Source organism: Alloyangia pacifica, from assembly GCF_003111685.1.
Taxonomy (GTDB): Bacteria; Pseudomonadota; Alphaproteobacteria; order Rhodobacterales; family Rhodobacteraceae; genus Salipiger; species Salipiger pacificus_A.
Window position 1 is genome coordinate 616,706 of sequence record NZ_CP022189.1, and the last position, 54,842, is coordinate 671,547.

At 67.0% G+C, this 54,842-nt stretch carries 52 protein-coding genes and 1 tRNA gene (2 of these 53 running past the window's edge); 29 read left to right on the plus strand and 24 right to left on the minus strand.

The window, feature by feature from the left end:
- Both CEW88_RS02975 and CEW88_RS02980 read left to right on the plus strand, forming a co-directional pair.
- Positions 1-509 carry the final stretch of a glycosyltransferase gene (locus CEW88_RS02975; protein WP_108964612.1) on the plus strand. It extends 652 nt beyond the left edge of the window, so the window shows 509 of its 1,161 coding nt (coding positions 653-1,161); its start codon lies beyond the left edge, outside the window; the stop codon is at positions 507-509.
- A 12-nt stretch (positions 510-521) separates the two neighbouring features.
- Positions 522-1,697: a polysaccharide biosynthesis/export family protein gene (locus tag CEW88_RS02980; RefSeq protein ID WP_108964613.1), complete on the plus strand. Its 1,176-nt coding sequence runs from the start codon at positions 522-524 to the stop codon at positions 1,695-1,697.
- 16 nt (positions 1,698-1,713) lie between these two features.
- On the opposite strand, the gene CEW88_RS02985 is transcribed toward CEW88_RS02980, so the two are convergent.
- The 11 genes from CEW88_RS02985 to CEW88_RS03035 all read right to left on the minus strand — a co-directional run bounded on the left by CEW88_RS02985 (position 1,714) and on the right by CEW88_RS03035 (position 14,221).
- Positions 1,714-2,652 (minus strand): MYG1 family protein, encoded by a 939-nt coding sequence (locus CEW88_RS02985; RefSeq protein ID WP_108964614.1) that lies wholly within the window; start codon positions 2,650-2,652, stop codon positions 1,714-1,716.
- Between the two features lie 95 nt (positions 2,653-2,747).
- On the minus strand, positions 2,748-4,235 hold the full coding sequence (locus tag CEW88_RS02990) for an acyl-CoA dehydrogenase family protein (protein WP_108964615.1): 1,488 nt from the start codon (positions 4,233-4,235) through the stop codon (positions 2,748-2,750).
- A 113-nt stretch (positions 4,236-4,348) separates the two neighbouring features.
- A complete protein-coding gene (locus tag CEW88_RS02995) occupies positions 4,349-5,224 on the minus strand; it encodes an amidohydrolase family protein (protein ID WP_108964616.1) in 876 nt (291 codons plus the stop codon).
- Positions 5,225-5,234: 10 nt separating this feature from the next.
- Complete coding sequence (locus CEW88_RS03000; protein ID WP_254694425.1) at positions 5,235-7,103, minus strand: feruloyl-CoA synthase; 1,869 nt, start codon at positions 7,101-7,103, stop codon at positions 5,235-5,237.
- A gap of 26 nt (positions 7,104-7,129) precedes the next feature.
- Positions 7,130-7,903, minus strand: a complete 774-nt coding sequence (locus tag CEW88_RS03005; protein WP_108964618.1) for a crotonase/enoyl-CoA hydratase family protein — start codon at positions 7,901-7,903, stop codon at positions 7,130-7,132.
- Between the two features lie 32 nt (positions 7,904-7,935).
- A complete protein-coding gene (locus tag CEW88_RS03010) occupies positions 7,936-8,700 on the minus strand; it encodes an SDR family NAD(P)-dependent oxidoreductase (protein WP_108964619.1) in 765 nt (254 codons plus the stop codon).
- Positions 8,701-8,711: 11 nt separating this feature from the next.
- Positions 8,712-9,992 carry a TRAP transporter large permease gene (locus CEW88_RS03015; protein WP_108964620.1) on the minus strand — a complete coding sequence of 427 codons (1,281 nt, stop codon included), beginning with the start codon at positions 9,990-9,992 and terminating at the stop codon, positions 8,712-8,714.
- Positions 9,992-10,540: a TRAP transporter small permease gene (locus tag CEW88_RS03020; protein WP_108964621.1), complete on the minus strand. Its 549-nt coding sequence runs from the start codon at positions 10,538-10,540 to the stop codon at positions 9,992-9,994. The genes CEW88_RS03015 and CEW88_RS03020 overlap by 1 nt, the downstream gene beginning before the upstream one ends.
- A 76-nt stretch (positions 10,541-10,616) precedes the next feature.
- Entirely contained in the window at positions 10,617-11,720 is a 1,104-nt protein-coding gene (locus tag CEW88_RS03025; protein WP_108964622.1) for a C4-dicarboxylate TRAP transporter substrate-binding protein, read from the minus strand.
- Positions 11,721-11,777: 57 nt separating this feature from the next.
- Entirely contained in the window at positions 11,778-12,251 is a 474-nt protein-coding gene (locus CEW88_RS03030; RefSeq protein WP_108964623.1) for a MarR family winged helix-turn-helix transcriptional regulator, read from the minus strand.
- Positions 12,252-12,361: 110 nt separating this feature from the next.
- Positions 12,362-14,221 carry an FAD-dependent monooxygenase gene (locus CEW88_RS03035; RefSeq protein WP_108964624.1) on the minus strand — a complete coding sequence of 620 codons (1,860 nt, stop codon included), beginning with the start codon at positions 14,219-14,221 and terminating at the stop codon, positions 12,362-12,364.
- 101 nt (positions 14,222-14,322) lie between these two features.
- Here CEW88_RS03035 and CEW88_RS03040 point away from each other — a divergent pair, with 101 nt between their 5' ends.
- Together CEW88_RS03040 and CEW88_RS03045 are read left to right on the plus strand one after the other, a co-directional pair.
- The gene (locus tag CEW88_RS03040; protein WP_254694426.1) at positions 14,323-14,754 is read left to right on the plus strand and encodes a MarR family winged helix-turn-helix transcriptional regulator; all 432 of its coding nucleotides are present in this window, start codon (positions 14,323-14,325) and stop codon (positions 14,752-14,754) included.
- 104 nt (positions 14,755-14,858) lie between these two features.
- Positions 14,859-15,731: an MBL fold metallo-hydrolase gene (locus CEW88_RS03045; protein WP_108964626.1), complete on the plus strand. Its 873-nt coding sequence runs from the start codon at positions 14,859-14,861 to the stop codon at positions 15,729-15,731.
- Between the two features lie 31 nt (positions 15,732-15,762).
- On the opposite strand, the gene CEW88_RS03050 is transcribed toward CEW88_RS03045, so the two are convergent.
- Positions 15,763-16,254 carry a flavin reductase family protein gene (locus tag CEW88_RS03050; RefSeq protein WP_108964627.1) on the minus strand — a complete coding sequence of 164 codons (492 nt, stop codon included), beginning with the start codon at positions 16,252-16,254 and terminating at the stop codon, positions 15,763-15,765.
- A gap of 387 nt (positions 16,255-16,641) precedes the next feature.
- Between CEW88_RS03050 and CEW88_RS03055 the strand changes: the two genes are divergently transcribed.
- Positions 16,642-17,247, plus strand: coding sequence for a malonic semialdehyde reductase (locus CEW88_RS03055; RefSeq protein ID WP_108964628.1), 606 nt, complete (start codon positions 16,642-16,644; stop codon positions 17,245-17,247).
- 192 nt (positions 17,248-17,439) lie between these two features.
- Positions 17,440-19,836 (plus strand): phenylalanine--tRNA ligase subunit beta, encoded by a 2,397-nt coding sequence (pheT, locus tag CEW88_RS03060; protein WP_108964629.1) that lies wholly within the window; start codon positions 17,440-17,442, stop codon positions 19,834-19,836.
- A gap of 90 nt (positions 19,837-19,926) precedes the next feature.
- Here pheT and CEW88_RS03065 read toward each other — a convergent pair whose 3' ends face one another.
- Both CEW88_RS03065 and CEW88_RS03070 read right to left on the minus strand, forming a co-directional pair.
- Entirely contained in the window at positions 19,927-20,268 is a 342-nt protein-coding gene (locus tag CEW88_RS03065; protein ID WP_108964630.1) for a carboxymuconolactone decarboxylase family protein, read from the minus strand.
- 158 nt (positions 20,269-20,426) lie between these two features.
- Positions 20,427-22,115, minus strand: a complete 1,689-nt coding sequence (locus CEW88_RS03070; RefSeq protein ID WP_108964631.1) for an acyl-CoA dehydrogenase family protein — start codon at positions 22,113-22,115, stop codon at positions 20,427-20,429.
- Positions 22,116-22,261: 146 nt separating this feature from the next.
- On the opposite strand from CEW88_RS03070, the gene CEW88_RS03075 reads away from it, so the two are divergent.
- Positions 22,262-23,032, plus strand: coding sequence for a sulfite exporter TauE/SafE family protein (locus CEW88_RS03075; RefSeq protein ID WP_108964632.1), 771 nt, complete (start codon positions 22,262-22,264; stop codon positions 23,030-23,032).
- 82 nt (positions 23,033-23,114) lie between these two features.
- Here CEW88_RS03075 and CEW88_RS03080 read toward each other — a convergent pair whose 3' ends face one another.
- On the minus strand, positions 23,115-23,552 hold the full coding sequence (locus CEW88_RS03080; protein ID WP_108964633.1) for a PPC domain-containing DNA-binding protein: 438 nt from the start codon (positions 23,550-23,552) through the stop codon (positions 23,115-23,117).
- Between the two features lie 137 nt (positions 23,553-23,689).
- On the opposite strand from CEW88_RS03080, the gene CEW88_RS03085 reads away from it, so the two are divergent.
- The 8 genes from CEW88_RS03085 (at position 23,690) to CEW88_RS03120 (ending at position 29,274) form a co-directional block, all read left to right on the plus strand.
- Complete coding sequence (locus CEW88_RS03085) at positions 23,690-23,881, plus strand: hypothetical protein (RefSeq protein ID WP_108964634.1); 192 nt, start codon at positions 23,690-23,692, stop codon at positions 23,879-23,881.
- Between the two features lie 112 nt (positions 23,882-23,993).
- Positions 23,994-24,069, plus strand: a tRNA-Trp gene (locus CEW88_RS03090).
- Between the two features lie 223 nt (positions 24,070-24,292).
- Positions 24,293-25,093 carry a hypothetical protein gene (locus tag CEW88_RS03095; protein WP_108964635.1) on the plus strand — a complete coding sequence of 267 codons (801 nt, stop codon included), beginning with the start codon at positions 24,293-24,295 and terminating at the stop codon, positions 25,091-25,093.
- A 209-nt stretch (positions 25,094-25,302) separates the two neighbouring features.
- A complete protein-coding gene (locus CEW88_RS03100) occupies positions 25,303-26,139 on the plus strand; it encodes a UDP-2,3-diacylglucosamine diphosphatase (protein WP_108964636.1) in 837 nt (278 codons plus the stop codon).
- Entirely contained in the window at positions 26,139-27,296 is a 1,158-nt protein-coding gene (locus tag CEW88_RS03105) for a ceramide glucosyltransferase (RefSeq protein ID WP_108964637.1), read from the plus strand. The genes CEW88_RS03100 and CEW88_RS03105 overlap by 1 nt, the downstream gene beginning before the upstream one ends.
- A gap of 4 nt (positions 27,297-27,300) precedes the next feature.
- Positions 27,301-27,909, plus strand: coding sequence for a DedA family protein (locus CEW88_RS03110; RefSeq protein ID WP_108964638.1), 609 nt, complete (start codon positions 27,301-27,303; stop codon positions 27,907-27,909).
- Positions 27,906-28,607: a glycosyltransferase gene (locus CEW88_RS03115; protein WP_108964639.1), complete on the plus strand. Its 702-nt coding sequence runs from the start codon at positions 27,906-27,908 to the stop codon at positions 28,605-28,607. The genes CEW88_RS03110 and CEW88_RS03115 overlap by 4 nt, the downstream gene beginning before the upstream one ends.
- A gap of 61 nt (positions 28,608-28,668) precedes the next feature.
- A complete protein-coding gene (locus CEW88_RS03120) occupies positions 28,669-29,274 on the plus strand; it encodes a CDP-alcohol phosphatidyltransferase family protein (protein WP_108964640.1) in 606 nt (201 codons plus the stop codon).
- 235 nt (positions 29,275-29,509) lie between these two features.
- Here CEW88_RS03120 and CEW88_RS03125 read toward each other — a convergent pair whose 3' ends face one another.
- Complete coding sequence (locus CEW88_RS03125; protein ID WP_066104551.1) at positions 29,510-29,716, minus strand: cold-shock protein; 207 nt, start codon at positions 29,714-29,716, stop codon at positions 29,510-29,512.
- A gap of 344 nt (positions 29,717-30,060) precedes the next feature.
- Here CEW88_RS03125 and CEW88_RS03130 point away from each other — a divergent pair, with 344 nt between their 5' ends.
- A complete protein-coding gene (locus CEW88_RS03130) occupies positions 30,061-30,537 on the plus strand; it encodes a DUF2938 family protein (protein ID WP_108964641.1) in 477 nt (158 codons plus the stop codon).
- A gap of 266 nt (positions 30,538-30,803) precedes the next feature.
- Here the strand turns inward: CEW88_RS03130 and ettA are convergent, their stop codons facing one another.
- Positions 30,804-32,459 (minus strand): energy-dependent translational throttle protein EttA, encoded by a 1,656-nt coding sequence (gene ettA, locus CEW88_RS03135; RefSeq protein ID WP_108964642.1) that lies wholly within the window; start codon positions 32,457-32,459, stop codon positions 30,804-30,806.
- A 173-nt stretch (positions 32,460-32,632) separates the two neighbouring features.
- Here ettA and CEW88_RS03140 point away from each other — a divergent pair, with 173 nt between their 5' ends.
- On the plus strand, positions 32,633-33,268 hold the full coding sequence (locus CEW88_RS03140; RefSeq protein ID WP_108964643.1) for a nicotinate-nucleotide adenylyltransferase: 636 nt from the start codon (positions 32,633-32,635) through the stop codon (positions 33,266-33,268).
- A 58-nt stretch (positions 33,269-33,326) separates the two neighbouring features.
- On the plus strand, positions 33,327-34,925 hold the full coding sequence (dacB, locus tag CEW88_RS03145; RefSeq protein ID WP_108964644.1) for a D-alanyl-D-alanine carboxypeptidase/D-alanyl-D-alanine endopeptidase: 1,599 nt from the start codon (positions 33,327-33,329) through the stop codon (positions 34,923-34,925).
- 31 nt (positions 34,926-34,956) lie between these two features.
- Here dacB and CEW88_RS03150 read toward each other — a convergent pair whose 3' ends face one another.
- Positions 34,957-35,382, minus strand: a complete 426-nt coding sequence (locus CEW88_RS03150) for a tellurite resistance TerB family protein (protein WP_108964645.1) — start codon at positions 35,380-35,382, stop codon at positions 34,957-34,959.
- A gap of 121 nt (positions 35,383-35,503) precedes the next feature.
- On the opposite strand from CEW88_RS03150, the gene CEW88_RS03155 reads away from it, so the two are divergent.
- A complete protein-coding gene (locus tag CEW88_RS03155; protein ID WP_108964646.1) occupies positions 35,504-37,081 on the plus strand; it encodes a lysine--tRNA ligase in 1,578 nt (525 codons plus the stop codon).
- A gap of 187 nt (positions 37,082-37,268) precedes the next feature.
- Complete coding sequence (locus CEW88_RS03160) at positions 37,269-39,557, plus strand: right-handed parallel beta-helix repeat-containing protein (RefSeq protein ID WP_108964647.1); 2,289 nt, start codon at positions 37,269-37,271, stop codon at positions 39,555-39,557.
- Positions 39,558-39,614: 57 nt separating this feature from the next.
- Here CEW88_RS03160 and CEW88_RS03165 read toward each other — a convergent pair whose 3' ends face one another.
- On the minus strand, positions 39,615-40,283 hold the full coding sequence (locus tag CEW88_RS03165) for a hypothetical protein (RefSeq protein WP_108964648.1): 669 nt from the start codon (positions 40,281-40,283) through the stop codon (positions 39,615-39,617).
- Positions 40,284-40,467: 184 nt separating this feature from the next.
- Between CEW88_RS03165 and parA the strand changes: the two genes are divergently transcribed.
- The gene (gene parA, locus CEW88_RS03170; RefSeq protein WP_108964649.1) at positions 40,468-41,109 is read left to right on the plus strand and encodes a ParA family partition ATPase; all 642 of its coding nucleotides are present in this window, start codon (positions 40,468-40,470) and stop codon (positions 41,107-41,109) included.
- A 20-nt stretch (positions 41,110-41,129) separates the two neighbouring features.
- Positions 41,130-41,981, plus strand: a complete 852-nt coding sequence (locus CEW88_RS03175; RefSeq protein WP_368074600.1) for a DUF6206 family protein — start codon at positions 41,130-41,132, stop codon at positions 41,979-41,981.
- Positions 41,982-42,156: 175 nt separating this feature from the next.
- Here the strand turns inward: CEW88_RS03175 and fsa are convergent, their stop codons facing one another.
- Positions 42,157-42,810, minus strand: a complete 654-nt coding sequence (gene fsa / locus CEW88_RS03180) for a fructose-6-phosphate aldolase (protein WP_108964650.1) — start codon at positions 42,808-42,810, stop codon at positions 42,157-42,159.
- A 107-nt stretch (positions 42,811-42,917) separates the two neighbouring features.
- On the opposite strand from fsa, the gene CEW88_RS03185 reads away from it, so the two are divergent.
- Positions 42,918-45,107, plus strand: a complete 2,190-nt coding sequence (locus CEW88_RS03185) for a primosomal protein N' (protein WP_108964651.1) — start codon at positions 42,918-42,920, stop codon at positions 45,105-45,107.
- A 20-nt stretch (positions 45,108-45,127) separates the two neighbouring features.
- Here CEW88_RS03185 and CEW88_RS03190 read toward each other — a convergent pair whose 3' ends face one another.
- A complete protein-coding gene (locus CEW88_RS03190) occupies positions 45,128-45,586 on the minus strand; it encodes an Lrp/AsnC family transcriptional regulator (RefSeq protein ID WP_193989052.1) in 459 nt (152 codons plus the stop codon).
- A gap of 87 nt (positions 45,587-45,673) precedes the next feature.
- On the opposite strand from CEW88_RS03190, the gene CEW88_RS03195 reads away from it, so the two are divergent.
- The 3 genes from CEW88_RS03195 (at position 45,674) to CEW88_RS03205 (ending at position 49,880) form a co-directional block, all read left to right on the plus strand.
- Positions 45,674-46,801 carry a type III PLP-dependent enzyme gene (locus CEW88_RS03195; RefSeq protein WP_108964652.1) on the plus strand — a complete coding sequence of 376 codons (1,128 nt, stop codon included), beginning with the start codon at positions 45,674-45,676 and terminating at the stop codon, positions 46,799-46,801.
- An 81-nt stretch (positions 46,802-46,882) separates the two neighbouring features.
- Positions 46,883-49,174, plus strand: a complete 2,292-nt coding sequence (locus CEW88_RS03200; RefSeq protein WP_108964653.1) for a xanthine dehydrogenase family protein molybdopterin-binding subunit — start codon at positions 46,883-46,885, stop codon at positions 49,172-49,174.
- A 253-nt stretch (positions 49,175-49,427) separates the two neighbouring features.
- Complete coding sequence (locus CEW88_RS03205) at positions 49,428-49,880, plus strand: CoA-binding protein (protein ID WP_108967508.1); 453 nt, start codon at positions 49,428-49,430, stop codon at positions 49,878-49,880.
- Between the two features lie 171 nt (positions 49,881-50,051).
- On the opposite strand, the gene CEW88_RS03210 is transcribed toward CEW88_RS03205, so the two are convergent.
- From CEW88_RS03210 to CEW88_RS03220, 3 genes are all read right to left on the minus strand, one after another.
- Positions 50,052-50,366: a phosphoribosyl-ATP diphosphatase gene (locus CEW88_RS03210; RefSeq protein WP_108967509.1), complete on the minus strand. Its 315-nt coding sequence runs from the start codon at positions 50,364-50,366 to the stop codon at positions 50,052-50,054.
- 20 nt (positions 50,367-50,386) lie between these two features.
- Positions 50,387-51,145, minus strand: coding sequence for an imidazole glycerol phosphate synthase subunit HisF (gene hisF / locus CEW88_RS03215; RefSeq protein ID WP_108964654.1), 759 nt, complete (start codon positions 51,143-51,145; stop codon positions 50,387-50,389).
- 144 nt (positions 51,146-51,289) lie between these two features.
- Positions 51,290-52,849, minus strand: a complete 1,560-nt coding sequence (locus CEW88_RS03220; protein ID WP_108964655.1) for a bifunctional metallophosphatase/5'-nucleotidase — start codon at positions 52,847-52,849, stop codon at positions 51,290-51,292.
- 348 nt (positions 52,850-53,197) lie between these two features.
- Here CEW88_RS03220 and CEW88_RS03230 point away from each other — a divergent pair, with 348 nt between their 5' ends.
- The 3 genes in view from CEW88_RS03230 to arsC are tightly spaced (each overlapping or abutting the next) and all read left to right on the plus strand, a layout consistent with a single transcriptional unit that may run on beyond the window.
- The gene (locus CEW88_RS03230; protein WP_108964657.1) at positions 53,198-53,539 is read left to right on the plus strand and encodes a DUF952 domain-containing protein; all 342 of its coding nucleotides are present in this window, start codon (positions 53,198-53,200) and stop codon (positions 53,537-53,539) included.
- Entirely contained in the window at positions 53,539-54,597 is a 1,059-nt protein-coding gene (locus CEW88_RS03235) for a quinone-dependent dihydroorotate dehydrogenase (protein ID WP_108967511.1), read from the plus strand. The genes CEW88_RS03230 and CEW88_RS03235 overlap by 1 nt, the downstream gene beginning before the upstream one ends.
- Positions 54,594-54,842: the 5' portion of an arsenate reductase (glutaredoxin) gene (gene arsC / locus CEW88_RS03240; RefSeq protein ID WP_108964658.1), read on the plus strand. It continues 90 nt past the right edge of the window; 249 of the gene's 339 nt are visible here — the first part of the coding sequence; its start codon is at positions 54,594-54,596; the stop codon falls past the right edge of the window. The genes CEW88_RS03235 and arsC overlap by 4 nt, the downstream gene beginning before the upstream one ends.

Sequence of the window (54,842 nt, forward strand, 5' to 3'; positions counted from 1 at the left end):
GCGTCCCGCAGGCGGTGTTCCTCGTCGTGGGCGAGGGGCCGCTGGGGCCGCAGATCGAGGCGCAGGCCCGCGGGCTTGGGCTGGGGCCGGAAAGGCTCATTCTGACCGGGGCCATCAGCCAGATGCGCGAGCTCTTGGCGGCGCTCGACGTGATGGTGGTCTCTTCGGCCTGGGAAGGGCTGCCGATGGTGCTGCTCGAGGGCATGGCGATGCAATGCGCCGTCGCCTCGACCGATGTCGGCGGCATTCCCGATGTGCTCGAAGATGGCCGCTCCGGACGCCTCGTGCCCGCGCATGATCCCGAGGCGCTGGCGCAGGCGGTGGCCGGGCTGCTGGCCGATCCGGCCGCCGCCGCCCGGCTTGGCGGCGCGGCACGCGACACCGTGGTTGCCCGGTTCAGCGCCGAGGTCATGCGCGAGCGCATCTTCGCCCTTTACGACAGCAAGACCCGTCCGCGCCCCGGCGCGCATCGCCAGCCCGGCGCGCCGCGGCTGGACAGTCCCAACTGAGGAGTAGCGAGAATGGTTGTTTATCTTCGCCAGTTTGCCGCCTGCACGGCGCTTGCCCTGGCCCTCGCCCTGACCGGCGGGCCGGCCAAGGCCGACACGCCTGACTACCACGTCGACGTGGGCGACCGGCTGACCATCTCGGTCTATGGCAAGCCCGAGATGTCGGGCAATTTCCAGGTCCGCGCCGACGGCCAGATCGCGATGCACCTGCTGGGGCCGATCGATGTGGCCGGGCTGACCATGCGCCAGGTCGAGGAGCGCATAGAGACCGAGGCGCGCGAGCGCTTCTCCAGCCGAGAATCGGTGGTGGTCGATATGCTCGAATACCGCGATGTCTTCGTGCTCGGCGCCGTCGACACGCCCGGCGCCTACGAGTTCCGCCCCGGGTTGACGGTGATGAAGGCCATCGCCATGGCGGGCGGCATCGAGCGCGTCCAGGAAGACCTGCGCAGCGAGCGTGACATTGAGAACGCCCGCAACAACCTCGCCGAGGCGCAGAGCCGCCTGACCTTTGCCCAGTCCGAGCGCGACGCCCTGGCGCGGGAACTGGCCCGGCTCGACGGGGTGACCACCGAGGCCCAGGTGCCCGAGGCCCGTCTCGATCAGGAACAGGAACAGCTCGTCGGCCTGCGCCGCTCGCTGATGCAGGACCTGATGGAAGGCGCCACCATGCGCAGCACGCTTGCCGACGAGGAAGCCGGGATGCTCGACCAGCGCCGGGAACTGATCAACGAGCGGCTCGACGCCACGCAGGAGCAGCTCGAGAGCATGCAGGAACTTGAGGCCCGCGGTCTCGCTCGCAAGGAGCAGACGCTGGGGCTGAAGATTGACCTCTCCGAATACAACGCCGACCTGCTCGAGGTCGCCGCCTTCGTCTCGCGCGCCAAGCAGACCCGTGCCAATGCCGAGAGCGACATCCAGGAGGCCCAGACCGAGTACCGGCTGAACTTGCTGCAGGACAAGATCGAGGCCGAGCAGCGCGTGGCGCAGGAGCGTACCGAGGTGCAGATGGCGCTGAATTTCCTGCGCCGTGCCAGTCCCGCTGCCGCCGCCGAGTTGGGCGAGGCAGTCGAGACCGTCTACGAAGTCTTCCGCAACGGTTCGGATACGCCCGAGCGGGTGGCGCCGACGGCGCTGCTCGGCCCCGAGGACGTGCTGAACATCAGCTTCGAGGCGGTGATGCAGTGAAACGCGCGAGCGCGGCTCAGGCGGTCCCGGACACCGCCTCGGCCTCGCGCACGGCCAGATCGGCCATCGCGAGGATTGCCTCGCGGCTGCCCGCCACGGCGATGAAGCGCCCGTTGTGGCAGAACTTTGCCCCCGCGACGCCGCTTGCCTCTTCCAGCGCCGCGTCGGTCAGCCCGGCCCAGGCGGCGGGCAGATCGGCGCGCTGCTCGAAGCCGTCGGCGTTCTTGCGGATGCCGGTGAGCGCCCAATCTTCGCCGCGCGGGTGCACCACGAAGAGCAGGTGATCGGCCCCCGCGGCCACCACTGCCGAGCGGAAGGGCATGCCCTGCGGCAGCTCCAGCACGCGGCCCGCACCGGCGGTCTTGATCGCCGCCATCACCTGCGCTTCGGCGCGGCGCTTGGCGGCCTTGCGGCGGATCTGCGCCTCGACGAAGGCGCGCGCGATGTGCAGCGCATCGGCAAATGCCATGTCTTCGGCCTCGGGCGCCTTGTCGTCATAGACCGGCTTGAGGCTTTCCAGCAGCATAGGCAGCGTGAGATCCGACAGCATCGGGCCAGCCTCGGACGGGCTGAGCGCGCCGTTGTCCATCAGGTCGACCGGCAGCACGAAGCCCGAATCGAAGCTGGCGTGGATGCCTTCGAGATCGGCCTCTGGCACCTCCAGCGCACGCAGGTAGTCGCGGCCATAGTGTTTCCAGATCAGCCCGAAGGAGCTGAACGGCTGGCCGTCATCGCGCAGCGGTGCGTCTTTCTGGTGGTGGTCGTAGATGCCCTGCGCGTGGTCGTATGCGCGGCCCACGTCGTAGATGATCTTGTCCGCTCCGGGCGTGATCCATGCCGCATCGCGGGTGCGGAGGATCTCGGCCTCGGGGTGGAGCCGGGTGAGGATCACCGACGACAGCAGTTCGTCTGCGTGGAAGCCGCCGGAATGGGTGACAAGGTGGGTGATCTGCATCGTCGGCCTCTGGATTGCTCGGCGCCCCCATATCGCGGGAGCGCCCTGCTGCCAAGGCGGGAGCGGTCCGGCGCCGGCGCCCGTCCGGGTGCGGGTCAGCCCGCCGCTAGCCTCAGCCGCACTGCCCGGGCCAGCAGAGCTGCAGTCTCCTGCGCAAAGCCGTGCGCCTCGGCGCGGACGTCCGGGCTTTCGGCAAGGCCCGATGCGCGAGCCTGCCAAGCCTCGCAGTCCACCACCAGACCGGGCTCTGCGCCGCCGAGCCGCGTCACCAGCGCCGCGAACTGACCGATGGCCGCGCCGCCCTCCAGCTTCAGCCCGCGCGTCGCCAGCGTCAGCGCGTGGATGCCATTTGCCCCCTCGTAGATCGAGGTGATCCGCGCATCGCGCCAGACCTGCGCCATGCCGTATTCTTCCAGATAACCGTAGCCGCCGAGAATCTGGATGCCGAGATCCGCCGCGCGGATGCCCGCCTCGGTGGCGTAGATCTTGCACAGCGGCGTCAGGAACTCGATCAAGGCAGGGGCCTCGCCCTTTTCAAGCTCGGCCAGCGCGAGATGGCACATGCCGCGGGCAGTGCGGGCCAGATCCTGCTGCTCGTCCAGCATGCGTCGCACGTCGGGGTGGTCGGTGAGCAGCGCCGGGCTGCCCTCGATGGTGCGGCCCTGCCGGCGCTCGGCGGCATAGGCCGAGGCGATGGCATGGGCGCGGCTGGCATGCGCAATACCCTGCAACGCCACGTCGAGCCTTGCGTGGTTCATCATGGTGAACATCGCCGCCAGCCCGCGCCCCTCGCTGCCGACGAGCTCGGCCTTGGCGCCGTCGAATTCCATCTGGCAGGTCGGCGAGGCATGCAGGCCAAGCTTTTCCTCGATGCGGGTGACGGTGATGGCGTTGCGCAGGCCATCGGTTTCCGAGGCGCAAAGAAACAGCGACAGGCCTTTCACCCCGTCGTCGGGCGTGCCGGTGCGGGCGAGGACCAGATGCAGGATGCCCTGCGACATGTCCTGATCGCCGCCCGAGATGAAGATCTTCTGGCCCTCGATCTTCCACGCGTCCCCATCCCGCGTCGCCTTGCAGCGGATGCGCGACAGATCCGATCCCGCCCCGGCCTCGGTCAGGCACATGGTCGAGAGCCATTCGCCGGAGGTGAGGCGGGGGATATAGGCTGCCTGTTGCTCGGCCGTGCCATGGGCGAGCAGGGTCGAGATCGCGCCAGGTACCAGCCCCGTCACCATCTGCAGCGCGTGATTGGCGCCCGAGAAGATCTCGGAAACCGCCGCCGCCGTCAGATGATCGAGCGCCTGACCGCCGAACGCCTCGGGGGCGGTGAGCCCCTGCCAGCCACTCTCGACCAGTTCGGAGTAGGCCGCGGCGAAGCCTTCGGGCATCCGCACACGGCCATTCTCCAGCCGGCACCCTTGCCGGTCTCCGGGTTCGTTGAGCGGGGCGAGCACGCCCTCGGCGAAGGCGGCGAAATGCTGGGTGATCTCCTGCGAGAGCTCGGCATCCCAGCCGGGGGCATTGCCGGCAAAGATATGCAGGCTGTGGAAGATCTCGTCGGTGGGGGCCTGGAAGGGGATCATCTGTGCCTCGCTCGCAAGGGGAAACAGGGCGGCGCAGAAGCACCGCCGTGGAGCCGGGACCGGCTCCGCGCATAAAGAAGGAGGGCCCGCGCGCCGGAACGCGCGGAAGAAGGTCAGGCCTCGATGCCCAGCAGGCGCATCGCGTTCTGTTTGAGGATCAGCGGGCGCACCTCCTCCTTGAACTCGACCTGATCGAAGGCGTTGAGCCATTTCTCGGGCGCGATCATCGGCCAATCCGAGCCGAAGAGCATCTTCTTCTTCAGGATCGAGTTGGCGTATTGCACGAGGATCTTCGGGAAGTACTTCGGCGACCAGCCCGAGAGGTCGATGTAGACGTTGGGCTTGTGCTGGGCGACGGAAAGCGCCTCTTCCTGCCAGGGGAAAGAGGGATGCGCGAGGATGATCGGCATGTCGGGGAAATCCACCGCCAGATCATCCATATACATCGGGTTCGAATACTTCAGCCGCATGCCGTTGCCACCGCGCATGCCCGAGCCGACGCCGGTCTGGCCGGTGTGGAAGAGCGCGGGCACCCCGGCCTCGGCGATCGCCTCGTAAAGCGGGTAGGCCATGCGGTCGTTGGGGTAGAAGCCCTGCATCGTGGGGTGGAACTTGAAACCCTTGATGCCGTGGTTCTCCACCAGATCGCGGGCCTCGCGCGCACCGAGCTTGCCCTTCGCCGGGTCGATCGAGGCAAAGGGGATGAGGATGTCGTCGTTCTTGGCGCAGGCGTCGGCGACCTCGTAGTTGTCGTAGCGCTGGTAGCCGGTCTCGCGCTCGCTATCGACGGGGAAGATCACTGCCGCGATGTTCATTTCGCGGTAATGCGCGGCGGTCTCGTCGATGGTCGGGGGATGCGCCCAGGGCGCGCCGAAATACTTGGCCATCGTCGATTGCAGCTCGTCGTAGCCGTCGTCGGTATGACAGCCGCAGGCTTCCTCGGCGTGGGTATGGAAATCGATCGCGCGGATCTTGGCGAAGTCGATCATGGTTGCCTCCTCAGACGCGGATAAGTGCCGGGTCTTCGTTGTCGTAGAGCCGCTCCAGCAGGTCGGCGCGGCGGGTCAGGATCTTCTTGATGTTGAGCGAGCCCTTGTCGGTGATCTCGTGATGCTCCAGCGAGGGCGGCTCGGCAAGCACCAGCGCGCGGGTGATGCGCTTGGCCGAGCCCGTCACATGCGCGTTCATCTCGCGCAGCCGCAGCTCGATCTTGGTCATCAGCTCGGGGTCCGTGACGGCGCCCTGGGTGATCTCGCCCGGCTTGGCCGCACCGGCGGCGGGGAAAACGAAGAGCCCCACCTCGCCCCGGTCATGCCCGCAGATCACCACATCCTGCGCCAGGCCGGCCAGTTCCTTCAGCGCGCTCATACGCAGGTTACCCGCCTGCACCCAGGTGCCGGTGTCGAGCTTGAAGTCCTCCGACACGCGTCCGTCGAAGACGAGGCCGCGGTTGGCGTCCTCGGGATCGACGAAACGCACCGCGTCGCCTGTGATGAAATAGCCTTCCTCGTCGAAGGCCGCGGCGGTCTTCTCGGGGTCATTGAAGTAGCCCTGCATCACGTTGGGGCCCTTCACCCGGATCTCGCAGCGCATGTCCTCGTCGGGGATCAGCTTGACCTCGACGCCGGGCAGCGGCACGCCGATCACCCCCGATCGGCCGATGGGCTCATGCACCATGAGGCAGGCGGGGGCGGTCTCGGTCAGGCCCCAGCTTGAGATCATCATCGGCAGCCCGCCGCGGGCGTGGATGCAGAACTGCTCGAGCGCCTCCCAGACGTCCTGCGGCAGCGAGGCGCCAGCATAGAACAGCAGCTGCTGGTCCTTGAAGAGATGCTCCTGCAGCGCCGGATCGTCCTTGATCGCCTCCACGAGCATGTTCCAGCCAACCGGGACGTTGAAGGCCAGCGTACCGGGGCGGTCGGTGCGGTTCTTGAGCGTGGTGGAAAAGCCCTTGCCGGTGGGCTTGCCGCTGTCGATGGTCAGCGTGCCGCCATGGGCGAGCATCATGTTCACGTTGTGCGAGCCGCCGAAGACGTGGTTCCACGGCAGCCAGTCGGTGATGCGCGGCGCGTGGTCCGTCAGGAAGGGCAGGGCGACCTGCATCTGCACCTGGTTGACGCACATCATGCGGTGCGTGGTCAGCACCCCTTTGGGATCGGAGCTGGAGCCGGAGGTGAAGAGGATCTTCGCCAGAGTGTCCGGCCCGACAGTGGCGTGCACCGCGTCAAGCTCGGGGCTTTCCTCGGTGGCGAGAAGCTCGGCCATCGGGGTCACCGGGCGCCCGGCCTCGCCGCGCGCGGCCACGATCTCGACCTCCGCGAGATGCGGCAGGGCGAGCGCAGAGGCGTAGCGCGTCGCGTCATCGACGAAGGCGAGCTTCGGGGTCACCTTGTCGAGCACGTAGGTGAGGCGGCCATGCGCCTCGGGGATCAGCGAGTATTGCTCCGCCAGCGGCACCACCGGCACGCCGATGTATTGCGCGGCAAGCGAGACCAGGAGGTGATCGAGACCGTTGCCGGACAGCATGGCGATGGTGTCGCCCTGTCCCAGCCCGCGCGCCAGCAGCGCCGAGGCGATGGCGCGCACCTGCTGCAAAAGCTCGAGATAAGTCACGTTGCGCCAGCCGGGGCCTTCGGTGGGGCGCTCCGAGACGGCGACACGGTAGGGTGCCTTAACGGCCCATTCGTGCAGCCAGGCGCCGGTATTCTCCACAGCCTCGGGCAGCTCGTAGCCCGAGCGCAGCAGGATCGTGCCGTCCTCGCGGTCCTCGCGGATCACCTTGTGCGGCACGTAACGGGTCAGCGTGTGGCGTCTGGCCCAGTCGGCGCGGGCTTCGTGGCCGGTCGGGGCGCTTTCTACGATGGTCATGTCCATTCCTCCTCCCTCCGTCCGGCTCAGCGGAACACGGGCGCGCGCTTCTCGAGGAAGGCGTTCAGCCCCTCTTCGGCATCCGGGGTGGTCTGCACCAGCGCGGCGCAGAGGCTCTCGGTGAAGAGCCCGTCGTTGCGCGACATGTCGTTGATCCGGCTCAGCGCCTGCACCATGAAGTAGTTCGACATCGGCGCGTTCCCGGCGATCTGCTCCGCCAGCTTGCGCGCCAGCGGCAGCGCCTCGCCCTCTCCGACGCTGTAGTGGGTCAGTCCGAGCCGCAACCCTTCCTCGGCATTGTATTTGCGCCCAGTGAGCATCATCTCGACCATCCGGTCCGCCCCGAGGATGCGCCCGACGCGCACCGAGGCCCCACCGCCGACGAAGATGCCGCGCCGCCCCTCGGGCAGCTGGAAGATCACCGAGGGCTCGGCGATGCGTACATGGGTCGAGGCCGCCAGCTCCAGCCCGCCGCCGATCACCGCGCCTTGCATGGCGGAGACCGTGACCTTGCCGCCGAACTGGATCATCTCCATCACCCGGTGCCAGTTGCGCGAGTGGTAGACGCCGTCCTCGGCGCTGCGCGAGACGTGCTCCGACAGGTCGAGCCCCGAGCAGAAGTGCCCGCCCGCGCCGGTCAGGATCACCACGCGCACCTCTTTCGGGAGCGTCGCGTAGGCATTCTCCAGCGCCGCGATCAGCCCGTCGCTCATTGCGTTGCGCTTGTCGGTGCGGATCATGGTGAGGGTGGCGATCTGGCCGTCCACCTCGGTGGTCAGGTACTTGGCGTGGTCGGACATGGCGGTCTCCTTGGGGACGTCTTGGAGTAGGGTCATTTGGGGGTGAGCCGGACGGCACTGTCGAGGCGGATGACCTCGCCGTTCAGCAGCGGGTTCTCGATGATCTGCTGCACCAGCAGGGCAAACTCGTCGGGCTTTCCCATGCGCGAGGGGAAGGGCAGGCCGGCCTCGAGCGCGGCGCGGGCGTCCGGCGGGAGCCCGGCGCTCATCGCGGTCTCGAAGAGGCCCGGGGCGATGGTCATCACGCGGATGCCGAAACGGGCGAGCTCGCGTGCGGCGGGCAGGGTGAGCGAGGCGATCCCGCCCTTGGAGGCGGCGTAGGCAGCCTGTCCGATCTGCCCGTCCTGGTAGGCGACAGAGGCGGTGTTGAGGATGATCCCCCGCGCGCCGTCCGCATCGACCGGATCGAGTGCCGACATGGCACGGGCGGCATGGCTGAGCACGATGTAGCTGCCGAGCGTGTTGATCTTCAGCGTGCGCTCGAAGGCCTCAATGGGCAGCGAACCGTCGCGGGGCAGGATGCGGGTGGCGGTGCCGATGCCGGCGCAATTGACCGTGATGCGGGGCGTGCCGATCTTTTCGATGACCTCGGCAAAGGCGGTTTCCACCGCTGCTGCGTCCGAGACGTCGACCGCCAAGGCCATGCCGCCGATGTCGCCAGCGACGCGTTGAGCGGCCTCGGGTGAAAGGTCCAGCACGACCACCGTCGCACCTGCCGTCGCCAGCCGCCGCGCGGTGGCCTCTCCAAGGCCGCTTCCGGCGCCGGTGACGAGGGCGATGGTTCCTTTTATGTGCATGAAAGACCTCCTCAGAAGAAGCCGCGCAGGGCGAGCATGCCGCCGACCAACACGAGGTCGGCGAGGATGAAGGGCACGATCCCCGCAAAGACCTGCTCCAGCCGCACGTAGTCGCGGGCGACGGAATGGATGACGAAGACGTTGAGCCCCACGGGCGGCGTGATCATCCCGATCTCCAGCAGCTTGGCGACAAGCAGGCCGAACCACAGCTTGTCGACGCCGTGCTGTGCAAGGATCGGCAGGAACAGCGGCAGGGTCAGCAGCAGCGCCCCGATCGGCTCGAGGAACATGCCGAGGATCAGGTAGATCACCACGATCACCAGCAGCAGCGCGAAGGTGCCAAGGCCGAGCCCCTCGACGAACAGGCCCATCTGCATCGACAGGCCGGACATGGCGACGAGCCGGGTGAAGAGGTTGGCGCCGATGGCGATGATGAAGAGCGCCCCCGACGAAAGCAGCGTGTCGATCAGGCTTTCCTTGAAGTCGGCCCAGCTCAGCGAGCGGCGGGCGATACCGAGCAGCAGCGCGACGAAGCTGCCGAAAGCGCCCGCTTCCGTGGCGGTGAAGAATCCGGTGAAGAGCCCGCCGAAGACCGCGCCAATGAGCAGCAGCACGGGCCAGATCTCGGCGGTCTTCTGCCAGCGGTCGCCCATGGTGTAGGGCTCGGCGCGAGGCAGGCTTTCGGGATTGCGCCACCAGACGATCAGCACGGCGCAGATGTAGAAGGCCAGCGAGGCAAGGCCGACAAAGAGCCCGCCGAGGAAGAGGTCGTTGATCGAGATTTCGGCCTGGATGCCGAAGAGGATCAGGATGATCGAGGGCGGGATCAGCGCACCGATCGTGCCGCCCGCCGCGACGGCGCCGGTGGCGATGCGCAAGTCGTACTTCTGCCGCGCCATCTCGGGCACCGCGATGCGGCCGATGGCGGCGGAACAGGCAACCGACGAGCCCGACACCGCAGCAAAGCCCGAGGCGCCCGCCAGCGAGGCGATGGCAAGCCCGCCGGGCAACCAGCCCCACCAGACCCGCGCCGCCTCGAACAGGCCCCGCGTGAGGCCGGAGTGATAGGCGATATAGCCCATCAGCAGGAACATCGGGATCGAGCTGAGCGTCCAGCTCGCCGACGTGGTGTAGGGGATGGTCGAGAGCATCGACAGCGCCGGGCGGAGGCCCGCGACGGCCCAGATGCCAAGGAAGGAAACGAGGATCAGGCTGGCGGCGATGGGCACGCGCAGGCCGATCAGGATGAGAAGGGCGACGAGCGCCAGAATGCCGATGGTGACGGGATCCATCAGATGTCCTCTCCGGAATTGGACGTGTCTTCGAGGGCGCCGACGGGATCATGGTCATGCGCGCCGAAGCGTCCGGTCAGCACCTCGTAGATGCGGATGGCCATGATCAGCAGGGCGAGGCCGAAGGAAATGGGCAGGATCCAGTAGCTCGGCCAGGTGACGAAGCGCAGCGTGCCGGCCTCGATATAGGCGCCGCGCGACATCTGGCGCATTGCCTCGAGACACGAGCCGTAAGTCAGCACGGCCAGCACCGCCGCGAAGATGCCGAACCCGAGCAGTTGCACCAGCTTCAGCGGCGTTCCGGTCAGCGTCTGGGTGAAGACCGTCGCCTCGATGTGGCGGCGCTTCAGCTCGGTCAGCGCGAGCGGCAGGACGCTGACGGCGACCATGTAATACTTGCCGACGAGATCGGCGGTGGCGGGGAAACCGGCGCCGAGAAAGGCGCGCATGAAGACGTCCACCACGACCTGCAGCATCATCGCCAGCAGCACGAGGCCGCCCAATATCATACTGATCCGCGCCACGGCGGTCTCAATCGGAGCAAGCATCCGATCCTCCGGGGGGTGAGAGGGGAAAACTCTGGAAGGCGCGCGCCGGCAGAACGCCGGCGCACGCTTGGCAGGCTTAGCTGCCGTAGGAGGTCAGATCGATCTTCGACCAGATTTCCTCGGTGCGCAGCGCGCCCAGATCTTCGGGGGACATGCCAGGGGTGACCAGTCCTTCCCACTTTTCGATAAGCGCCATGTAGCGGTCGATCTTCGTCTGGGCGTCGCTCACGCCACGCTCCTCGAGGATCGAGGCCGCATTTGCGAGGCGCTCCTCGTTGAAGCTGTCGCGGGCGTCGATCAGGCTCTGGTCGGGCTCGATGAACTCGACCATGTCGCCGGCGCGGACCTCCTCGATCTGCCGATCAAAGGCGGCCATGCCGGTCGCGATGCCATATTGCGCCGCGGTGGCCAGCGCCATGCGGTCGTCGGCATCCATGCGGTCCCAGAGCATCGTGCTCGCGGTGGTGATCGCGGCGCCGTTGAACACGCCCTGCTCGATTTCGGTCACGTAGTCGACGACGTCGCCGAGGCGGTTGGCGATGATCTCGTGCGGCGAAGAGAAGGTCGCATCGATCACGCCCTGGCTGAGGCTCTCGAAGAGCTCGGACGAGGGCATCTGCACCGGTGCACCGCCGACACTTTCGATGAAGGCCGCGTAGAAGGGCGACCCCGAACGGACCTTGAGGCCCTTCATGTCGTCCAAGGTCTTCACCGGCTTTGTCGACAGCAGGTCATAGAGCGGCGTGGTGTCCGAGCCGAGGTAGATCTGCCCGTTGCGGGTGAACTCGGCCTGGCAGGGCTCGCAGGTGGCGATGTACTCGGTCACCGCAGAGCTGACGACCGCGGCGCTGGAGCCCAGCATCGAAAGTTCCGACACGAGCACGCTTTCGGGGTACTCGGCGACGAAATAGGGCATGAGCAGCGCACCGAACTCGGTCACGCCGTCGCGCAGGCCGGTGGACATCTCATTGGGCGCGACCAGCCCCGAGGGCGTGTCCTGACCTGTCCAGCGCCCGTCCGTCAGCTCTTCGAGCTTTTTGAACATCGTCGGATAGACGTCCTTGGCGACGGCGTGGTTGGGGCCGAAGCCGCTGGTGGCGCGGATGGTGTCCGCCGAAGCGCTGACGGCAAGCGCGGAAATCGAGCAGGCGAGCAGGCTCGCTGCAAAATGCATCTTCATGGTTATCCTCCCTGTGACAGTTCGCGGCCGGACTCCTCTGCCGCCCGCGCCCTTCGTTCAGCGCGTGGTGTCCTCGAGCCGCTGCAAGACGGCCATCAGGTGCGCGCGGTCCTTTTCGTCGAGCCGGCCGATGATCTGGTCCTCGGCCGTTCTCACCTTCTGAGCGGCACGGTCGCGCAGGCGGCGTCCACGCAGCGTTGCCGCCAGCGCGTAGCGCCGACGGTCGGTGGGAACCTTCTTGCGGGTGATGAGGCCGCGCTGTTCCAGCTCGTCGATGATCACGACAAGGTTCGAGCGCTCCATTTGCAAGGCGTCCGCAAGCTCCGACTGCACGATCCCGGCGTTGTCGGCGATGATCGACAGGCACGAAAAGCTGACCACGCGCAGGTCGTCCTCGGCCAGCGCACGCTGCGCCTCGGGCTGAATCTGCATGTAGGCGCGTTTCAGCCGGTATCCGATCAGCTCGCCAAGCACCGTATCCTCCACAGTCGGCCCGCCACGGTCTTCGGAAAGGTCGTCAGTCTGCGGCATGGGCTCCTCCTGCGCAAAACGGTATGTAGGATAATAGTTATAGTCAATAACTATTTCCGCGGGCGCTTTGCCGCCCATGGCGGGGCGGCGGGCCGAAGGCGTCCACCGAGCTAAGCTGGGAGCAGAAAGCCATTGAAGAAAATAGAAATTTCATCCTCCGCGTCGAGTGGGAGAACCTGCGCAACATATTGGTCCGGGCGCAGGACAAGCAGCGCCCCGCGCGACCTGTCGATGCCGCGAAGGTCGAAAATATCGGGGCCGTTGAACGCCGGGCAGAAGGCTTTTCCAAAGTCGGTCAGCCCATGTCTGCCCTTCTTCGGCAGCAGCGCGGGGGGCAGTGCCTCGAGTCGCATCTCGCGGTGCGGGGTCTGGAAGACCGCACGCAGGTCGATGACGCTGTCTGGATCCGCGCCCTTCGGCGTAAATCGCGCGATCACCGGCACCAGCACGTCGCAGAACTGAGCGATGGCGCCGCCCGGCTGGCCGCTGTCTCCCTCGGGGGCGAAGGCCAGCACCCGCCAGCGTCCGTCGGCCTTGAAGGCATGGCCGAGCTGCATCGGCTTCGCATCCGCCAGCCGTACCACCGGCGCTGAATGGAAACGCTTGCCGACCACTTGCCCTGCCGCCAGTGCCTGGTGCTCGGTGCCGCCGGTGATCAGCGAGGCATCGTAGCGCGTTTCGACCCCGGCGGTGTAGCGCCCGTGCTGCGTGAAATAGCGTTGGAACTGCTCGGCCTCGGCATCGTCCTTCGGCTTGGCGCTGAACAGCCGCGCCATGTCGCGGTCGAAGTCGATCAGCTCCTTGGCCTTGGCGCGGCGCTCTTCGGAGTAGGTGTCGAGCAGGGCAGGGGCGGCGCGTCCGCGCAGCACGGCAGCGAGCTTCCAGCCGAGGTTGAACGTATCGGCCATGCTGACGTTCATGCCTTGCCCGGCCTTGGGGCTGTGGGTGTGGCAGGCGTCCCCGGCGATGAAGACGCGCGGGCTGCGGGTGCCGCGCGCGTCCTCGGGCACGTCGTCGAAGGCATCGCAGACCCGCTGGCCGATCTCGTACGCGGACCACCAGGCGACTTCCTTTACCTCGAGCGTATAGGGGGCCAGAATCGCCTGCGCCTTGGCGATCAGCAGCTCGGCGCTCACATCGCGGTCGGCGGCGCGTTCGTCGCCGCGCAGCTCGCCCAATTCGATGTACAGGCGCACCATGTAGCCGCCTTCGCGCGGGATGATCAGCACGCTGCCCTGACCCTCGGACTGGATCGCCGCCTTGAGCCGGATGTCAGGGAAATCCGTCACCGGCAGTACATCCATCACGCCCCAGAGCTGGCGCGCCGACTCGCCCTTGAGCGCATGGCCCATCGCGCCGCGTACGGTGCTGCGCGCGCCGTCACAGCCGACGACGTAACGGGCGCGGATGGTCTCGGTGCCCTTGCCGTCGCGCCGGTTGAACGTGGCCTGCATCGGGTGGTCGGCATCGTCGCTCTTGGACAGCGCCACCAGCTCGCGGTTGTAGTCCGGTGTCAGGCGGCGTGGAGAATTGCGCATGATCTCCAGATAGAAATCATGCACGCGCGCCTGGTTGAGGATGACATGCGGCATCTCGGACAGATCATCCGCGACATCCTGGATGCGGTCGGCGCGGTGCAGGACGCCGTCAGTGTCTGGTCGCCAGAAGGCGACCTCATTGACCCAGTAGCCCTCTTTCATGACCTTTTCAGCAAAGCCAAAGGCCTCGAACATCTCCAGCGAACGGCAGGCGATGCCATCGGCCTGTCCAACCTCGAGCGGGCCGGGTTTGCGCTCGGCGATGCGAACTGTGATCTCCGGAAAGGCCGAGAGCTGGGCGGCGAGCGTCAGCCCCGCCGGGCCGCAGCCGACAATCAGCACATCGACGTCCTGCGCCTTGTGATCTGCGCCGGGCAGGGCAGGGGCGACGGCGGGATCCCCGCTGCGAAATCCGTTCAGGTGAAACTGCATGGTCCGATCCTCCCCATTTAGTAAGTGTACATATTATAATCCTGTGGTCGGGCGCGGAGTCAATATGGTAAGTTCACGTATCATCTGTTGGAGCCTAACCCATGACGTCACGGGACGATCTTAACAGGATGCCCGGCCACCTGATCCGCAGGCTGAACCAGCGCTCGACCGCAGTTTTCTCGGAGCGGTTGAAATTGGCACCTGTGGAGCTGACCTCGGTGCAATACGCCGCGCTCGACGTGCTGGCGCGCGAGCCGGGGATCGACCAGGCCCGGCTTGCAGCGCTCATCGCCTATGACCGGGCGACGATCGGCGAGGTGGTGAAGCGGCTCGAGAAAAAGGAGCTGGTGGCGCGGCAGGTGAACGAGGAGGATCGGCGCGCCCGCAGCCTGCGCCTGACCGCAGCGGGCGAGACCGCCCTCGCGCAGGTCGCCCCGATGGTCGCGGCGCTGCAGGCAGAGATACTTGGCAATCTCGATGAGGACGAAAGAACGCAGTTCATGGAGCTCCTGCGCAAGGCGGTGGAAGCCTGAAGGGTTTTTTCCGCCCCGGGGGTGACTCCGTGAGCGGGCTAAATACATTCACTGTGTAGAATGTGATCGGACGGTCCGACCTGCTTGACCGCAAGGAGACAAAGATGACCCCAAGCCCCGTCGTTAAGTCGTTCTGGGACGAGCCCACCGGCAGCTGGCAATACGTTTTCCATGACCCGCGGACCCTGAAGGGCGCCATCGTCGACCCGGTGCTGGACTTCGATCCGCTGGCCGCTGCGACGCGCACCCATAGCGCCGATGCGATCATTGCCTATGTGCGCGAGGCCGGGATCGAGATCACCCACGTCCTCGACACGCACCCCCACGCCGACCATTTCTCGGCCGCGCCCTACATCAAGTCAAAGATCGGCGGCACCACTGCCATTGGTGAGCACGTGACCAAGGTGCAGAAGCTCTGGCAGGACATCTACAACCTGCCCGACTTGCCGACCGACGGTGCGCAATGGGACGTGCTCTATGCTGACGGCGACGCGTTCATGGTCGGCGACATCCCGGTGCAGGTGATCTTCAGCCCTGGCCACACGCTGGCCTCGATCACCTATGTGGCGGGCGACGCGGCCTTCGTGCATGACACCTTCATGATGCCCGACAGCGGCACCTCGCGGGCGGACTTCCCGGGAGGCAGCTCGGCGGACCTCTACGAGAGCCTGATGAGGATCCTCTCCCTGCCGGACGAAACGCGGCTCTACGTCGGCCACGACTACGCCCCCGACGGCCGCGAGGCGCAATGCTGCGCCACGGTGGCAGAGCACAAGGCGCGCAACATCCATCTCAAAGGTGCCCCGACAGAGGCCGAGTACCGCGCGGTGCGCGACAAGCGCGACGCGACATTGCCGCTTCCCAAGCTGATGCTTGCGGCGCTGCAGGTGAACATCCGCGGCGGGCGCCTGCCCGAGGCCGAGGAGAACGGCCGCAGCTACCTCAAGATCCCGCTGAACCACTTCGAGCCGCGGTAAGGACGCCGCGCCGCCCGCCGCGCTGACTGTCTCAGGCGTGCTCAGCCCCGGTAAGACCCGCGAACTTGCCGTCGTGGTAGAGCAGCGGATCCGAGGGGCTGCCCCAATCGGTGACCGCGACCACCTCGCCGATGAAGATCGTGTGGGTGCCGAAGCTGCTCTTCTGCGCCGGGCGGCAGTCGAAGCTCACCTGTGCGCCGCGCAGGGCAGGGGCGCCGGTTTCCAGCGCAGACCACTCGCCCATCTCGAAGCGGGTCTCGCGGTCCCTGGGGGTGGCGAAGCGCATTGCGACGTCCTGCTGGCCGCGCGACAGCACGTTGACGCAGAAGGACCGGGCCTCGCTCAGGTGCTCGTGGATCGAGGCCGAGGCGTTGACGCAGATCAGCAGGCTCGGCGGCTCGGCGCTGAGCGAGGTGACGGCGGTGGCGATCAGCCCGTGCCGCGCATTGCCTGCCTCGCAGGTGACCAGCGAAACGCCGGCGGCAAGGCGGCGCATGCCGGATTTGAAATCGTTGGGATCCATTCAGTCATCCTTTCCTTCGGTCACGGCGGGCCGGGAGGAAGCCAGCGCCGGGGCAATCCGGTGGGCACGCCGCGCTGCGGGCCGAGCGGCGGCGGGTCCGGGACTGCTGGTCCATGAATGCAGGGCACCGGCGCCGCCGTCCAGAGTACATCGACCTTCGAAAGGTTGGGCCGGCCCCGGCGTAACGAAAGCGCCCTGTCATTTGCGAGAGGCCGCGGGTGCCGCCGTGTGCCCGGATCTTGGGCACCCGGCGCGTGACATCGCGCCCCGGGGAGCCTCCGCTCCGGGGCGAAGGCCCGTCGCTCTTGCACCCGCTCTCCGGGCGGGGGAAGTCATCGAGCGGCGCCACGCCCCAGACGCCCGAATGACGACTGAAAGGCACGATAGATGAAAGACCTCCTCCCCAACGGCGCGCTCGACGCCGAGGCGCTCGACACGCTCTTCCTCGAGGCTCGCAGCCAGAACGCCTGGCAGGACAAGGACATCCCCGAGGAGATCCTCGAACAGCTCTATGATCTGGTAAAGATGGGCCCGACCTCGGCCAACTGTTCCCCCGCGCGCTTCGTCTTCATCCGCAGCCGGGAGGCCAAGGAACTGCTCGCCCCCGCCCTGTCGAGCGGCAACCGCGACAAGACCCTGTCGGCCCCGGTCACCGTCATCGTCTGTCAGGACATGGCGTTCTACGACAAGCTCGGGGAGCTCTTCCCGCATGTCGATGCGAAGCCCTGGTTCACCGGCTCCGAGGCAATGATCTCCGAGACTGCCTTCCGCAATTCCTCGCTTCAGGGCGGCTACCTGATCATGGCGGCCCGTGCGCTCGGTCTCGACTGCGGTCCGATGTCGGGCTTCGATGCCAAGCTGGTCGAGCAGACGTTCCTCGCCGGCACCAGTTGGAAAGTGAACTTCATGGTGAACCTCGGCTACGGTGATCCCTCGCAGGTCTTCGGCCGCCTGCCGCGCCTGAAGATGGAAGACGCCTGCAAGCTGCTCTGACGCGTGCCTGCTCCGGCGCGCGCCGCCGGAGCCTTTCTCCTAATACCCCGGGGGTGACTTGGTCGCAGGCCACGAGAGGCATCGCTTGCTCTCTCCGTCCCGGCCCGGGGACCTCTCCGGGCCAACCCCCTTTCCCCTCCCGCCTCATTCCGCTAAGGACCGGAGCCAAGCGAAACCAAGCCGGGCCGAGAGATGAAATTCACGCTTTCCTGGTTGAAAGACCACCTCGACACCTCCGCCACGGTGGAGGAAATCACCGAGGCACTGACCGATCTGGGGCTGGAAGTCGAAGGGGTCGAGAACCCCGCCGACCGCCTGTCGGCCTTTACCATCGGCAAGGTGCTCAAGGCCGAGAAACACCCCGACGCCGACAAGCTGCGCGTCTGCACGGTCATGACGGACGAGGGTGAGAGCCAGATCATCTGCGGCGCCCCCAACGCGCGCGAGGGGATCACCGTCGTCGTCGCCAAGCCCGGCACCTATGTGCCCGGCATCGACACCACCATTCAGGTCGGCAAGATCCGCGGCATCGAGAGCTTCGGCATGATGTGCTCCGAGCGCGAGATGGAGCTCTCGGAAGAGCATGACGGCATCATCGAACTGCCCTCGGGCGAGGTCGGCGAGCGCTTCATCGACTGGCTGGCGTCCAACGATCCGGCCAAGGTCGACCCGGTGATCGAGATCGCCATCACCCCGAACCGTCCCGACGCGCTCGGCGTGCATGGCATCGCCCGCGACCTCGCGGCGCGCGGCCTCGGCACGCTGAAGCCGCTGCCCGAGGTCACCGTGCCCGGCAGCTTCGCCTCGCCGATCAGCGTGACCATCGACGAAGACACGCTGGACGACTGCCCGGTGTTCTACGGCCGTGTCATCCGTGGCGTGAAGAACGGCCCCTCGCCGCAGTGGCTGCAGGACCGGCTGAAGGCCATCGGCCTGCGCCCGATCAGCTTCCTCGTCGATGTGACCAACTATTTTACCTTCGACCGCAACCGCCCGCTGCACGTCTTCGACGCTGGTAAGGTGACAGGCGATCTGCGCGTGCACCGCGCGAAGGGCGGCGAGACGCTCGAGGCGCTGGACGAGCGTACCTACACGCTCGAGCCCGGCATGGTGGTGATCTCGGCGGGAGACACCGTTGAAAGCCTCGGCGGCGTCATGGGCGGCGAGCCCACGGGCGTGTCGGACGAGACCGTCGACGTTTTCCTCGAGGCGGCGTATTTCCAGACCGTCCGCACCGCCTATACGGGCCGCGCGCTGAAGATCAACTCCGACGCCCGATACCGCTTCGAGCGCGGCATCGACCCGGCCTCTGCCGCTCCGGGCATCGAGGCGGCCACGCAGATGATCCTCGAGATCGCCGGTGGCGAGGCTTCGGAAGTTGTCGTCGCGGGCGCCACGCCGGACGTCAGCCGCGCCTACAAGCTCGACACCGATCGGGTGATCAGCCTCGTGGGCATGGAGATCCCGGCGGACGAACAGCGCGCCACGCTGACCGCGCTCGGCTTCACCTTCGACGGTGACATGGCCAATGTCCCGAGCTGGCGTCCCGACGTGATGGGCGAGGCCGATCTGGTGGAAGAGGTGGCCCGCGTCGCCTCGCTCACCAAGCTGCAGGGCCAGCCGATGCGCCGTGCCCAGCCGGGCGTGCCGAAGCCGATCCTTTCGCCGCTTCAGAAGCGCGAGCAGATCGCGCGCCGCACCACGGCGGAGCTCGGCTACAACGAGTGCGTCACCTACAGCTTCGTCGATCAGGCCTCCGCCGAGATTTTCGGCGGCGGCACCGATGCGACCATGCTGGCCAACCCGATCAGCTCTGAGATGAGCCACATGCGCCCCTCGCTGCTGCCGGGGCTGCTGCAGGCTGCGGCGCGCAACCAGGCGCGCGGATTTGCCGACATGGCGCTCTTCGAGTGCGGTCCCGCCTTTGCAGGCGGCGAGCCGGGCGAGCAGGCCACGCAGGTCTCCGGCATTCTCGTAGGTCGCACTGGTCCCAAGGACGTGCACGGTGCCTCGCGCCCGGTGGATGTGTTCGATGCCAAGGCCGACGCCGAGGCGATCCTCGCCGCCCTGGGCGCGCCCGCCAAGATGCAGATCCTACGCGGCGCCGAAGAGTGGTGGCACCCGGGCCGTCACGGCAAGCTGTGCCTCGGCCCGAAGAAGGTGCTGGGCGTCTTCGGAGAGCTGCACCCCAAGGTGCTGCAGGCGATGGACGTGAAGGGGCCGGTCGTGGCCTTCACCCTCTACCCGCAAGAGATCCCGCTGCCGCGCAACGCAGGCGGTGCGCGTCCGGCGCTGAAGCTGAACGACCTGCAGGCTGTCGAGCGCGACTTTGCCTTCGTGGTGGATGCGGATGTGGCGGCTCTCGACCTGGTGAACGCCGCTGCCGGTGCCGACAAGGCGCTGATTGAGGATGTGCGCGTGTTCGACGAGTTCATCGGCGGCAGCCTCGGGGAGGGCAAGAAGTCGCTCGCCATCACCGTGCGCCTGCAGCCGAACGACGCGACGCTGAAGGAAAAGGACATCGAGGCGGTTGCGGCCAAGATCGTCGCCAAGGTCGAAAAGGCCACCGGCGGCATACTGCGCGGCTGAGCCCGGTTCGTATGATGACAAAGGCCCCGGCGGAGCGTTCCGCCGGGGCCTTTTTTCTTAATCAGGGGGCCTTCTGGTGGTGCCGCGGCCTCAGGCCTCGGCGGTGAACTCGTCGTATGCCGCCAGCGCCTTGGCGGCATACATCAGGCCTGGGCCGCCGCCCATCTGCACCGCCATGCCGCAAACGTCGGCGATCTCCTCGCGGGTGGCGCCAAGGCGGACCAGCGCGCTGACGTGGCTCAGGATGCAGGCGTCGCAGCGGATCGCGATGCCTATGCCAAGCGCCACGTACTCCTTTTCCTTGTGGTTCAGCGCGGCCTCGGCAGAAGCGGCCTTTTCCATCTCGACGAAGCCGGCGAAGGTTTCGGGGATGGCCTTGCGCAGCTCGCGCAGCTCCTTGCGCTTGTCGGCGAGTTGTTCCTTGAACGACATATCGCTCTCCTTGAATGTAGCGGCGCCCTGATGACCACGCGGGCGAGGCGACAGCCTTGATCCAGATCAGACAAGTGGAGGATAGCGGGATTGCGCGCCCTGCAGAACGCAGAAGGCCCCACGGTGCGGGGCCTTTATGTGCATCGGAGGAAGGCTGCTCAGCCGAGCAGACGTCGCGCGATCACCTGGGCCTGGATCTCCGCCGCCCCCTCGAAGATGTTGAGGATGCGCGCGTCGCACAGGATGCGGCTGATCGAATATTCCAGCGCGAACCCGTTGCCGCCGTGGATCTGCAGCGCGTTGTCGGCATTGGCCCATGCCACGCGCGCGCCGAGCAGCTTGGCCATCCCGGCCTCGAGGTCGCAGCGGATGCCCTCGTCCTTTTCGCGGGCCGAGAAATAGGTGAGCTGGCGGGCGATCATGATCTCGACGGCCATCATCGCCAGCTTGCCCGACACGCGCGGGAAGGCGATCAGCGACTTGCCGAACTGCTTGCGCTCCTGCGCGTAGCGCATCCCGACGTCGAGCGCCGATTGCGCGACGCCGATGGCGCGGGCGGCGGTCTGGATGCGGGCGCTTTCGAAGGTCTCCATGAGCTGCTTGAAGCCCTTGCCCTCTTCGCCGCCGAGCAGGTTCTCGCCCTTCACCTTGAAGCCGTCGAAGCCAAGCTCGAACTCCTTCATGCCGCGATAGCCGAGCACCTCGATCTCGCCGCCCGTCATGCCGGGGGTGGGGAAGGGGGCCTCGTCGTCGCCGGGCGTCTTCTCGGCGAGGAACATCGACAGGCCCTTGTAGTCGGAACTGCCGGGATCGGTGCGCGCGAGCAGGGTCATCACATGGGCGCGGGCGGCATGGGTGATCCAGGTCTTGTTGCCGGTGACCATGTAGTCGCCCTGTTCATCCTTCACCGCCCGTGTTCGCAGAGAGCCGAGGTCGGAGCCGGTATTGGGCTCGGTGAAAACCGCCGTCGGGAGCTTCTCGCCGCTGGCGATCTGCGGCAGCCATTTGGCTTTCTGCTCTTCGGTGCCGCCGGCGAGGATCAGCTCTGCCGCAATCTCCGAGCGGGTGCCGAGGGAGCCGACGCCGATATAGCCGCGCGAAAGCTCCTCGGAGACGACGCACATCGAGGCCTTCGACAGGCCGAAACCGCCGAATTCCTCGGGGATGGTCAAGCCGAAGACGCCCATATCGGCCAGTTCCTCGATCACCTCCATCGGAATGTAGTCGTCCTTGAGGTGCCACTCATGGGCAAAGGGCTCGACCTTCTCGACGGCGTAGCGGCGGAACTGCTCGCGGATCATCTCAAGCTCGTCGTCGAGGCCGGTGCGGCCGACGGTGATCTCGGCACTGCGCTCCTCCATGAGCGCGACTAGACGGCTGCGGGCGGCCTGAGAGTTGCCGCTGGCGGCAAGCGTCCCTGCGGCGCCCTCGTGAAGTGGCGCGGCGGCAGAGGCGGGCAGGCCGAGGTCGGTAAGGCGCACCATTTCGCCCTGGTTCATCTGGATGCCGCCAGCGATCTGGCCCAGGTATTCGCCAAAGGCGATCTGCAAGAGGAGTTGCTCGACTTCGCCGAAGGTGCCTTCGGCCTCCAACCGCTCGGCCCAGCCATGCATCTGGCGCAGCGACTCGGCGTAGGTGGCGAGCCATGCAAGGCCGTGGGCGGCGAACTGGTGCGCCTCGATCAGTTTGCCCGAGACGCGGCCATGCTCCTCGACTCGCGCGCGGACGGCAGCGCGGGCCGCGTCGAAGATCTGCTCGACCGGGGTAATTGCCGCGCCGGTCAGTTCAAGGAGGTTTGCAAGCACCACGCCCTGTTCCACCGCGCCACCCTGTCCGTCATGAGCCATGAATCATCTCCTCCTGCTGCCGAAGATCGAGATAGCGACTTTGCAACCGCAGCGCAACAAAAATACCAATCAAACACTTATATCGTTCTAATATTACCTTGTTGATTGTGGCTGTCTGGGCGTTCCGCGCATGATATGAGCCACTTATGGACGCGCTCTTGACCCTCGTATCGCCGCCGATGCTGGCGCTCGCCTTCGCCGTTGCAGCACTGGCGGGGATGGTCAAGGGCATGGTCGGGTTCGCCATGCCGATGATCATGATCTCGGGCCTGGGCTCGGTGGTCTCACCCGAGCTTGCGCTCGCCGGGCTGATCTTGCCGACACTGGCCACCAACGCCTTTCAGGCCTTCGGCGAGGGACCGGGCGCCGCCTGGGAGACGGTCAAGCGCTTCAAGGTCTTCCTCATCGTCGCCTTCGTCATGCTGGCGCTCTCGGCGCAGCTGGTGCGGGTGCTGCCGGTCCAGGTGCTGCTGGCAATGATCGGCGGGCCGGTCTTCGTCTTTTGCCTGATGCAGCTGGCGGGCTGGCGGCCGAACCTGCCGAACGGGCCGACCCCGAGGATCGAGGCGGCGGTGGGCGGCGTGGCCGGGTTCATCGGCGGCATGTCCGGCGTCTGGGGGCCGCCTTTCGTGGCGTACCTCACGGCGATCGGCACGGAAAAGCGCGATCAGATCCGGGTGCAGGGCGTGGCCTACGGGCTGGGAGCGATCTCGCTCACCGCCGCGCATTGGGTGTCAGGCGTGTTCAACGCCCAGACGGCGCCCTTCTCGGCGGCGATGCTGGTCCCGGCCATGGGCGGCATGTGGCTGGGTCGGCGCATCCACGACCGCATCGACCAGGCGATGTTCCGCAAGCTGACGTTGATCGTTCTGCTGGTGGCGGCGCTGAACCTGCTGCGGCGGGCGTTCTTCGGCTGAGATCCTTGCAGGAGAGGCTTTTGCCCCGTCCGCCTCTGGCGGGCTCCGCCGGGATGCTCTCGCCTAAATCAAAGCGTGCGGGTCAATCGAACTGCAGCTCGGGGTAGCCGGTGCGTGGATCGATCATGCGCCGGAAGTGCACAGGGGCAAGGCCGATCACCACCTCGACGGTGGTGCGCACCAGAGAGCCCTCGAGCAGGTGACCGCCAAGCATCGCGCCGCTGGAATCCGACACGGCGATGTGCAGGTGCGGGCCATGTTCCGAGAAGGTGCCAGAGAGCGAGACGATTTCCAGCGTGACCTCCAGCGCCAGCGGCGAGTCGAGGCCGGCCGGGCGCAGGCTGACCTTCGACAGGCTGCCGACACAGGCGACGATGAATCCCGCATGCTCGCGCTCGGCGGCAAAGGCCTGCTCCAGAGCTTGCCGCAGATCAGCGCCCGGCAAAAGGCGCAGGGCGAGAAAGCGCGTGGCCGCGCCGGGCCAGGTGGATTTCAGTGCGGCGTCCAGCTTGGGGTCCATGACGCTCAGGATGCCACAGCGCAGGCCACTCCCCCAAGTCCTTTGCGGCCCCTTTGCGGCGAGCGCCGGCGTTTCGGGGGTGACGCGGCGGCGCGCCGGCTGCTAGGAAACGGCACCTTCAGCGCCAGGAGCCCGCCGTGTTCGATTTCTCGCATCCTTTCTTCCGGCCGCTCTGGCTGCGCGTGGCGATCACCCTCGTCTGCCTCGGCTGGGGGCTGTTGGAGACGCAGATCGGATCGCCCGGCTGGGCGGTGGTCTTTCTTGGGTTAGGGGCGATCTGTGGCTACAAGCTGTTGCTGACCTACGAGCCGCCGAGCGGCGGGGAATGACAATGGCAGGCCACCGTCCGCCGGCGGCAGCGGGCGTCGCGAGGGAAGCGGATTTTCCCGCTGTTCCCCTGTTGACCCTGCCAACAGAACCTTCTAATTAGCGCAGCACCACAGGGGTATAGCTCAGCTGGTAGAGCGACGGTCTCCAAAACCGTAGGTCGCGGGTTCGAACCCTGCTGCCCCTGCCAAGCATCTTTCGACGGATGCGCCTTTCCCGACATTATAATTCGATGCCGCCTTGGCCCTCGGCCCAGCTGCGGCTGCATTCTGCCGTGGCGAAATTGTCCAGTTTCCGCTGGGTCAACTTCATGCGCGGAAAAGTTGCTTCGTGGAACGGGCGAATGCGCCTAGGCTTCGCAGTAGCGTGATCTCGGTCCCTTTTTCTGCATGACATTTGATTGGAGCGCTCCCATGACCAAATTCTCCCTAGCCTTTTTGCCTGGTGTCGCCGCAACGCTGCTTGCGACCCCGCTCTTTGCACAAGCATCGTCCGACGCGGCGGAACTGCAAAAGCAGCTCTCGAATCCAGTCGCGTCGCTGATTTCGGTGCCGTTCCAGTTCAACTTCGATGACAATATCGGCCCGAAGGGCAAGGGCGAACGCTGGACGATGAACATCCAGCCCGTGATCCCCTTCGATCTCGGAGGCGGCTGGAATCTGATCTCACGGACCATCGTGCCCGTCGTGTCGCAATATAACCTTCCCTCGCAGGGCCAGGACGACTGGGGGCTTGGCGATACCACGCAGAGTTTCTTCTTCTCGCCGGCCGCGAGCGCGGGCGGGCTGATCTGGGGCGTCGGCCCTGCCTTCTTGTTCCCGACCGCGACCGAGGACACCCTCGGGCTCGATACCTTTGCCGCGGGGGTGACGGGCGTGGTTCTCAAGCAGAACGGGCCCTGGACGCTGGGGGTGCTGGCCAATCACCTCTGGGACTGGGACGGGCCTGTGGAAATCGACTCGACCTTCACCCAGCCGTTCCTCGCCTATGCCTACGACAACGGTTGGACCGCGACGCTGCAGGCGGAATGGACGCATGATTGGGTCAACGATACCGACTCCGCGCCGATCGGCCTGCTTGCGTCCAAGCTCGGCAGTATCGGCGGCCAGCCGGTGAGCTGGCAGGGCGGGGTGCGCTACTACGCGGATTCCGCTCCGAACGGGCCGGAAGGCTGGGGCGCGCGCTTCGGCGTGACGCTTCTCTTCCCGAAGTGAATCCGCGCGCCCTCACGCGATCAGGCGTCGACAGGGCACTGCAGCCGGACCTGGGCGGCATGGGACCGCCCAAGCGTCGGAAGAAGAACAGAATTTTTGGGTCGAGCGGGAACCAGTGGCGGCATCTGCGTGTTCTGGCCGGTGGAGCGTCACACGGACGATACATCGATTCGCCATAAGGCGGGCGAACAGTGAAGGAACATGCCCGGATGCCGACATTTTCCGATGGCCGGAGCGCCCGCACCTCTTATCGCAGCCTGTTCATCTCCGACTTGCACCTGGGCGCGCGCGCCTGCCGGACCGGCCCCATCCTTGACTTCCTGCGCGGCGTCGAGGCGGAGACCATCTACCTCGTCGGCGACATCTTCGATCTCTGGCACGGGGGGCGGCTGCACTGGGCGGCGGCGCACGACGCGATCATGGCCGAGCTTCGCGCGCGGGCGAAGGCAGGCACGCGGGTGGTCTACCTGCCCGGAAACCACGATGCGAGGATGCGCGATCCGGGTGCGGCTATCGAGGGATGGGAGCTGCGCGAGGCGGTGATTCACACCGCGGCTGATGGTCGGCGCTACCTCGTGCTGCACGGAGACCAGTGCGATCCCCGCATCCTGCGCTGGCATTTGATGACCCGGCTCGGCAGCCGCGTCGACGCTCTGCTGCGCCAGTTCGACGGCCACCTGCGCCGCCGGGCGGGGCTGACCGAATGGGAGCAGAGCTTCGTCGACCGGATGCTCTCGGCGGCCAACACCCTGCTGGCCATGGGCGACCGCTTCGAGCGCAAGCTGACCAGGCTGGCCGGGGCGGCCGGGGCAGTGGGGGTAATCTGCGGCCATTCGCACAAGCCCGGCCTGCGACGTCACAACGGTGTGGTCTACGGCAATTGCGGCGACTGGGTCGACAGCCTGACCGCGCTGGCCGAGGATTTCGACGGCAAGATGCGCCTGCTCAGCTACGAGCGCGCACCCGTGCCCGCGGCGATGCCACGCCCGGCGCGCCCTGCCGAAGGCAAGGCCGAGGCGGGCGCCTTGGCCGAGGGGGCGATGTGATGGTGCTGGGGCTTCTCGCGCTGCTGCTGGTGCCGCTGGCGATCCATCTTGCCAGCGCGGCGCTGGCCGGTTGGCGCTATGTCACCCCGGGCCCGCAGCCGACACGCAGGGGGAAACCCTTCCTGTCGCTGATCCGCCCGGTCTGCGGGCGCGACGCCTTCGACGAGGAGACCTTGCGCTCGTCCTTCCGACAGGCCTATCCGGCCTATGAGGTGATCTTTTGCGCCGCCCGCGAAACGGACCCGGCGGTGCCGCTGCTACGTCGGCTGATCGCCGAGCATCCGCATGTGCCCGCGCAGCTGCTGATCGGCGAGACGCGGCTCACCGGCAACCCCAAGCTCAACAACCTTTTCAAGGGCATCGCGGCTGCACAGAGCGATGGGTTGGTGATGACCGACAGCAACCTGCTGCTGGACCGCGACTACCTGACCCGCTTGGTGGCCACTTGGCGCGAGGACACCGGCCTCGTCTCGGCCCCGCCCGTGGGCAGCCGCCCGGGCAACTTCTGGGGGGCGGTGGAATGCGCCTTCCTGAACAGCTCGCAGGGACGCTGGCAGTTGGCGGCGGACAGCCTGGGGCTCGGCTTTGCACAGGGCAAGACGCTGTTCTGGAAACGCGCTGTGCTCGAGTCCGGTGGCGGGCTCGAGGCGCTGGGGCGCAACCTCGCCGAGGATGTGGCCTCCACCAAGCTGGTGCGCGCGCAAGGGCTGAAGGTGCGGCTGGCGCGACGGCTCTTCGCGCAGCCCATCGGCAAGCGGCAGGCCCGTGCGGTCTGGGACCGGCAGCTGCGCTGGTCGCGGGTGCGGCGTGACGGCTTCCCCGGGCTCTTCATGGGGGAAATCGTGCAGGGCCCGCTGCTGTCGCTGGTCGGCCTCGCAGGGCTCGTCTCCGTCGGCGTGGCGAGCTTCTGGACGCTGCCGCTGCTCCTGGCGCTGTGGTATGCTGTGGAATGGGCGCTCTGCCGCGTGGCGGGTTGGCCCGCCGCGCCGCGGGATATCGCCGCCATGCTGGTTCGCGACCTCTTGCTCCCGGCGATCTGGGTGGCCACATGGGCGGGGCGCGGCATCTCTTGGCGCGGAACGGACATGGCCCCAGACATGGTCCCAGGCATGGCGTCTGGCAACGCTGCGAAATCGACTGCGGGGGCCGCGGAGTAAAGACGTGATCGGACTGGAAACCGTAACAGCCCTCATCGCCAAGGAAGGCCTGGCGATCCTCGCGCCCATTGCCATGCTAGAGGGGCCGATCGTCACCGTGATCGCCGCCTGGCTGGCGAGCCGAGGCTTGCTGGACATCTGGAGCGTGACGCTGGTGGTGATCGCCGCCGACATCGCGGGCGACATGCTGTACTACGCCATCGGACGCTGGGGGCTGAACCGTCTGCCGCAGGGCTGGCTGATGAAGATGGGCCTCAACCGCGCCCGGCTCTCGGCGCTGGCCGGGCATTTCAACCACAAGGGCGGACGCACGCTGGTGATCGGCAAGATCACCCACAGCGCGGGGGCGCCGATCCTCGTGGCGGCGGGTCTCGCACATATGTCGATCTGGCGCTTTTTCTGGGTCAACACGCTGGCGACCATTCCCAAGAGCCTGTTCTTCGTCGCGCTCGGCTACACGCTGGGCTCGGCCTATAGCCAGATTGACAACTGGATCGCCCGCGCCTCGCTTGTGCTGCTGGGCGGGCTGGTACTCTTCGGGCTTGGCTGGGTGCTGCGCCGGGGCGTGAAGGGCGGTTGGAAGACGGGTCTCAGGATGGGAGGCAGACCGTGACGACCTGCGGCCTCAGCTGCATCATCCCTGCCTACAACGAGGCACCTCGCATCGCGGCGGTGCTGTCCGTGGTGCTGGATCACCCGTTGATCGGCGAGGTCGTGGTCGTCGACGACGGCTCGTCGGACGGCACCGCCGAGGTGGCCGAGGCGGCGGGACAGGGACACGCCAAGCTGCGCGTGCTGCGCCAGTCGCAGAACGGCGGCAAGACCCGCGCCGTGGCTCGAGGCATTGCCGCGGCTCGGGGTGCGCATGTGCTGCTGCTGGACAGCGATCTTTTGGGGCTGGACGAGGGGCACCTGACCGCGCTGGCCGGGCCGGTGCTCGAGGGCCGCGCCGATGCCGCCATGAGCCTCCGCCGCAATGCGCCGCTGCTGTGGCGGGCGATCGGCATCGACTACATCTCGGGCGAGAGGGTCATGCCCCGCGCGGTGCTCGCCGCGCAGTTGGAGGCGCTGTACGCATTGCCGCGCTTCGGGCTCGAGGTCTACATGAACCGCCTGTGGATCGAGGCCGGGCTGCGTGTCGCCGTGGTGCGCTGGCCCGAGGTGGAAAGCCCCTGGAAGCACGACAAGCGCGGCGGCTGGATCGCCGGGCTGCGCGCGGATGCGGCGATGATGGGCGATATCTTCCGTACCGTGCGTCCGGACGAGGCGCTGCGGCAGGTGCTGGCCTTGCGGGCGCGCCGGGTCTCCTGACCGCGCTGCGCTGAATGCGATCGCTTGAACCCCGCGCAAAGCCGGTCCAAGACTTGCCGTTATGATCGACGCTTACCTCCTGCCGTTGCAGCGCCGCGTGCTGCATCCCATCGCCCGCGCGCTGCACGAGCGGGGCTTCAAGGCCGACTGGGTCACGTTGGCGGGCTTCGCCTGCGGCCTCGCGGGGGCAGGGGCCGCGGCCTGCGGCGCCTTCGGGCTGGCGCTCGCCGGGCTGGCGGCGAACCGGCTGGCAGACGGGCTCGACGGCGAGATCGCCCGGCGCGCCGGGCCGACGGACCGCGGCGCGTTTCTCGACATCGCGCTCGATTTCCTCTTCTACGCGCTCTTCCCGCTCGGCTTCGCATTGGCCGACCCGCAGGCCAATGCGCTGGCTGCGGCTGCACTTATCGCCAGTTTCATCGGCACCGGGTCATCGTTCCTCGCCTTCTCGCTGATCGCCGAGCGGCGCAAGATGACGGCGGAAGACTACCCGAGCAAGGGCATATATTACCTCGGCGGGCTGACCGAGGGGGCGGAGACCATCCTGCTTTTCGCGGCCTTCTGCCTCGTCCCCTCGGCTTTTGTGCCGCTCGCCTGGGTCTTTTCTGCGGCCTGCGCCATAACCACGGCGACGCGGCTGATGGCGGGCTGGCGATTGTTCGGCTGACGTGCTGGCAACATCCGATCGTCGCGTGTGGGTGCGACGGCGTCTGGATCACCCCCTGCCGCGCGCGCCTGCCGCAAGCGGCGGGCAAATCGTGCGGCACCATCTCTGGAGCGGGCGCGAGACCGGCGGCCAGGCGAGCACCCAAGCAATAGAGGCGGGCAGGCAAGCAAAAGGGGCGGTCCCAGACGGGCCGCCCCTTCGCGTTGCGGGGGAAGTCCCCCGCGAAATCCGGTGCTCAGGCGAGCTGGATGTTCACGGCGCTTTCGCGGCCGTCACGGCCAGCTTGCAGCTCGTAGGTCACCTTCTGGTTGTCGGCGAGGCCGGTCAGGCCCGAACGCTCGACTGCAGAGATGTGGACGAAAACGTCCTTGGAGCCGCCATCGGGAGCGATGAAGCCATAACCCTTGGTGGTGTTGAACCACTTCACGGTACCAGTTGCCATGGGATAAACCCCTTCCTGTCAATCTGCTGCCCACGGAACTGCGGCAGCCCGGCGTAGAAACGTCTGTATCGATAGACTGCGTGCCGGGTCGGAACTGGGTCGTCGAATAGAAGCCTAAGCGGGCAGTAAATTGCCATGTTTAGGCCTGAAAATCAAGGGGATTCGAGTTTGGTGGTGCGGGTCTCCGCCAGCGACAGTGCCGGATAGCCACTGTCGCTGGCGAGGGTTTGCCGCGCAGTCGCGGCGGACGCAGGGTGGCGCGCACGGATCCGAGCCCCCGGCGCTTCGGCCCTTGCGCTCCGGCTGCCCCTGCGGCAAGCCTGTCGCGCCAAGGGAGGGATGTGATGCAGCAAGTGTTTGTCGGGATTGCCATGGGGCTGGGAGGAACCGTCGCCATGGACCTCTGGGCGCTGCTTCTGCACCTCCTGCTGGGGACCCCAAAGCCCGCCTGGCATAACCAGGGGCGCTGGGTGGTCCGCGCGCTCGGCGGCAATGTCTTCCACGACGACATCACCGCGACTCCCCGGATTCCGAATGAGAGCGCCATCGGATGGAGTTTCCACTACGCGGTGGGCATCGCCTATGGGGTGATCTTCATGGTCCTCGCGGGGCCGGGATGGCTGGAGGCGCCGCGCTTCTTGCCGCTGTGGCTCTTCGCGCTGGTCACCATAGGCGCGGGATGGTTCCTGATGCAGCCGGGCATGGGGCTTGGCTGGGCGCTGTCGAAAACGCCCACCCCCTGGAAGGGGCGGGCGCTGGGTCTGCTGGCCCACACGGTGTTCGGCCTGGGCATGTGGGCGGTGGCGCTGCTCGCCACCTGAGCGTCAGATCATCGCCCAGTCGGTGAAGCGGAACTCCGGCTGTTGCTGGGGCTCCGGTTGCTTGCGGGCCGTCTGCTGCGATGCCTGTGCGGACTGCGTGCTCATATCAAATTCTCAGACTCATTGCTGTTTGCCCGGGAGCTTGCGAGTCATCGCCTCTCCCGTGGCGGGGCAGGTAATCCGTCGCCGTGGGAAACGAAAGACCCCACGCACGGTGACGTGCGTGGGGCTGATCGCTTCGTGAAGATCGAGCGGCGGAAACCGGCTCAGCGCGCGAATTTCTTGAACTTCACGCGGGTCGGCTCGAGCGCTGCGGCGCCGAGGCGGCGCTTCTTGTCTTCCTCGTAGTCCTCGAAGTTGCCTTCGAACCATTCCACATGCGCTTCGCCCTCGAAGGCCAGGATGTGTGTGCAGATACGGTCGAGGAAGAAGCGGTCGTGCGAAATCACCACGGCGCAGCCGGCGAAGTCAACAAGCGCGTCCTCGAGCGCGCGGAGGGTTTCCACGTCGAGGTCGTTGGTCGGTTCGTCGAGCAGCAGGACGTTGCCGCCCTCCTTCAGCAGACGCGCCATGTGCACGCGGTTGCGCTCACCACCCGAGAGCAGGCCGACCTTCTTCTGCTGGTCGCCGCCCTTGAAGTTGAACGCCCCGCAATAGGCGCGGCTGTTGATCTGCGCGTCGCCGAGCTGGATGATCTCGGCACCGCCGGAGATTGCTTCCCAGACCGTGGCGTCGCTGGCGAGATCGTCGCGCGACTGATCGACGTACGACAGCTTGACCGTGTCGCCGTAGCTCACAGAGCCCTCGTCCGGCTGTTCCTGCCCGGTGAGCATCTTGAACAGCGTCGATTTACCGGCGCCGTTCGGGCCGATGACACCGACGATGCCGCCCGGCGGCAGCGAGAAGTCCAGATCCTCGATCAGAAGCTTGTCGCCCATGGCCTTCTTCAGGCCCTCGACCTCGATCACCTTGCTGCCAAGGCGCGGGCCGTTGGGGATGATGATCTGCGCCTTGCCGACCTTCTCGCGCTCGGACTGGCCTGCCATTTCCTCGTAGGCCGCGATACGGGCCTTGGACTTCGCCTGGCGAGCCTTGGCACCCTGGCGCATCCACTCGAGTTCGCGCTCGAGGGTCTTTTGCTTGGCCTTGTCTTCGCGGGCCTCGTGCTCGAGGCGCTTGGCCTTTTGCTCGAGCCAGCTCGAGTAGTTGCCCTCGTAGGGGATTCCGCGGCCGCGGTCGAGCTCGAGGATCCAGCCGGTGATGTCGTCGAGGAAGTAACGGTCGTGCGTGACGCAGAGGATCGTGCCCTTGTACTCGATGAGGTGGTTCTGCAGCCAGGCGATGGTCTCGGCGTCGAGGTGGTTGGTCGGTTCGTCGAGCAGCAGCATCTCGGGCGCTTCGAGCAGCAGCTTGCAGAGCGCGACGCGGCGCTTCTCACCGCCCGAGAGAGTGCTGACATCCGCATCGTCCGGCGGGCAGCGCAGGGCTTCCATGGCGACGTCGATCTGGCTGTCGAGATCCCACAGGTTCTGCGAATCGATCTCGTCCTGCAGCTGCGCCATCTCGTCGGCGGTCTCGTCGCTGTAGTTCATGGCCAGTTCGTTGAACCGGTCGAGCTTGGCCTTCTTGGCCGCGACGCCGAGCATGACGTTGCCGCGCACGTCGAGCGACGGGTCGAGCACGGGCTCCTGCGGCAGGTAGCCGACCTTGGCGCCCTCGGCGGCCCAGGCCTCGCCCGAGAAGTCCTTGTCGATGCCCGCCATGATGCGGAGCAGGGTCGATTTACCGGCGCCGTTGACGCCGACGACACCGATTTTCACCCCGGGCAAAAAGCTGAGACGGATGTTCTCGAAGCATTTCTTGCCGCCGGGATAGGTCTTGGAGACGCCGTCCATGTGGTAGACGTACTGATAGCTGGCCATCGGTTCCTCCGGTGAAAAAGCTTTGCGGGCGTGTATGGCACCGCAAGGGGGGAAAGCAAATGCCTTGTTTTGCAGGAGCCGCGGGGGCTGGCGGACGGCAGCCGGAAAAATCCGGTTGATCCCTGAGCAAATTCCTGTGCCTTTGGGCATTCATTCCTGAAGGAAGGGGCGGGATGCTCTGGAATGCGCATCAGACCGGGTTTCATCTGGCACCCGGGCAGAGGATCGGATTGCTCGGCGGATCGTTCGACCCGCCGCACGAGGGCCATGTCCGCATCACCCTCGAGGCGCTGAAACGCTTCCGGCTCGACCGCGTGCTCTGGTTGGTCAGTCCTGGCAACCCGCTGAAACCAAAGGGCCCCGCGCCGCTCGAGGCGCGCATCGCCGCCGCCCGCGATCTGATGCAGCATCCGCGGGTGCGCATCAGCGGCTTCGAGGCTCTGGCCGGCACCCGTCACACCGCCCGCACCTTGGAGCTGCTGCAGAAGCGCCACCCCGGCGTGCGCTTCGTCTGGCTGATGGGGGCGGACAACCTTGCACAGCTGCATCGCTGGGAGGACTGGCGCGAGATCATGCGCCGCGTGCCCGTGGGCGTGCTGGCGCGCCCCGGCAGCCGGCTTGCCGCGCAGGGCTCGGTGGCGGCCTCGGTCTTCCGCCACGCCCGTCTGCCGAGCAGCGCCGCGTCGCTGCTGCCGCTCAGCGCGCCGCCAAGCTGGTGCTTCGTCAACCTGCCGATGTCAGATCTCAGCTCGACCGCCCTGCGGGCGCGTGCACCGCGACGAGCGAGCGCGGAACCGGCGGAAATGTGAAGCGATCCGAGCGCCTGCACGCTTGCTGCGCTCTGCGTGCATCGGTTAGATCGGCGGAATGAACCGCGGTCTCTCTCGTCGTCACTTCCTGCTCTCCCTTGCTGCATCGGGGCTTGCCTCGGCTGCTGCCCCGACTTTGGCGGAGGCGCCCGAGCGCTCGCTGAGGCCGCTGGGGCGCGGCGACAACGTCGCCCTGCGCACCCTCGACACCCCGGAGGAGCTGATCGCCAAGGCGCGGCTCGGTGACGGGATCGTGGGCTATGCCGTGCTCAGCGCCGCAACCGGCAAGCTGCTCGAAAGCCATCGCGGCACGCTCGGCCTTCCGCCGGCCAGCGTCGCCAAGTCGCTGACCGCCGCCTACGGGCTCGACCTGCTGGGGCCGGACTACCGTTTCTCGACCGAACTCTGGACCACCGGCGCCATCGTCGGCGGTGAGCTGAAGGGCGATCTGGTGCTGGTGGGCGGCGGCGATCCTACGCTGGACACCGATGGGCTGGCCAAGCTGGCGCGCAGCCTCGAGGAAGTGGGGATCAAGTCGATCACCGGGCGCTTCATCGTCGACGGTGGCGTGCTGCCCTATTCCCCGGTCATCGACACCGAGCAGCCGGTGCATGTCGCCTACAACCCCGCCGTCGCGGGCATCAACCTCAACTACAACCGAGTCAGCTTCGAGTGGGAGAAGGCCGGCGACGGCTACGAGGTCAGCATGGACGCCCCCTCGATGGCTGGGCGACAGGCGGTGCGCATGGCGCATATGGCGGTCGCCGACCGCAACGGGCCGATCTACACCTATGACGATCTCAACGGCCGCGACGCGTGGAGCGTGGCGAAACATGCGCTCGGCAAGGGGGGCTCGCGCTGGCTGCCGGTGCGCAAGCCCGAGCTCTATGTTGGCGAGGTCTTCCAGGCGCTGGCCGGCTCGAAGGGGCTGCAGCTTCCCGAGCCGGTGATCGAGCACGGGGTCGAGCGGGTGGACTTCATCGGCCGCGTCGAGAGCGAGCCGCTGCACGTCGTGCTCAAGGATATGCTGAAGTACTCGACCAACCTCACCGCCGAGCTGGTGGGGCTGACAGCCACACGCAAGCGGCTCGGTCATGCGTTGTCGATCAAGCAGTCGGCGGAAGAGATGAACACCTGGGCGCGCGAGAGCATGGGGCTGACCCATGTGGCGATGGTCGATCACTCGGGGCTGGGCGGCGACAGCCGTGTGGCCGCAGCGGATGTGGCCTTGGCGGTGCTGCAGGCCGAGCGGCGACTGAATCTGAAGCCGCTGATGAAGCCGATCACCGTGCTCGACAAGCGCGGTCGCCCTGTGAAAGACACCTCGCTCAAGGTCCACGCCAAGACCGGCACGCTCAATTTCGTCAGCGGGCTGGCGGGCTATGTCGATCTGCCGAGCGGCGAGGAGCTTGTCTTTGCGATCTTCTGCGGGGATGTGCCGCGTCGTGACGCGATCCCGATCGAGGCGCGCGAGCGCCCGCCGGGCATGATGGAGTGGAACACCCGCGCCAAGATGCTGCAGCAGGATCTGATCCGGCGCTGGGGCGACCTTTTCCCCGAGGGCAAGGGGCTCGAGGCTGTGGGGCTTCCCGGGGTGACTCCGACCACGCAGACCTCGTCGGGCGCCATGGCCTTCACGGGAACCGCGGAGCCCTGACGCCCGAAGGCTTTTGTCAGCCGTGCCGGTGTCAGGCGCGCAGGTGACGCGCCCGGGCGCCGCGCTCGATGGCGGCGGCATGAAGCCGGTCGATGTCGAGCTCGTAACGGATTTCCTCGAGCAGCCGCAGTTCTTCCTCGCGCAGCGTGCCATCTGCGGCGGCCACGTCGCAGGCCAGCGCGTAGGCGGTCTCGTTCAGCCGCTCCGGCAGGTTGTCGCGCAGCAGGCCGAAGAGCGCGTCGAGCCCGTCTTCCTGCTCGAAGAGGTCGAACACCAGATCGGTGATCACCCGCATGCGGTCGATGTCATAATTGCTGAAGATCGGCAGCATGTTGACGGCGGATTCGATCTTCACCAGCTCTGCGGTGCGCATGTTCTCGTCAGAGGCCGAGACGGCGATCATCAGCGCGACAAGACAGTCTTGCGGTGTCATCGGGTGCGGGGCGGCGTCGGGCACTGGAATACTCCGGAAAAATCATGCTACGGGCAATTTATTGACCCCGTGCCCCGCCTGCAATAGGAGGCTGGCGCACTGCCCCGTGATCGTGGGCGTTTCTTCCCCTAAGGAGTGTTTTCTCATGTCCGAACTGCGCGACGCAGCAATGAGCTCGAAGGCCTGGCCCTTTGAAGAGGCGCGCCGGGTGCTGAAACGCTACGAGAAGACGCCGCCCGAGAAGGGATACGTGCTGTTCGAGACCGGCTACGGTCCGTCGGGGCTGCCGCATATCGGCACCTTCGGCGAGGTTGCGCGCACGACGATGATCCGCCGCGCCTTCGAGGTGATCTCGGACATTCCGACCCGGCTGATCTGTTTCTCGGACGACATGGACGGGATGCGCAAGGTGCCCGAGAACGTGCCGAACCAGGCGCTCTTGCAGGAGAACCTGCAGCGCCCGCTGACCTCGGTGCCGGACCCCTTCGAGGAGTTCGAGAGCTTCGGTCATCACAACAACGCCATGCTGCGCCGCTTCCTCGATACCTTCGGGTTCGAGTACGAGTTCTATTCGGCCACAGATTTCTACAAGTCCGGCCAGTTCGACGAGATCCTGCTGCGCTGCTGCGAGAGATACGATGATCTGATGAAGATCATGCTCAAATCGCTGCGCGAGGAGCGGGCCTCGACCTATTCGATCTTCCTGCCCATCCACCCCGAGACCGGCCGCGTGCTCTATGTGCCGGTGAAGCACGTCGACGCCGCCGAGGGCACCATCACCTTTGACGATGACGACGGCAAGGAGTGGACGGTCCCGGTGACCGGCGGCAACGTGAAGCTGCAGTGGAAGCCCGACTTCGGCGCCCGCTGGGCGGCGCTCGGCGTCGACTTCGAGATGTACGGCAAGGATCACTCGACCAACACGCCGATCTACGACGGCATCTGCCGCACGCTCGGCGTGCGCGCGCCCGAGCATTTCACCTACGAGCTCTTCCTCGACGAGAACGGCGAGAAGATCTCGAAATCCAAGGGCAACGGGCTGTCGATCGACGAGTGGCTGACCTATGCCTCTTCGGAGTCGCTGTCCTACTTCATGTTCCAGAAGCCGAAGACCGCGAAGCGGCTCTGGTGGGACGTGATCCCGAAGGCGATGGACGAGTACCACCAGCAGCTCCGCGCCTATCCGACGCAGGACGTAAAAGCGCGGCTCGCCAACCCGGTGTGGCATATCCACGGCGGCGATGTGCCCGAATCGAAGATGGTCGTGCCCTTCTCGATGCTGCTCAACCTCGCCTCGGCCGCAGGTGCCGAGGACAAGGATGCGATGTGGGGCTTCATTCGCCGCTACGCGCCCGACGCCGCGCCGAAGACCCACCCGGATCTCGACGCCGCAGCGGGCTTTGCGGTGCGCTACTTCAACGACTTCGTGAAGCCGACCAAGCAGTTCCGCGCCCCCACCGATCAGGAGCGCGTGGCGATGGAGGATCTCGCGACGCAGCTCGAGGGCTACGAGGGCGCGGTCGACGACGAGTCGCTGCAGACGCTGGTCTTTTCGGTCGGCAAGGAGCACGGCTTCGAGAACCTGCGCGCATGGTTCCAGGCGCTCTACGAGGTCTTGCTGGGCCAGAGCCAGGGGCCGCGCTTTGGCGGGTTCATCGCGCTTTACGGCGTCACCGAGACCGCCGCACTGATCCGCAAGGGTCTGGCGGGCGAGCTGGGCTGAAATTCCTGACAGCTTGAGTTGAAAGGGCCTTCCCGAGCGATCGGGGAGGCCCTTTTTCATTGCTTGGCCCCGCCGTTGCGCGGGCAGGGCACGGTACTGCCAAAGCGCTTTAACTTCTGCCCGTCAGCCTTGTCTTCCGTGGGATCGGCACGACCCCGCGAGGCGACAGAGAGCAGAGGTGCAAGCCATGAACATTGCGGTGACCGACGGGGTGGTGCTGACCCCCACGCCATTTTCCGAAGGGCTGGGTGTCTGGTCGCGGGGTGACGGGCGGCCCGGATCGGACACCTATGCCTCCTATCCCTCGGCGGCCTTCGTCCCGGCGGATGCGGATTTCGGTGGCTGTCTCGAACTGCAGAAGGCCGAGCCGACGCAGAAGCTGCGCTACATGGGGCAGACGCCGATCCTACCCGGGGTCTACCTGCGGATCACTGCACGGGTGAAGGCGGTCTCGGGCAACCTGCCCTCGGTGCGCATCGCAGGCTGGGCGGGCAGCGGCAGCGATGTCGAGGTGACCGGCCTGCCGATGCTTGGGCCTTCGGTCGCGCTGACCAGCTACAGCGAGGTGGTCGAGGTCTCGGCCATTGTCGGAACCGGATCACGCGGCGGCGTCGACATGGTCTGGGGCATGGCGCCAAGCTATGGCCACTTCGGGCTCGACCTGACCGGGCTCAGCGGCGGGGTGGTGCGGATCGACGATCTTCGGATCGAGGATGTGACCGGGGACTTCCTGCGCGGCATGATGGCCAGCGTCGATGTGCGGGACTACGGCGCACGCGGCGATGGCAGCACCGACGACAGCGCGGCCTTCGAGGCTGCCGACGCCGCGGCCGACGGGCGGCAGATCGTGGTGCCCGCGGGGACCTACCGGCTTGCCAGCTCGGTGACGCTGGAGAACCCAGTGCGTTTCGAGGGGCAGGTGAGCATGCCGGCCTCGGCGATCCTGTCGTTGACCCGGGACTTCCACTTCCCTGCCTATCTCGCGGCCTTCGGCGGGGACGAGGCGCTTGCGCTGGCCAAGGGGCTGCAGTCGCTGCTCAACAACGCCGACCACGAAAGTTTCGATCTCTGCGGGCGACGGGTGTCGCTGAGCGCGCCGCTCGACGTGCGGGCGGCAGTCAACAATCGCGACACCTATTCCCAGCGCCGGGTTCTGCGCAACGGTCAGCTCCGTGCCGAGGCGGGCGGAGGCTGGGACCCGGCCAGCGTCACCGGAACCGCGACCTACGCGGCCGCCAACCCCTGGCAGCTGACCAATGTGTCGAACATCGCAAATATCGAGGTGGGCAGCCTGGTGACCGGCGCCGGGGTGGGGCGCGAGATCTACGTGAAGGACAAGAACGTCGGCGCCGCGACGATCACCCTGTCGCAGCCGCTCTCGGACGCGATCGGCACGCAGGGTTATACCTTCACCCGCTTCCGCTACCTGCTCGATTTCTCGGGCTTCACCAAGCTCGAGAAATTCGAGATCGAGGGCGTGGAATTCCAGTGCTCCGAAGTGGCGAGCGGGGTGATGCTGCCGCCCGCAGGCACGGTCAACGTCATCCGCAGTTGCGTCTTCAACCGTCCCGGTCACCGAGGCATCACCTCGCCGGGCGACGGCTGTCAGGGGCTGCTGGTCGATCACAACCAGTTCCTGAGCGCCGAGGCCGATCTTGCCACCACGAGCCGCCAGTCAGTGGCGATCAACACCAACGCCAACGACGTGAAGATCCGCAACAATCGCGCCTCGCAGTTCCGCCATTTCGCGGTGGTTTCGGGGGCGCATGCGGTGATCTCGGGCAATCATTTCTTCCAGGGCGACGACAGCGGCGCGGGCATTCGCTCGGCGGGGATTGTGCTTTGCCTGCGCGCCTGCAACACGACGATCACCGGAAATTACATCGACAACTGCTTTATCGAATGGACCAACGAGCGCGAGCCGGAGCCCGATTTTACCGGCGGCTTCGGTTTCGCGGGCCTGTCGCTGACCGGCAATGTCATGCTCTGCTCGGATGTCGCCGAGTGGTTCTCCTTTCTGGTGGTGAAGCCCTATGGCACAGGCCACATGGTCAACGGGCTCACCCTGTCGGGGAACCTCTTTCGCTGCGTCGGCGGGACGATCGTGCGGGTGGACCGGGTCGACACTTCCTTCGCATCCTTGAACCTGAATGCGATGCGGCGGGTTTTCTTCGGCGCGAACACCTTTCACAATGTCGAGCTGCAGACCGAGAACCCGCTGCAGGTCGCCCATGCGCAGAACAGCCACGCAAGCACATGGGTCGTCGAAACCGGCAACCGGCTACCCTTTGGCGGGCAGGCGCGCGAGGTGCAGAGCCTCGTGCTGCGCTCGCGCCCGCGCGATGCGGGCGATGCCAGCACCTTTGTCACCCCCTATGCCGTCACCGAGGGCGGCAGCGCAAAGGACGAGGTGCATGTGGTCTGGCCCGAGCCGGTGCGGGGCGATCTGACGATGATGGTGCGGATGGACTACTGAGCCGTGCCGCGATGCAGACGGGCGGGCCGGTGGCGGGCCGCGCCGGCCTCCTGTCCTTCAGAACTCGCTCCAGAGTCCCATGAAGAACCCCGAGCTGTTATCGCCGGTCAGCCCCTGGTTGGCGCCGATCTCGATCTGCAGGCGTCTGCGCAGGGGCAGAACCAGCGAGGGGGCCAAGCGCGCAAAGGCCTCGTCTCCTTGCTGCGCGCCGCTCTGGATTTGGAGGATGAGCCGTGCTTTGCGCGGCAGGCGCAGCCCCAGTGTGAGGTCGAGTTTGTAGTCGGTCCCCTTGGCCTCGCGAATTTCCGCCAGCAGGTCGGCGTTGAGCCAGCTCTGCTCCAGCCCGAAGCCAACCGAGAGCCCCGGTCGCAGGGCCCGCACCCCCTCGATCTGGCCCAGCCCCAGTTCGCCGGCGACGCGCAGCGGACCCGTGCCGAGCAGGGGAAACCGCACGAAGGCCACTGCCTTGCCGCCGCCCGAGATCGCACGCCCCAGATCGGTGCCGAAGGTCAGCCGGCGGCTGGCCCCGTATTCGAGATAAAAGGTGTCATAGCGCATCTCGGCGCGCGGCCAGTTCTGCACTGGCTGATCCTGCGCCCAGGAGAGCCGGGTGGTCGTGCTGGCAAATCCGCGCCCCGGCGGCTGCAGCCAGGCTCCGGCGCGCAGCGGTGTGGCGGCGGTGCCGAGCAGCGTGCAGATCAGGGCGTGCAAGAGCAGGTGCCGCATCGGAAGCCTCCTGCCAGGCAGCATGGCGGAATTGTCCTTAATGTCGGGTGAATCCCTGCGCCGAAGCGTTCCGGCAGAACGCCTCACCCCGCGTCATCTGGCCACTGGACGGGGGGCCGTCTTCGGCTATGCTGCAGGTGCGAAATGGCCCGGCGCGGGCCGTCGCATCGCATGGGGGGCTTTCATGACCGGATCGGTGATCACCGTCGCGCAGCAGAAGGGGGGCTCGGGCAAGACCACGCTCTCGGCCAATCTCGCCATCGGCTTCCTTGCGCAGGGCAAATCCGTGGCCTTGGTCGACATTGACCCGCAGGGCAGCCTCGGGCGCTGGTTCATGACCCGGCTGGAGCGCGACCCCGGCGCGCTCGGGACATTGGAGTTTGCCACGTCTTCGGCCTGGGGGGTGACTTACGAATGCCGCAAGCTGGCGGCGAGCCACGACGTGGTGATCGTCGACACACCGCCAAAGGCCGACAGCGATCTGCGCCCGGCGCTGCGCGCCGCCGACCTGGTGGTGGTGCCCGTTTCGATGAGCCATCTCGACCTCTGGGCCACCGAGGGGGTGCTCGACCTCGCCCGCCGGGAGAATCGCGCAGCGCTCGTGGTGCTCAACCGCACCCGGCCCGGCACCCGCCTGTCGGGCGAGATCGCCGAGGCTGTGCAGGCGATGGAAGTGCCCATCGCCGCCGCGCAGCTGGCCAACCGGGTGGGCTATGCCGAGGCCTTCGGCCGCGGCCAGAGCGCCGCCGAGGGCCGCAAGACCCCGGCCCGCGCCGAGATCGCCGCCCTGACCGCAGAGGTGGCGGAGGCGCTGGCAAACGGGTAAAGCGGACGGCAACAGGAGACATGACCCAGATGACCGATCACGCCGCGCTCGCCGAGACCATCCGCCGCCACCAGCAGGGGCAGGGTCAGCCGATCTCGCGCCTTGGGTATTTCTGCGCCCCCTTCCGGCCGGTGGACGGCCCCTTCGCCGACAAGGTGGTCAAGGTCTACCGGGGCCTGCCCGACGGCGCGGCGCTGGAGCGGCTGGCACGGGCGCATGATGCCTATGTCGCAGCGCTGCAGAAAACCGGCGTGCCGCTGCCGCAGACCGAGTTCCTGCTGATGGAAACCGGGCAGGGCCGGGTGCCGGTGATCCTGCAGGAGGCGCTGCCCGAGAGCGCGCTGATGCGCCCGCGCATGCAGCGCGAGGATCTGGCCTCGACGCTGGCGATGATGGAAAGCGCCGGGCAGGTGATCGCGCAGTTCTGGAACAACGCCGACCAGATCGAGGGCCGCATCGGCTTCCATCCCTCGATCCGCAACTTCGCGGTGGTGGAGGGGCAGGCGATCTTCTACGACACCTTCCCGCCGCTGATCGGCTACAGCCGCGACGAGATGGGCGAGCTGCTGCTGCAGTTCTCAGAAAAGCGCCTGATGCGCTGGGTCGGGCCTTTCCTCAAGTCCAAGGTGACCGGCATCCAGGATGAATGGTACTCGGCCCCCGAGACGCTCGTCGGCCTCGTCGGCTCGGCCTGCCGGCTGCGCCCCGAGCACGCCGATGCCTATCTCGACTGGGGCCGCGACTTCGCCCCGCGCGCCATGCCGCGCTTCGCCGAGGAGGCGCTCGAAGGGCTGTCGCAGCCGCCGCGCCTGCCGGGTTACTGGACCGGCTTCCGCAAGCTGCTGGGCCTGCAGGGCGAGCCCAACCTCTGAGCGCGACGCCGGCCCCACTAACTATGAATTAACCAATCTGCGCGCAGGTTGACCGCGCGGTAGAGGTTCGCGAGCCGATGACCGCAAGACGAGGAGCCCCGCGCAGGGAAGGAGCGCGTGCAACGAAAAAGGCCCGCCTCCGAAGAGACGGGCCCTGATGTCCGGGTTTGCCGAATCAGACGATCTTGATTCCGGCCTTCTCGGCGTCCGCGAGGAAGGCGGAGAGGCCCTTGTCGGTCAGCACGTGGTTCGCCATGGCCTTGATCACCGAGGGCGGCGCGGTGCAGACGTCGGCACCGATCTTGGCACATTCCGACATGTGGTTGGCCGAGCGGATCGAGGCGGCCAGCACCTGGGTCTCGTAGCCGTAGTTGTCATAGATCGCGCGGATGTCGGCGATCAGCTGCAGACCGTCGAGGTTCAGGTCATCGAGGCGGCCGATGAACGGCGAGATGAAGGTCGCGCCGGCCTTGGCGGCGAGCAGCGCCTGGTTGGCCGAGAAGCAGAGCGTCACGTTGACCATGTTGCCCTCTTCCGAGAGCACCTTGCAGGCCTTGAGCCCGTCCCAGGTCAGCGGCACCTTCACGGCGATGTTCGGCGCGATCTCGGCCAGCTTGCGGCCTTCCTCGATCATCGCCTCGGCGTCGATTGCGACCACTTCCGCAGAGACCGGGCCAGGGACCAGTTCGCAGATTTCCTTGGTGACCTCGAGGATGTCACGGCCGGACTTGGCGATCAGAGAGGGGTTGGTGGTGACGCCATCCACCATGCCGAGCTCGTGAAGCTCGCGGATTGCGTCCACGTCAGCGGTATCGACAAAGAATTTCATCTGAGTAAGCCCTCCAGGCTTGGCTTGGCATTCGGTCGCGCCTGTCTTACCTCATGCAGTGAGGGGCGGGAACCCCCTTGGAAATAGCGCTAACGGACCTGCCCTCAATGGATGACTTCTACGACGAAGGCACGCTGATCTCGGTGCTGACCACGCAGCCCCTTGACCGGCTGCTGGACTACAAGGCGCCGGTGGGGGGCTGCGCGCAGGGGTCCTACGTCGAGGTGCCGCTGGGGCCGCGCAAGGTGCTGGGCGTGGTCTGGGGGCCGGGGCAGGGAGGGTTCGACCCGGCCAAGGTCCGCGCCGCCTTCCGGGTGCTCGATGCGCCCCCCATGCGTGCCGAGCTGCGCGAGTTTCTCGAACGTGCCGCCGATTACACGCTGACCCCGCGCACCGCCATGCTGCGCCTTGCCACCCGCGCGCCGGGGCTCGGCGACGGGCCGGCGATGCGCAAGATCTACCGCCGCGGCGAGGCCGAGCCGGACCGGATGACCGATGCCCGGCGCCGGGTGCTGGAGGTGCTCGACGAGATGGGCGGCCTGTCGCTGACACTCAAAGAGCTGGCCGATGCCGCCGGGGTGACCTCTTCGGTGGTCAAGGGTCTCGCCAAGCAGGGGGCGGTGCGCGAGGAGGAGGCGCCGCGCGATACCGCCTTTGCCCGGCTCGATCCCGACTACGGCGGCAAGGCGCTGACCGAGGATCAGGCCGCCGCCGCCGAGGTGCTGCGCGACGGTGTGCGTTCGGGCAGCTATGGTACGGTGCTGCTGAAGGGGGTGACCGGCTCGGGCAAGACCGAGGTCTACCTTGAAGCCGTGGCCGAATGCCTGCGCAGGGGCCGACAGGCGCTGGTGCTGCTGCCCGAGATCGCGCTGACCTCGGAGTTCCTCACCCGGGTCGAGGCCCGCTTCGGCGCGCGCCCTGCCGAATGGCACTCGGGCGTCACGGTGACCGAGCGCCGGCGGGTCTGGCGGCAGGTGGCCGAGGGCGGCGCGCAGCTGGTGGTGGGCGCGCGTTCGGCGCTCTTCCTGCCGTTCCGTGACCTGGGCCTGACGGTCGTCGATGAGGAACACGACACCTCCTACAAGCAGGAGGAGGGCGTGCTTTACAACGCCCGCGACATGGCGGTGCTGCGCGCCTCGATCTGCGCGGGGCGGGTGGTGCTGGCCTCTGCGACTCCCTCGCTCGAGAGCTGGGCCAATGCCGACGCGGGCAAGTACCAGCGGCTCGATCTGGTCTCGCGCTTCGGTCCGGCGGTGATGCCGCAGATGCGGGCGCTCGACATGCGCGGCGAGGATCTGCCGGGCAGCCGCTGGATCTCGCCCTCCTTGCAGGCGGCGGTGAAGCGGCGGATCGCGCAGGGTGAACAGTCGCTGCTGTTTCTCAACCGGCGCGGCTATGCCCCGGTCACCATCTGCCGCGCCTGCGGCCACCAGATCGCCTGCCCGCATTGCGACGCGCGCATGGTCGAGCACCGCTTCCAGCAGCGGCTGATCTGCCACCAGTGCGGCGAGAGCACGCCGAAGCCCGAAAAATGCCCCTCCTGCGAGGTCGAGGGCAAGCTGGCGGCGGTGGGGCCGGGGGTCGAGCGGCTGGCCGAGGAGGCAGCCGAGGTCTTTCCCGACGCCCGGCTGGCGGTGCTGTCGTCGGACCTCTTCGGCTCGGCACGGCAGCTCAAGGCCGAGATCGAGAAGATTGCCATGGGCGGGGCCGACATCGTCATCGGCACGCAGCTTGTCGCCAAGGGGCACAACTTTCCCAACCTGACGCTGGTGGGGGTGATCGACGCCGACCTCGGGCTGCAGGGCTCGGACCTGCGGGCGGCGGAGCGGACCTTCCAGCTGATGCGGCAGGTGGCCGGGCGTGCCGGTCGGGCCGAGAAGCCGGGCACGGCGCTCCTGCAGACCTTCCAGCCCGAGCACCCGGTGATCCGGGCGATCCTCTCGGGCGACGAGGAGGGGTTCTGGAAGGCCGAGGCGGACGAGCGCCGCGCGGCCGGGATGCCGCCCTATGGCCGTCTGGCGGGGGTGATCCTGTCCTCGACTGAGGTGCAGGAGGTCTTTGACCTCGGCGCGGCGATGGCACGGCAGGACGGGCCGCTGCGGCGCATCGGAGCGCAGGTCTACGGGCCGGCGCCGGCGCCCATCGCCCGCGTGCGCGGGCGGCACCGGGTGCGGTTGCTGGTCAAGGCGCCGAAGGGCGTCGCGCTGCAGTCGGCGCTCGCCGAATGGGCCGGGCAGTTCCGTCTGAAGGGCGAGTTGCGCATGGCGATCGACATCGACCCGCAGAGCTTTTTCTGAAGGCAGGGCAGCGCGCGCCGCTACCCCGCCCGGTTCAGCTTCGTGCTGAGATGGATCAGGCTCTCTGAGCTTCTTACCCCGCGCGCCTCTGCGATCTTGTCGAGCGTGGCATCGAGCTCCTCGGTGCTGCGGGCGCTCACCTGAACCAGCAGGTCGACCCGCCCCGAGGTCGTATGCGCCGCCTCGACCGCCGGCATCTGGCGCAGCCGGGCGAGAACTTCGGGCTGGCTGCGCGGCTCGATGCACACGAGAACCGTGGCGCGGATCGGCGCCTTCAGCGCGGCGCCGCGGCGCAGGGTGAAGCCGGCGATGATGCCGCGTGCCAGCAGCCGGTCGATACGCGCCTGAACCGTGGTCCGCGCCAGCCCCAGCTTGCGGGCGAGATCGGCCACCGGCAGCCGTGCATCCGCCTCGAGCAGCGCGATGAGCTGCCGGTCGGTTTCGTCAATCTGAATGGTCTTGTCGTCAATCTGTCGCATCACGCCTGACATTCTGTGCCATCTGCCACGCGAATCCGAGCGTTTTCTGCGTCAGTCTGGGAAGAAAAGCGACAGGAGGCAGTGCCCATGCGGATCGATCCCACCCTTTCCCCGACCCCGGAATCCTGGCTCGCGGCCAATGCCCCAGACGAACCGGTGTTCCTTTTCCACCCGGGGAGGCTTGCGGAGGTTGCCCGCGAGTTCCTGACCGGCTTTCCGGGTCTCGTGACCTATGCGGTCAAGGCCAATCCCGCGCCCGAGATGATCCGTGTCTTGCATGCGGCGGGCATCACCGCCTTCGACGTGGCCTCTCCCGCCGAGATGGCGCTGGTCCGGGCCGAGGCGCCGGGGGCGATCTTGCACTACCACAACCCGGTGCGGTCGGCGGCGGAAATCGTGTCGGGTCTGGAGGCGGGTTGCGTCTCGTGGTCGGTGGACCGGATGGCCGAGCTGGAGAAGCTGGCAGGCCTGCCGCGCGGCACCGAGATCGCCGTGCGGCTCAAGCTGCCTGTGGCGGGGGCGGCCTATGACTTCGGCGCCAAGTTCGGAGCCACACCGGAGCAGGCCGTTCAGTTGCTGCGGCGGGTGGAGTCGCTGGGGTTCACCCCCTCGATCACCTTCCACCCGGGCACGCAATGCACCAGCCCCGCGCCTTGGGGACGTTACATCAACGAGGCTGCCGCGGTGGCGCGCTCGGCCGGAGTCACGCTGCACCGGCTCAACGTCGGCGGCGGCTTCCCCGCGCACCGCGATACGGGCAAGCCCGACCTGCAGGCCATCTTCGGCACCATCCGCGAGGCGGCGCAGGGCGCCTTCGACAGTCCACCGCATCTGGTCTGCGAGCCGGGGCGCGCGCTGGCCGCCGAGGCGCTGACGCTGGCCACACGCGTCAAGGGGGTGCACGACGAGGCGGTCTTTCTCAACGACGGCGTCTACGGCGGTCTGGCCGAATGGCGCGACATCGCGCCGATGGACCGGGTCCGCGCGGTCAGCCGCAGCGGCGCCCTCCTCACCGGCGCACAAACCCGCCGCGTGGTCTTCGGTCCGACCTGCGACAGCATCGACCGGCTGCCCGAATTGCTGCCACTGCCATGCGACCTCACGGAAGGCGACTACCTGCTCTTCGAGGGCATGGGGGCCTATTCCCGGGCGCTCGTCACCGGGTTCAATGGCTACGGCGTGCGCAGAGTCGTGGAAATCGAAAATCAGGACTGAGATCACAGTCCCGGGCGCTGGACTCTGCGGCTGCGGCCTCTACAGTCGCGACAAATACGCAGTCGCGGGAGGATCAGTCAGATGGAAAAATTCGGCAAGAGCCAGTCGTTTAAGCGCAGCGAGGACGTACGTTTCCTCACCGGGCATGGCCGTTATGTCGATGATATCGCACCTGACGGGGCGCTGCATGCCTATGTGCTGCGCTCGCCGGTCGCCCATGCGGAGATCGCCAAGCTCGACGTGTCGGACGCGCGCGAGATGCCGGGGGTGCACATGGTGGTGACGGTCGAGGACCTGGTCGCCTCGGGCATGGACATCTCGATGGGCGGCACGGTGATCAAGAACCGCGACGGCAGCAAGGCCGCCGATCCGCTGCGCCCGATCCTGGCGCAGGGGCGCGTGCGCCACGTCGGCGAGCCGGTGGCGCTGATCGTCGCCGAGACGATGATCGAGGCCAAGGATGCCGCCGAGGCCATCGTCTTCGACTTCGACGAACTGCCGGTGCACATGGCGCTGGAGGCGGGCGGCGAGGCGATCCACCCCGAGGCGCCCGACAACCGCGCCTTCGACTTCGGGCTCGGCAACGTGGCCGAGACCGAGGAGGCCTTTGCCAAGGCAGCCAAGGTGGTCAGCCTCGAGGTCGGAGACAACCGCGTCATCGTCAACGCCATGGAGCCGCGCGGCGCCTACGCCGAATGGGACGGCGAGAAACTGCACGTCGCCTTCAACGGGCAGGGTGTCTGGGCGCTGAAATCCGAGCTGGCACAGGCCTTCGGCCTGCCGGTCGAGCAGATCCGCGTCACCAATCCCGACGTCGGCGGCGGCTTTGGCATGAAGGCCCCGGGCTATCCCGAGTATTTCGCCATCGCCTTTGCCGCCAAGGAGCTCGGCCGCCCGGTGCGCTGGATGTCGGACCGCACCGAGGCGATGCTCTCGGACCACGCCGGGCGCGACCTGGTGACGCTGGCCGAGCTGGCCTTCGACGCGGACAACCGCATCCTCGGCTACCGCAACCACACGCGCTGCAACCTCGGTGCCTACAACTCGAACTTCGGGCAGGCGATCCAGACCGCGCTTTACGCCAAGGTGCTCACTGGCACCTATGACATCAAGGCCGCCTACATGCGGGTCGAGGGCTTCTACACCAACACCACGCAGGTCGACGCCTATCGCGGCGCGGGCCGCCCCGAGGCGATCTACACGCTCGAGCGGATCATGGACCGCGCTGCGCGCGAGCTCGGCGTCGATCCGATGGAGTTGCGCCGGATCAACTTCGTACAGGAGTTCCCTTACAAGACCGTCACGGGCGAGAATTACGACGTGGGCGATTTTTCCCGCGTGCTGGCGCATGCCGAGGAGGATGCCGACATCAAGGGCTACCCGGCGCGAAAGGCGGCTTCGGAGGCGCAGGGCAAGCTGCGCGGGCTGGGGCTGTGCTATTACATCGAGAGCATCCTCGGCGACCCCGCCGAGGACGTGAAGGTCGAGTTCACCGAGGATGGCGGTGCAACCATCTATGTCGGTACCCAGTCGAACGGGCAGGGGCACGAGACGGTGTTTGCCAAGTTCCTGTCGGATCACACCGGCATCCCGGCCGAGAAGATCGGCTTCGTGCAGGGGGACAGCGACCTGATCCCGCGCGGCGGCGGTACAGGGGGCTCGCGCTCGGTAACCACGCAGGCGACGGTGACGCTCACCGCGGTGCGCGACATGATCGCGGGCTTTTCGGAGTTTCTTGCGGGCGAGATGGGGGTCGATCCCGACGAGGTGCGATTCGACGACGAGCAGTTCCGCGCAGATGGCTCGAACCTGCACCCGACCATGCTCGAGGCCGCCGCGCTGGCGCGCGAGAAGGGCCGCGAGGACCTGCTGAGCTGGTCGGCCCGCACCGCGATCGACGCCCGCTCCTATCCCAATGGCGCGCATTTCTGCGAGGTGGAGATCGACCCCGAGACCGGCGTCACGCAGGTGGTGAAATATACGGTGGTCGATGATTTCGGCAATCTCATCAATCCGATGCTGGCCGAGGGGCAGGTTCATGGTGGGGTGGTGCAGGGGTTGGGCCAAGCGCTGACCGAGCACACGGTCTACGACGAGGACGGCCAGCTGCTGACTGCGACCTTCATGGATTACGCGATGCCACGCGCCAAGGATTCGCCGTGGATCGCCTTCGATGTCGAGCCGGTGCCGTCGACCGGCAACCCCATGGGCATGAAGGGCTGCGGCGAGGCCGGCACCGTCGGCTCGATGGCCGCCGTGTCCAATGCCGTGCAGGATGCGCTCTGGGAGAAGGGGATTCGTCAGGCCGACATGCCCTTCACCCCGCACCGGGTGTGGCAGATGTTGACCAATGAGGCGATTGCCGCAGAATGATGCGCCAGCACGTCGCGGATGGAAGGTCAAGAATTATTCATCACATGATCGAGAGGGCCCTTCAATCTGTGTCATTTTCGCCTATCTCTGATGCAGAGGCGCGGAACTGGAACCTCCGCGACCCCTTCACTGTCCCTCGTTCCGTAACTTGCGTCCGGGTTTTACCCGGACGCTTTTTCTTTCTGTGGAAGGCCGCGCCGCGCCCGCGCTTCGTGCCTTCCTCTTCCCGCGGCGCTGTGACAGGCTGAAGTTCATGAGCTACTCCGACACCTTTCTCAAAGACATCCTGACCCGCACCCGGGTCATCGCCGTGGTCGGGATCTCGACCAACCCGGTGCGGCCGAGCCACTATGTCTCGCGGTTCCTGCACCAGCGCGGTTATCGGATCATCCCGGTCAACCCGGCGCATGTGGGCCAGACAATCTTCGGCGAGGAGTTCCGCGCCGGACTCTCGGAGATCGACGCACCGGTGGACATGGTGGATATCTTCCGCCGTCACGACGCGGTGCCCTCGGTGGTCGGCGCGGCGCTGTCGCACCTGCCGCAGCTGCGCACCATCTGGATGCAGCTCGGCGTCGCGCATGCGGAGGCCGCTGCGAAGGCCGAGGGCAAGGGCGTTGACGTGGTCCAGGACCGCTGCACCAAGATCGAATACGAACGGCTCCTCGGCGCAGCCGTGCCGCTGGCCGAGGTGACCGGCGGCTGACCTCGGCAGGGGGCTCTACCCCCGCCGCGCTGCGCGTGTTCCTCTCCGAGTATTCTTGCTCAGAAGGCATGCGGAACAGGATCCGCCGCAGCGCAGCGCGTTTTGTCTCTTTGTAAATACGCCGGGGATGCGCCGCGCAGCTGCGAGGGGCAGCGCCGCATTGCGCGGGGATCAGTCCTTGGGGCGGGCGGCCTTTTCGGCGAGGCCGGAGCGGCTTTGGCGGCGCTGCAGCTCGGCCATGACCTCAGACAGCGGCAGTTCGCGGGCACGCAGCATCACGAGGAAGTGGAAGAGCACGTCGGCGGCCTCGGAGGCGAGCTTCTCGCGGTCGCCCTTGACCGCCTCGATGATCGCCTCGATGGCTTCCTCGCCGAACTTCTCGGCGCATTTCTCCGGACCCTTGGCCAGCAGCTTGGCGGTCCAGCTCTCGTCGGGCGAGGCGGCGGCGCGGGCGGCGACCACCTCTTCGAGTTTCTCGAGCGTCATCTCGGTCATGTGAGGGCCTCTCAGAGCCGCACCGGAACGCCGGCGGCGGCCATATGGGCCTTGGCCTCGGCGATGGTGTAGGTGCCGAAGTGGAAGATCGAGGCGGCGAGCACCGCCGAGGCATGGCCCTCGGTCACGCCCTCGACCAGATGGTCGAGCGTGCCGACGCCACCCGAGGCGATCACCGGGATCGGCACCGCATCGGCGATGGCGCGGGTGAGCGGCAGGTTGAACCCCGCCTTGGTGCCGTCGCGGTCCATCGAGGTGAGCAGGATTTCCCCCGCGCCCTTGCGCGCCATGGTGATGGCAAATTCAACGGCGTCGATGCCGGTGGGGCGGCGGCCGCCATGGGTGAAGATCTCCCAGCGGCCGGGCGCCACGGTCTTGGCGTCGATGGCGCAGACGATGCACTGGCTGCCGAAATGGTCGGCCGCCTCGGCCACCACGTCGGGATTGGCGACGGCGGCGGAGTTGAACGACACCTTGTCGGCCCCGGCCAGCAGCAGCGCCCGCACGTCGCCGACGGTGCGCACGCCCCCGCCCACGGTGAGCGGGATGAAGCATTGCTCGGCGGTGCGGGTGACCACGTCGAACATCGTGCCGCGGTTTTCATGCGTGGCGTGGATATCGAGGAAACAGATCTCGTCGGCGCCGGCGGCGTCATAGGCTCGGGCAGCGTCGACCGGGTCGCCCGCATCGCGCAGGTCGACGAAGTTGACGCCCTTGACCACGCGGCCATCGGCCACGTCGAGGCAGGGGATGATGCGCGTCTTCAGCATGAGGCCCTGATAGTGCGGAATTTCCCCGGGGGGAAGAGGATGTTGCGGAGACGATCCCCGGTGTGGACCCCGGTGTGGACCCCGGTGTGAAAAGGGGCGCGCCGTCTCCGGCACGCCCCCGCGTCCTGTTGCCCTCGGGGCGGATCACTCGGAAATGGTGATCCGGCCGTCGGTCGCGGGCGTGTAGGGCGTGTTGGCGGCGATGAACTCTGCGGCCACGTCGGCGAGGTCGGGCCCGAAGTCATAGGCCTGCTTGGCGGAGATGAACATCTTGTAGCCGTCGCCGCCGTTGCGCACGAAGTTGTTCGACACAACGCCGTAGGTCTTGGCCTCGTCGAGCGCGGCGCCGCCGACCATCACGTCGGAAATCCGGCTGCCCACTTCTGCCGAGGGGGTTACGGTGAAGCTGATCCCCGAGACCTGCGGGAAGCGGCCGCCGCCTTCCTCCATCTCGCTGACGCCATTCTCCAGCGCTTCCTTGATCACCGCGCCGGTGACCTGGAAGGTCGAAAGCGTGTTCTGGAAGGGCAGCACGGTCAGCACCTCGCCCATGGTCACCTCGCCCGAGTCGATCGAGGCGCGCAGCCCGCCGCCGTTGGTGATCGCGATCTCGATTCCCTGGTCCTTGACCCGGTCGAGCATGGCGTCGGCCACGAGGTTGCCCATCGGGCATTCCTCGGCGCGGCACATGTCGCGGCTGCCGTTGATCTCGTCGGTCGATTCGCCGATCACCTTGTTGCGGATCTCGTCGAGCGGCTTGGCGGCCTCCGAGATGCGCTCCTTGGTGGCGGCATCCTCGGTCACCGCGGCATCCATGATCAGCGGCGCGCCCGAGGCCTCGGTGATGTTGCCCTCGTCGTCGAAAATGACGTTCAACTCGCCGAGGAACTTGCCATAGGCATAGGCCGAGACGATGGCGGTGTCCTTGACCATGGTCGGATAGGGGCCCTCGGCGCCGTCCATGTCGCCGAGCAGCGTGTTGGAATGGCCGCCGACGATCACGTCGACGCCGGTGGTCTCTTCGGCGACCTTGAGGTCGACGTTGTAGCCCGAGTGCGACAACACGACGATCTTGTTGACGCCCTCTTCGGTCAGCTTGTCGACCTCGCTCTGCACGGCGTCGACCGGATTGGTGAAGATCACGTTCTTGCCGGGGCTCGAAAGCTCGTCGGTGTCCTGCGGGGTGAGGCCGATGAGGCCGATCTTCTCGCCGTCCTTCTCGATGATGGTCGATTTCTGGATCTCACCCTTCAGCAGCGTCTCGCCGGAGAGGTCGGCGTTGGACATCAGCACCGGGAAGTCGACGGAATCGACGAAGCCGCGCAGCACCTCGGGGCCGTCGTCGAACTCGTGGTTGCCCACGGTCATCGCGTCGTAACCCATCTGGTTCATCATCTCGGCAGCAAGCCTGCCCTTGTAGTAGGTGTAGAAAAGCGTGCCCTGGAACTGATCGCCGCCATCCACCAGCAGGTAGTTCCCGGCGCGCTCCTTGGCCTCGGTGATGGCGGTCTGCAGGCGGGGCGAGCCGCCGAAGCAGTCGCCGGCAGCATTGTCTTCCTCGCCGCAGGTGGAATCGTACTTGCTGATCGGCTCGAAGCGCGCGTGGAAGTCGTTGGTGTGCAGGATGGTAATCGAATAGTCCGCGCTGGCGGCGCCGGCGGTCAGGGCGAGCGCTGCGGCGCTGGTCAGAAGACGAAGCGACATGGGAATCCTCTCTGTCGGGTTTTTTCTTATCTCCCGATCCTGCAACGGGTTTTACGGGCTGTCAAAACACGTTGGGCGAAAATTTGGCGCAATGCCCGGCGATGGATCAGAACGCGGGCAAGTGTCCATGGACCCTCGCATATTCCGGAGGGCCGGCGGTCAAACTGTCGCCGCGCCCCCTTCTGTCCGCGACCTGCCGCGGGTCTTGCTCACAGCCCAAATGGTGACCCGGATGACCGTCATGTACGTCCCGGGGGCGCTGCCGGGGCCGACGCTGAGCGCGGTTTCGCCCAATGAGGGTTGACTGCGGGGATTGACCGGGACGGGGTTCCACGGCATCAGCCCTGCATGCTGATCTACAAAATCCTCCGGGCCGACGAATGGGCGGCGCTGCAGGCGCAGGGTGAGACCGCCGGTGCGCCGATCGACGTGGCCGATGGCTACATCCATTTCTCCACCGCCGAGCAGGTGCGGGAGACGGCGGCGAAGCATTTCGCCGGTGTCGAGGGGCTGCACCTGCTCTGCTATGAGGTCGAGGAGTTCGGCGACAGGATCACCTGGGAGCCGTCGCGGGGCGGGGCGCTCTTCCCGCATCTCTATTCCGCGCTGCCGCTGGCCGGGCTACTGTGGTCGCGTCCGCTGCCGGTGGGCGAGGGCGGGGCGCATGAGTTTCCGGACGGTCTGGCATGATGAGATTCCTCGAAAAGGCGGGTCTGCCGCTCTTGCACAAGGTCGACCCCGAGCAGGCGCACGGGCTGGCGATCATGGCGCTGAAGATGGGCATGGCCCCGGCGCCGGGGCTGATCACCTCGGACCGCCTGCGCTGCGATCTGGCGGGGCTGAAGCTGCCCAACCCGATCGGGCTGGCCGCCGGCTTCGACAAGAACGCCGCGGCGTTGCAGGGCCTGTCGCGGGCCGGCTTCGGCTTCGTCGAGGTCGGCGCGGTCACGCCGCGCCCGCAGCCGGGCAACCCCAAGCCGCGGCTCTTTCGCCTGACCGAGGACCGCGCGGCGATCAACCGTTTCGGCTTCAACAACGAGGGTATGGAGGTGGTTGCGCGGCGACTGGTCCAGCGCCCGAGCGGCATGGTGCTGGGTCTCAACCTCGGCGCCAACAAGGACAGCGAGGACCGCGCGGCGGATTTCGCCAAGGTACTGTCGCGGTGCGGCGAGCATCTGGATTTCGCCACCGTCAACGTCAGCTCGCCCAACACCGAGCGGCTGCGCGACCTGCAGGGCAAGGACGCGCTGGCGGCGCTACTGGGCGGGGTCATGGACGCGCGGGCGCATCTCGACGACCGCATCCCGGTGTTCCTCAAGATCGCGCCCGATCTCGACGAGCAGGGTCTGAAGGACGTGGCCGAGGTCGCCATGGCCTCCAAGGTCGACGCGGTGATCGCCACCAACACCACCCTCTCGCGCGAGGGGCTTTCCTCGCCCTTCTCGTCCGAGGCGGGCGGCATGTCGGGCCAGCCCTTGTTCGAGAAATCCACCCGCGTGCTGGCCAAGCTCTCGGAGCTGACCGCGGGCCAGATGCCACTGGTCGGCGTCGGTGGCATCGGCTCGGCCGAGCAGGCCTACCAGAAGATACGCGCGGGGGCCTCTGCGGTGCAGGTCTACACGGCGCTGGTCTTTGGTGGGCTGTCGCTGGTGCAGGACATCGCCGAGGGGCTGGACGCGCTCTTGGCGCGGGACGGCTTCGCCTCGGTCGAGGACGCCGTCGGCACCGGGCGCGGAGACTGGACATGATCCTTTGGCACAACCCGCGCTGCAGCAAGTCGCGCGAGGCGCTGGCCCTGCTGCAGGCCAAGGGCGTCGAGCCGGAGGTGAGGCGCTATCTCGAGGACGCGCCGAGTTTCGATGAGTTGAAGGCGGCGCAGGTCGCGCTCGGCGTTCCGGCGATCGAGATGGTCCGCACAAAGGAAGCCGAGTTCAAGGCGGCGGGGCTGAGCAGGGATAGCGACGACGAGACGTTGCTGCGCGCCATGGCCGAA

What these genes read in the sequence shown, in the direction of transcription:
- CEW88_RS03100 (WP_108964636.1), top strand. Translation starts at nt 25,303, where the DNA reads ATGCCGACATTTTCCGATGGCCGGAGCGCCCGCACCTCTTATCGCAGC.
- CEW88_RS03025 (WP_108964622.1), bottom strand. Translation starts at nt 11,720, where the DNA reads ATGAAGATGCATTTTGCAGCGAGCCTGCTCGCCTGCTCGATTTCCGCG.
- CEW88_RS03000 (WP_254694425.1), bottom strand. Translation starts at nt 7,103, where the DNA reads ATGACCATCGTAGAAAGCGCCCCGACCGGCCACGAAGCCCGCGCCGAC.
- CEW88_RS03005 (WP_108964618.1), bottom strand. Translation starts at nt 7,903, where the DNA reads ATGTCCGACCACGCCAAGTACCTGACCACCGAGGTGGACGGCCAGATC.
- CEW88_RS03165 (WP_108964648.1), bottom strand. Translation starts at nt 40,283, where the DNA reads ATGCGGCACCTGCTCTTGCACGCCCTGATCTGCACGCTGCTCGGCACC.
- CEW88_RS03220 (WP_108964655.1), bottom strand. Translation starts at nt 52,849, where the DNA reads ATGTCGCTTCGTCTTCTGACCAGCGCCGCAGCGCTCGCCCTGACCGCC.
- CEW88_RS03075 (WP_108964632.1), top strand. Translation starts at nt 22,262, where the DNA reads ATGGACGCGCTCTTGACCCTCGTATCGCCGCCGATGCTGGCGCTCGCC.
- CEW88_RS03015 (WP_108964620.1), bottom strand. Translation starts at nt 9,992, where the DNA reads ATGGATCCCGTCACCATCGGCATTCTGGCGCTCGTCGCCCTTCTCATC.
- CEW88_RS03070 (WP_108964631.1), bottom strand. Translation starts at nt 22,115, where the DNA reads ATGGCTCATGACGGACAGGGTGGCGCGGTGGAACAGGGCGTGGTGCTT.
- CEW88_RS03230 (WP_108964657.1), top strand. Translation starts at nt 53,198, where the DNA reads ATGCTGATCTACAAAATCCTCCGGGCCGACGAATGGGCGGCGCTGCAG.
- CEW88_RS03105 (WP_108964637.1), top strand. Translation starts at nt 26,139, where the DNA reads ATGGTGCTGGGGCTTCTCGCGCTGCTGCTGGTGCCGCTGGCGATCCAT.
- CEW88_RS03030 (WP_108964623.1), bottom strand. Translation starts at nt 12,251, where the DNA reads ATGCCGCAGACTGACGACCTTTCCGAAGACCGTGGCGGGCCGACTGTG.
- CEW88_RS03190 (WP_193989052.1), bottom strand. Translation starts at nt 45,586, where the DNA reads ATGCGACAGATTGACGACAAGACCATTCAGATTGACGAAACCGACCGG.
- CEW88_RS02980 (WP_108964613.1), top strand. Translation starts at nt 522, where the DNA reads ATGGTTGTTTATCTTCGCCAGTTTGCCGCCTGCACGGCGCTTGCCCTG.
- CEW88_RS03035 (WP_108964624.1), bottom strand. Translation starts at nt 14,221, where the DNA reads ATGCAGTTTCACCTGAACGGATTTCGCAGCGGGGATCCCGCCGTCGCC.
- CEW88_RS03155 (WP_108964646.1), top strand. Translation starts at nt 35,504, where the DNA reads ATGTCCGAACTGCGCGACGCAGCAATGAGCTCGAAGGCCTGGCCCTTT.
- pheT (WP_108964629.1), top strand. Translation starts at nt 17,440, where the DNA reads ATGAAATTCACGCTTTCCTGGTTGAAAGACCACCTCGACACCTCCGCC.
- CEW88_RS03210 (WP_108967509.1), bottom strand. Translation starts at nt 50,366, where the DNA reads ATGACGCTCGAGAAACTCGAAGAGGTGGTCGCCGCCCGCGCCGCCGCC.
- CEW88_RS03010 (WP_108964619.1), bottom strand. Translation starts at nt 8,700, where the DNA reads ATGCACATAAAAGGAACCATCGCCCTCGTCACCGGCGCCGGAAGCGGC.
- CEW88_RS03205 (WP_108967508.1), top strand. Translation starts at nt 49,428, where the DNA reads ATGAGCTACTCCGACACCTTTCTCAAAGACATCCTGACCCGCACCCGG.
- CEW88_RS02995 (WP_108964616.1), bottom strand. Translation starts at nt 5,224, where the DNA reads ATGATCGACTTCGCCAAGATCCGCGCGATCGATTTCCATACCCACGCC.
- CEW88_RS03195 (WP_108964652.1), top strand. Translation starts at nt 45,674, where the DNA reads ATGCGGATCGATCCCACCCTTTCCCCGACCCCGGAATCCTGGCTCGCG.
- CEW88_RS03065 (WP_108964630.1), bottom strand. Translation starts at nt 20,268, where the DNA reads ATGTCGTTCAAGGAACAACTCGCCGACAAGCGCAAGGAGCTGCGCGAG.
- CEW88_RS03120 (WP_108964640.1), top strand. Translation starts at nt 28,669, where the DNA reads ATGATCGACGCTTACCTCCTGCCGTTGCAGCGCCGCGTGCTGCATCCC.
- fsa (WP_108964650.1), bottom strand. Translation starts at nt 42,810, where the DNA reads ATGAAATTCTTTGTCGATACCGCTGACGTGGACGCAATCCGCGAGCTT.
- CEW88_RS03200 (WP_108964653.1), top strand. Translation starts at nt 46,883, where the DNA reads ATGGAAAAATTCGGCAAGAGCCAGTCGTTTAAGCGCAGCGAGGACGTA.
- CEW88_RS03130 (WP_108964641.1), top strand. Translation starts at nt 30,061, where the DNA reads ATGCAGCAAGTGTTTGTCGGGATTGCCATGGGGCTGGGAGGAACCGTC.
- CEW88_RS02985 (WP_108964614.1), bottom strand. Translation starts at nt 2,652, where the DNA reads ATGCAGATCACCCACCTTGTCACCCATTCCGGCGGCTTCCACGCAGAC.
- ettA (WP_108964642.1), bottom strand. Translation starts at nt 32,459, where the DNA reads ATGGCCAGCTATCAGTACGTCTACCACATGGACGGCGTCTCCAAGACC.
- CEW88_RS03185 (WP_108964651.1), top strand. Translation starts at nt 42,918, where the DNA reads ATGGATGACTTCTACGACGAAGGCACGCTGATCTCGGTGCTGACCACG.
- hisF (WP_108964654.1), bottom strand. Translation starts at nt 51,145, where the DNA reads ATGCTGAAGACGCGCATCATCCCCTGCCTCGACGTGGCCGATGGCCGC.
- CEW88_RS03020 (WP_108964621.1), bottom strand. Translation starts at nt 10,540, where the DNA reads ATGCTTGCTCCGATTGAGACCGCCGTGGCGCGGATCAGTATGATATTG.
- CEW88_RS03235 (WP_108967511.1), top strand. Translation starts at nt 53,539, where the DNA reads ATGAGATTCCTCGAAAAGGCGGGTCTGCCGCTCTTGCACAAGGTCGAC.
- CEW88_RS03040 (WP_254694426.1), top strand. Translation starts at nt 14,323, where the DNA reads ATGACGTCACGGGACGATCTTAACAGGATGCCCGGCCACCTGATCCGC.
- CEW88_RS02990 (WP_108964615.1), bottom strand. Translation starts at nt 4,235, where the DNA reads ATGATCCCCTTCCAGGCCCCCACCGACGAGATCTTCCACAGCCTGCAT.
- CEW88_RS03095 (WP_108964635.1), top strand. Translation starts at nt 24,293, where the DNA reads ATGACCAAATTCTCCCTAGCCTTTTTGCCTGGTGTCGCCGCAACGCTG.
- CEW88_RS03125 (WP_066104551.1), bottom strand. Translation starts at nt 29,716, where the DNA reads ATGGCAACTGGTACCGTGAAGTGGTTCAACACCACCAAGGGTTATGGC.
- CEW88_RS03175 (WP_368074600.1), top strand. Translation starts at nt 41,130, where the DNA reads ATGACCCAGATGACCGATCACGCCGCGCTCGCCGAGACCATCCGCCGC.
- CEW88_RS03055 (WP_108964628.1), top strand. Translation starts at nt 16,642, where the DNA reads ATGAAAGACCTCCTCCCCAACGGCGCGCTCGACGCCGAGGCGCTCGAC.
- CEW88_RS03050 (WP_108964627.1), bottom strand. Translation starts at nt 16,254, where the DNA reads ATGGATCCCAACGATTTCAAATCCGGCATGCGCCGCCTTGCCGCCGGC.
- CEW88_RS03160 (WP_108964647.1), top strand. Translation starts at nt 37,269, where the DNA reads ATGAACATTGCGGTGACCGACGGGGTGGTGCTGACCCCCACGCCATTT.
- CEW88_RS03140 (WP_108964643.1), top strand. Translation starts at nt 32,633, where the DNA reads ATGCTCTGGAATGCGCATCAGACCGGGTTTCATCTGGCACCCGGGCAG.
- CEW88_RS03080 (WP_108964633.1), bottom strand. Translation starts at nt 23,552, where the DNA reads ATGGACCCCAAGCTGGACGCCGCACTGAAATCCACCTGGCCCGGCGCG.
- parA (WP_108964649.1), top strand. Translation starts at nt 40,468, where the DNA reads ATGACCGGATCGGTGATCACCGTCGCGCAGCAGAAGGGGGGCTCGGGC.
- CEW88_RS03045 (WP_108964626.1), top strand. Translation starts at nt 14,859, where the DNA reads ATGACCCCAAGCCCCGTCGTTAAGTCGTTCTGGGACGAGCCCACCGGC.
- dacB (WP_108964644.1), top strand. Translation starts at nt 33,327, where the DNA reads ATGAACCGCGGTCTCTCTCGTCGTCACTTCCTGCTCTCCCTTGCTGCA.